The organism is Mesobacillus subterraneus, from assembly GCF_023715485.1.
Classification (GTDB): Bacteria; Bacillota; Bacilli; order Bacillales; family Cytobacillaceae; genus Mesobacillus; species Mesobacillus subterraneus_B.
The window spans coordinates 230,687-288,357 of sequence record NZ_JAMBOF010000001.1 but is presented as its reverse complement, the minus strand read 5'-3'; the positions used below and the strand labels follow the sequence as shown (position 1 = coordinate 288,357).

54 protein-coding genes and 1 other annotated feature (2 of these 55 running past the window's edge) are annotated in these 57,671 nt (G+C 42.1%); of the genes, 10 read left to right on the top strand and 44 right to left on the bottom strand.

Annotated features, from left to right (window positions below; all coding sequences use genetic code 11):
- The 6 genes from M3204_RS01430 to M3204_RS01405 form a co-directional block, all read right to left on the bottom strand.
- Positions 1-690, bottom strand: the 5' portion of a protein-coding gene (locus M3204_RS01430) for a putative glycoside hydrolase (RefSeq protein WP_251477488.1). The gene continues 501 nt to the left of window position 1, outside the view; only the first 690 of its 1,191 coding nucleotides appear in the window; the start codon lies at positions 688-690; its stop codon lies off the left edge, out of view.
- 264 nt (positions 691-954) lie between these two features.
- Positions 955-1,896, bottom strand: a complete 942-nt coding sequence (locus tag M3204_RS01425; protein WP_251477485.1) for an ABC transporter ATP-binding protein — start codon at positions 1,894-1,896, stop codon at positions 955-957.
- 21 nt (positions 1,897-1,917) lie between these two features.
- On the bottom strand, positions 1,918-2,952 hold the full coding sequence (locus tag M3204_RS01420) for an ABC transporter ATP-binding protein (protein WP_251477482.1): 1,035 nt from the start codon (positions 2,950-2,952) through the stop codon (positions 1,918-1,920).
- Positions 2,953-2,970: 18 nt separating this feature from the next.
- Complete coding sequence (gene opp3C, locus M3204_RS01415) at positions 2,971-3,999, bottom strand: oligopeptide ABC transporter permease (protein ID WP_251477479.1); 1,029 nt, start codon at positions 3,997-3,999, stop codon at positions 2,971-2,973.
- Complete coding sequence (gene opp3b / locus M3204_RS01410) at positions 3,999-4,928, bottom strand: oligopeptide ABC transporter permease (protein ID WP_251477476.1); 930 nt, start codon at positions 4,926-4,928, stop codon at positions 3,999-4,001. Before opp3b ends, opp3C begins: the two co-directional genes overlap by 1 nt.
- A gap of 139 nt (positions 4,929-5,067) precedes the next feature.
- A complete protein-coding gene (locus M3204_RS01405; protein WP_251477474.1) occupies positions 5,068-6,774 on the bottom strand; it encodes a peptide ABC transporter substrate-binding protein in 1,707 nt (568 codons plus the stop codon).
- 273 nt (positions 6,775-7,047) lie between these two features.
- Here M3204_RS01405 and M3204_RS01400 point away from each other — a divergent pair, with 273 nt between their 5' ends.
- Complete coding sequence (locus M3204_RS01400) at positions 7,048-7,413, top strand: DUF3899 domain-containing protein (protein WP_251477472.1); 366 nt, start codon at positions 7,048-7,050, stop codon at positions 7,411-7,413.
- Positions 7,414-7,481: 68 nt separating this feature from the next.
- Positions 7,482-7,708: a binding site (T-box leader), on the top strand.
- Between the two features lie 58 nt (positions 7,709-7,766).
- Positions 7,767-8,756 (top strand): tryptophan--tRNA ligase, encoded by a 990-nt coding sequence (trpS, locus tag M3204_RS01395; RefSeq protein ID WP_251477469.1) that lies wholly within the window; start codon positions 7,767-7,769, stop codon positions 8,754-8,756.
- A 173-nt stretch (positions 8,757-8,929) separates the two neighbouring features.
- Here the strand turns inward: trpS and M3204_RS01390 are convergent, their stop codons facing one another.
- The 8 genes from M3204_RS01390 to M3204_RS01355 form a co-directional block, all read right to left on the bottom strand.
- Positions 8,930-9,676 carry a YjbA family protein gene (locus M3204_RS01390; RefSeq protein WP_251477466.1) on the bottom strand — a complete coding sequence of 249 codons (747 nt, stop codon included), beginning with the start codon at positions 9,674-9,676 and terminating at the stop codon, positions 8,930-8,932.
- 69 nt (positions 9,677-9,745) lie between these two features.
- Positions 9,746-9,973, bottom strand: coding sequence for a hypothetical protein (locus tag M3204_RS01385; protein ID WP_251477463.1), 228 nt, complete (start codon positions 9,971-9,973; stop codon positions 9,746-9,748).
- Positions 9,974-10,333: 360 nt separating this feature from the next.
- A complete protein-coding gene (gene opp4C, locus M3204_RS01380) occupies positions 10,334-11,242 on the bottom strand; it encodes an oligopeptide ABC transporter permease (RefSeq protein WP_251477460.1) in 909 nt (302 codons plus the stop codon).
- 11 nt (positions 11,243-11,253) lie between these two features.
- Positions 11,254-12,219 (bottom strand): oligopeptide ABC transporter permease, encoded by a 966-nt coding sequence (gene opp4B, locus M3204_RS01375; RefSeq protein ID WP_251477457.1) that lies wholly within the window; start codon positions 12,217-12,219, stop codon positions 11,254-11,256.
- 33 nt (positions 12,220-12,252) lie between these two features.
- Complete coding sequence (gene opp4A, locus M3204_RS01370; protein ID WP_251477454.1) at positions 12,253-13,968, bottom strand: oligopeptide ABC transporter substrate-binding protein; 1,716 nt, start codon at positions 13,966-13,968, stop codon at positions 12,253-12,255.
- 47 nt (positions 13,969-14,015) lie between these two features.
- Positions 14,016-15,002: an ABC transporter ATP-binding protein gene (locus M3204_RS01365; RefSeq protein ID WP_251477451.1), complete on the bottom strand. Its 987-nt coding sequence runs from the start codon at positions 15,000-15,002 to the stop codon at positions 14,016-14,018.
- Entirely contained in the window at positions 15,002-16,024 is a 1,023-nt protein-coding gene (locus tag M3204_RS01360) for an ABC transporter ATP-binding protein (protein WP_251477446.1), read from the bottom strand. Before M3204_RS01360 ends, M3204_RS01365 begins: the two co-directional genes overlap by 1 nt.
- A 179-nt stretch (positions 16,025-16,203) precedes the next feature.
- Entirely contained in the window at positions 16,204-16,854 is a 651-nt protein-coding gene (locus M3204_RS01355; protein WP_285856861.1) for a DUF2268 domain-containing protein, read from the bottom strand.
- Positions 16,855-17,230: 376 nt separating this feature from the next.
- Between M3204_RS01355 and M3204_RS01350 the strand changes: the two genes are divergently transcribed.
- Positions 17,231-17,500 carry a hypothetical protein gene (locus M3204_RS01350; RefSeq protein WP_251477440.1) on the top strand — a complete coding sequence of 90 codons (270 nt, stop codon included), beginning with the start codon at positions 17,231-17,233 and terminating at the stop codon, positions 17,498-17,500.
- A 59-nt stretch (positions 17,501-17,559) separates the two neighbouring features.
- Here the strand turns inward: M3204_RS01350 and opp4C (M3204_RS01345) are convergent, their stop codons facing one another.
- The 7 genes from opp4C (M3204_RS01345) to M3204_RS01315 all read right to left on the bottom strand — a co-directional run bounded on the left by opp4C (M3204_RS01345) (position 17,560) and on the right by M3204_RS01315 (position 25,877).
- Positions 17,560-18,429, bottom strand: a complete 870-nt coding sequence (opp4C, locus tag M3204_RS01345) for an oligopeptide ABC transporter permease (RefSeq protein ID WP_251478103.1) — start codon at positions 18,427-18,429, stop codon at positions 17,560-17,562.
- A 57-nt stretch (positions 18,430-18,486) separates the two neighbouring features.
- Positions 18,487-19,437, bottom strand: coding sequence for an ABC transporter permease (locus M3204_RS01340; protein ID WP_251477437.1), 951 nt, complete (start codon positions 19,435-19,437; stop codon positions 18,487-18,489).
- A 180-nt stretch (positions 19,438-19,617) separates the two neighbouring features.
- Entirely contained in the window at positions 19,618-21,267 is a 1,650-nt protein-coding gene (locus M3204_RS01335; protein ID WP_251477434.1) for a peptide-binding protein, read from the bottom strand.
- 92 nt (positions 21,268-21,359) lie between these two features.
- The gene (locus tag M3204_RS01330; protein ID WP_251477431.1) at positions 21,360-22,382 is read right to left on the bottom strand and encodes an ABC transporter ATP-binding protein; all 1,023 of its coding nucleotides are present in this window, start codon (positions 22,380-22,382) and stop codon (positions 21,360-21,362) included.
- Positions 22,379-23,362: an ABC transporter ATP-binding protein gene (locus tag M3204_RS01325; protein ID WP_251477428.1), complete on the bottom strand. Its 984-nt coding sequence runs from the start codon at positions 23,360-23,362 to the stop codon at positions 22,379-22,381. The genes M3204_RS01330 and M3204_RS01325 overlap by 4 nt, the downstream gene beginning before the upstream one ends.
- 228 nt (positions 23,363-23,590) lie before the next feature.
- The gene (fabF, locus tag M3204_RS01320) at positions 23,591-24,832 is read right to left on the bottom strand and encodes a beta-ketoacyl-ACP synthase II (protein ID WP_251477425.1); all 1,242 of its coding nucleotides are present in this window, start codon (positions 24,830-24,832) and stop codon (positions 23,591-23,593) included.
- A gap of 112 nt (positions 24,833-24,944) precedes the next feature.
- Positions 24,945-25,877, bottom strand: a complete 933-nt coding sequence (locus tag M3204_RS01315; protein WP_251477422.1) for a beta-ketoacyl-ACP synthase III — start codon at positions 25,875-25,877, stop codon at positions 24,945-24,947.
- A gap of 358 nt (positions 25,878-26,235) precedes the next feature.
- On the opposite strand from M3204_RS01315, the gene M3204_RS01310 reads away from it, so the two are divergent.
- A complete protein-coding gene (locus M3204_RS01310; protein ID WP_251477419.1) occupies positions 26,236-26,532 on the top strand; it encodes a hypothetical protein in 297 nt (98 codons plus the stop codon).
- A gap of 25 nt (positions 26,533-26,557) precedes the next feature.
- On the opposite strand, the gene M3204_RS01305 is transcribed toward M3204_RS01310, so the two are convergent.
- The 4 genes from M3204_RS01305 to M3204_RS01290 form a co-directional block, all read right to left on the bottom strand.
- The gene (locus M3204_RS01305; protein ID WP_251477416.1) at positions 26,558-26,746 is read right to left on the bottom strand and encodes a ComZ family protein; all 189 of its coding nucleotides are present in this window, start codon (positions 26,744-26,746) and stop codon (positions 26,558-26,560) included.
- A 24-nt stretch (positions 26,747-26,770) separates the two neighbouring features.
- Positions 26,771-27,721, bottom strand: coding sequence for a BMP family ABC transporter substrate-binding protein (locus tag M3204_RS01300; RefSeq protein ID WP_251477413.1), 951 nt, complete (start codon positions 27,719-27,721; stop codon positions 26,771-26,773).
- Between the two features lie 142 nt (positions 27,722-27,863).
- Positions 27,864-28,682 carry a hypothetical protein gene (locus tag M3204_RS01295; protein WP_251477409.1) on the bottom strand — a complete coding sequence of 273 codons (819 nt, stop codon included), beginning with the start codon at positions 28,680-28,682 and terminating at the stop codon, positions 27,864-27,866.
- 67 nt (positions 28,683-28,749) lie between these two features.
- A complete protein-coding gene (locus M3204_RS01290) occupies positions 28,750-29,487 on the bottom strand; it encodes a hydrolase (RefSeq protein WP_251477406.1) in 738 nt (245 codons plus the stop codon).
- Between the two features lie 381 nt (positions 29,488-29,868).
- Between M3204_RS01290 and M3204_RS01285 the strand changes: the two genes are divergently transcribed.
- Positions 29,869-30,060: a YjzD family protein gene (locus M3204_RS01285; RefSeq protein ID WP_251477402.1), complete on the top strand. Its 192-nt coding sequence runs from the start codon at positions 29,869-29,871 to the stop codon at positions 30,058-30,060.
- A gap of 45 nt (positions 30,061-30,105) precedes the next feature.
- Here M3204_RS01285 and clpB read toward each other — a convergent pair whose 3' ends face one another.
- Complete coding sequence (gene clpB, locus M3204_RS01280) at positions 30,106-32,706, bottom strand: ATP-dependent chaperone ClpB (protein ID WP_251477398.1); 2,601 nt, start codon at positions 32,704-32,706, stop codon at positions 30,106-30,108.
- 113 nt (positions 32,707-32,819) lie between these two features.
- Positions 32,820-32,999, bottom strand: coding sequence for a YjzC family protein (locus M3204_RS01275; protein WP_251477395.1), 180 nt, complete (start codon positions 32,997-32,999; stop codon positions 32,820-32,822).
- 262 nt (positions 33,000-33,261) lie between these two features.
- Here M3204_RS01275 and M3204_RS01270 point away from each other — a divergent pair, with 262 nt between their 5' ends.
- Positions 33,262-34,074, top strand: a complete 813-nt coding sequence (locus M3204_RS01270; RefSeq protein WP_251477393.1) for an undecaprenyl-diphosphate phosphatase — start codon at positions 33,262-33,264, stop codon at positions 34,072-34,074.
- 95 nt (positions 34,075-34,169) lie between these two features.
- On the opposite strand, the gene argF is transcribed toward M3204_RS01270, so the two are convergent.
- The 7 genes from argF to argC form a co-directional block, all read right to left on the bottom strand.
- The gene (argF, locus tag M3204_RS01265) at positions 34,170-35,126 is read right to left on the bottom strand and encodes an ornithine carbamoyltransferase (RefSeq protein WP_251477390.1); all 957 of its coding nucleotides are present in this window, start codon (positions 35,124-35,126) and stop codon (positions 34,170-34,172) included.
- On the bottom strand, positions 35,123-38,224 hold the full coding sequence (locus M3204_RS01260; RefSeq protein WP_251477387.1) for a carbamoyl phosphate synthase large subunit: 3,102 nt from the start codon (positions 38,222-38,224) through the stop codon (positions 35,123-35,125). Before M3204_RS01260 ends, argF begins: the two co-directional genes overlap by 4 nt.
- Entirely contained in the window at positions 38,217-39,296 is a 1,080-nt protein-coding gene (locus tag M3204_RS01255; RefSeq protein WP_251477385.1) for a carbamoyl phosphate synthase small subunit, read from the bottom strand. Before M3204_RS01255 ends, M3204_RS01260 begins: the two co-directional genes overlap by 8 nt.
- A 75-nt stretch (positions 39,297-39,371) precedes the next feature.
- Positions 39,372-40,526 carry an acetylornithine transaminase gene (locus tag M3204_RS01250; protein WP_251477382.1) on the bottom strand — a complete coding sequence of 385 codons (1,155 nt, stop codon included), beginning with the start codon at positions 40,524-40,526 and terminating at the stop codon, positions 39,372-39,374.
- Positions 40,523-41,296: an acetylglutamate kinase gene (argB, locus tag M3204_RS01245; RefSeq protein WP_251477379.1), complete on the bottom strand. Its 774-nt coding sequence runs from the start codon at positions 41,294-41,296 to the stop codon at positions 40,523-40,525. Before argB ends, M3204_RS01250 begins: the two co-directional genes overlap by 4 nt.
- A 13-nt stretch (positions 41,297-41,309) precedes the next feature.
- A complete protein-coding gene (gene argJ, locus M3204_RS01240; RefSeq protein ID WP_251477374.1) occupies positions 41,310-42,545 on the bottom strand; it encodes a bifunctional ornithine acetyltransferase/N-acetylglutamate synthase in 1,236 nt (411 codons plus the stop codon).
- An 11-nt stretch (positions 42,546-42,556) separates the two neighbouring features.
- A complete protein-coding gene (gene argC / locus M3204_RS01235) occupies positions 42,557-43,591 on the bottom strand; it encodes an N-acetyl-gamma-glutamyl-phosphate reductase (protein ID WP_251477371.1) in 1,035 nt (344 codons plus the stop codon).
- A gap of 228 nt (positions 43,592-43,819) precedes the next feature.
- Here argC and M3204_RS01230 point away from each other — a divergent pair, with 228 nt between their 5' ends.
- On the top strand, positions 43,820-44,512 hold the full coding sequence (locus tag M3204_RS01230) for a Crp/Fnr family transcriptional regulator (RefSeq protein ID WP_435367712.1): 693 nt from the start codon (positions 43,820-43,822) through the stop codon (positions 44,510-44,512).
- 195 nt (positions 44,513-44,707) lie between these two features.
- On the opposite strand, the gene M3204_RS01225 is transcribed toward M3204_RS01230, so the two are convergent.
- Complete coding sequence (locus M3204_RS01225; protein ID WP_251477368.1) at positions 44,708-45,421, bottom strand: YwiC-like family protein; 714 nt, start codon at positions 45,419-45,421, stop codon at positions 44,708-44,710.
- Between the two features lie 260 nt (positions 45,422-45,681).
- Here M3204_RS01225 and M3204_RS01220 point away from each other — a divergent pair, with 260 nt between their 5' ends.
- Entirely contained in the window at positions 45,682-45,867 is a 186-nt protein-coding gene (locus M3204_RS01220; RefSeq protein ID WP_251477365.1) for a hypothetical protein, read from the top strand.
- Positions 45,868-45,985: 118 nt separating this feature from the next.
- On the opposite strand, the gene M3204_RS01215 is transcribed toward M3204_RS01220, so the two are convergent.
- The 3 genes from M3204_RS01215 to M3204_RS01205 form a co-directional block, all read right to left on the bottom strand.
- On the bottom strand, positions 45,986-46,414 hold the full coding sequence (locus M3204_RS01215) for a respiratory nitrate reductase subunit gamma (RefSeq protein ID WP_251477362.1): 429 nt from the start codon (positions 46,412-46,414) through the stop codon (positions 45,986-45,988).
- Between the two features lie 187 nt (positions 46,415-46,601).
- Positions 46,602-47,126, bottom strand: a complete 525-nt coding sequence (mobB, locus tag M3204_RS01210) for a molybdopterin-guanine dinucleotide biosynthesis protein B (protein WP_251648921.1) — start codon at positions 47,124-47,126, stop codon at positions 46,602-46,604.
- Positions 47,114-48,379 (bottom strand): molybdopterin molybdotransferase MoeA, encoded by a 1,266-nt coding sequence (locus tag M3204_RS01205; protein WP_251477356.1) that lies wholly within the window; start codon positions 48,377-48,379, stop codon positions 47,114-47,116. Before M3204_RS01205 ends, mobB begins: the two co-directional genes overlap by 13 nt.
- A gap of 263 nt (positions 48,380-48,642) precedes the next feature.
- On the opposite strand from M3204_RS01205, the gene ric reads away from it, so the two are divergent.
- Positions 48,643-49,341: an iron-sulfur cluster repair di-iron protein gene (gene ric / locus M3204_RS01200; protein ID WP_251477353.1), complete on the top strand. Its 699-nt coding sequence runs from the start codon at positions 48,643-48,645 to the stop codon at positions 49,339-49,341.
- A gap of 119 nt (positions 49,342-49,460) precedes the next feature.
- Here the strand turns inward: ric and cls are convergent, their stop codons facing one another.
- The 3 genes from cls to M3204_RS01185 form a co-directional block, all read right to left on the bottom strand.
- The gene (gene cls / locus M3204_RS01195; RefSeq protein WP_251477351.1) at positions 49,461-50,972 is read right to left on the bottom strand and encodes a cardiolipin synthase; all 1,512 of its coding nucleotides are present in this window, start codon (positions 50,970-50,972) and stop codon (positions 49,461-49,463) included.
- Between the two features lie 167 nt (positions 50,973-51,139).
- The gene (moaA, locus tag M3204_RS01190; protein ID WP_251477348.1) at positions 51,140-52,156 is read right to left on the bottom strand and encodes a GTP 3',8-cyclase MoaA; all 1,017 of its coding nucleotides are present in this window, start codon (positions 52,154-52,156) and stop codon (positions 51,140-51,142) included.
- Positions 52,157-52,409: 253 nt separating this feature from the next.
- Positions 52,410-53,909 (bottom strand): nitrate/nitrite transporter, encoded by a 1,500-nt coding sequence (locus M3204_RS01185; RefSeq protein WP_251477345.1) that lies wholly within the window; start codon positions 53,907-53,909, stop codon positions 52,410-52,412.
- 402 nt (positions 53,910-54,311) lie between these two features.
- On the opposite strand from M3204_RS01185, the gene M3204_RS01180 reads away from it, so the two are divergent.
- Positions 54,312-55,010: a Crp/Fnr family transcriptional regulator gene (locus M3204_RS01180; RefSeq protein ID WP_251477342.1), complete on the top strand. Its 699-nt coding sequence runs from the start codon at positions 54,312-54,314 to the stop codon at positions 55,008-55,010.
- A 182-nt stretch (positions 55,011-55,192) separates the two neighbouring features.
- Here the strand turns inward: M3204_RS01180 and M3204_RS01175 are convergent, their stop codons facing one another.
- From M3204_RS01175 to M3204_RS01165, 3 genes are all read right to left on the bottom strand, one after another.
- A complete protein-coding gene (locus tag M3204_RS01175; protein WP_251477339.1) occupies positions 55,193-56,317 on the bottom strand; it encodes a TIGR04053 family radical SAM/SPASM domain-containing protein in 1,125 nt (374 codons plus the stop codon).
- Between the two features lie 200 nt (positions 56,318-56,517).
- Positions 56,518-56,829, bottom strand: a complete 312-nt coding sequence (locus M3204_RS01170; protein WP_251477336.1) for a metal-sulfur cluster assembly factor — start codon at positions 56,827-56,829, stop codon at positions 56,518-56,520.
- A 78-nt stretch (positions 56,830-56,907) separates the two neighbouring features.
- Positions 56,908-57,671, bottom strand: the 3' portion of a protein-coding gene (locus M3204_RS01165) for a prolyl oligopeptidase family serine peptidase (RefSeq protein WP_251477332.1). 4 nt of this gene lie beyond the right edge of the window; only the last 764 of its 768 coding nucleotides appear in the window; the start codon falls outside the window, past its right edge; its stop codon occupies positions 56,908-56,910.

Sequence of the window (57,671 nt, the reverse complement as noted above, 5' to 3'; positions counted from 1 at the left end):
CTTATAGTCTCCCATGGAATATCCGAGTGAGGCATCTCTTCTTTCAAAGCCTTCAGGAAAGCGGACATAATCAAACTGTATTTCCTTGAAACCCATTTTTGCAGCTTCGATGGCAATCTGGACATTATAATCCCAAACATCCTTTACAAAAGGATTGACAAACGACTCTCCCCGACCATTTTTCCATACTTCATTTCCATCTTTAAAGGACCACTCAGGCTTTTTATGAGCTAAAGCTGTATCCTTGAACACAACAACCCTGGCAATAGGATAAATCTGTTTCTCTTCCAATGTTTTTAGCAACTTTTGAGGGTCTTTAATGTAGGGCTTTCCTATGTCCTTGAATGGAGAATTTTCCACTGGTTTGTATGTAAGATATCCATGGTCGTCTTTTATATCAATTACCATAGCGTTTAAATCTGTGTCATCGATCAGTTTTGTAAGACTATTAAACTTCTCTCCTCCTGCAGAATGGCCAGTTACATATAACCCTCTTACTGCATCAGGGTACTCAAAATTGTAGCCCGACTCAAATTTAAACCTAGGCATTTGTTCCGGAATCTCCCTGATTAAAGACTGATGTTCTCTAACCGGAATTTCCTGTGCCTTTCCTTCAGCAAAAGCTGCTCCGCTCGATTGCGAAAAAGAGGCAGCCAATAAAGCTGCTGCTGTAATTTTTTTAAACTGCACCAATCATCTCTCCTTTCAAAACGTGACAATTCATTAAACAATTTGTTGAATTTCTCTCTTTTTTCAAATGGCTTTACATAACCGCCGTTTCTATAATTCTATTTTACCCACTTTCGACAGTTTTAGATATTATAGTTTAATATTTTTACTGGAATATATTCCCTATATCTTTTACAGAACATACTATTAACCTGACAGTTAAATTCCATTCTTAAAAAGAACCAAAAAAAAAAAAAACGATCTCAAATTAAGAGATCGTCAAGGTCATTTAACATATTGCTGCTGATATTGTTTAAGTTCTTTTTCAGAACAATACACAAAGTGTCCCGGAGTAACTTCACGCATCTTAGCTTCTTCGCCGTCTGCATACAGATGTACGTTCGGGTCGTAAGTCTTACGGCGGCGTGTACGCTCAGACTCAGGATCTGGAAGCGGAATCGCAGAAAGCAAAGACTGAGTGTAAGGATGCAGCGGATTCTTGTACAGGTCTTCAGCAGGCGCTAATTCTACAAGCTTACCGAAGTACATAACTCCAATTCTGTCACTGATATATTTAACCATTGAAAGGTCGTGTGCAATGAACAAGTATGTTAACCCTTTTTCACGCTGAAGTTTCTTCATCAGGTTTACAACTTGCGCCTGGATTGAAACGTCTAGTGCGGAAATAGGTTCATCTGCAATAATAAATTCTGGCTGAACGGCAAGTGCACGTGCGATGCCGATACGCTGCCTCTGTCCGCCTGAAAACTCATGCGGATAACGATTGGCATGCTCTCTGTTTAAGCCAACTGTTTCAAGCAGGTTATATACCATTTCCATTCTTTCTTGTTTGCTCTTTGCCAGTCCATGGATATCGATGCCTTCAGCAATAACATCTGATACCTTCATCCTAGGGTTCAAGGAAGCATAAGGATCCTGGAAGATCATCTGCATACTTCTATTGAATTTTTTTAAATCCTTTTTGTTCTTCTTGCCGTGTACGTTTTCGCCTTTGTAAAGTACTTCTCCATCAGTTGCATCGTACAGCCTGATGATGGTTCTGCCAGTTGTGGATTTACCACAGCCGGATTCTCCTACCAAGCCAAGTGTCTCTCCTTTAAAAATATCAAAAGAGATGCCGTCAATTGCTCTTACTTCGTTTGGTTGACCGATATTAAAGTATTGCTTCAAATTTTTTATTTCAAGAAGCTTTTCTCTATTTTCCATAATCCAGTCCTCCTCCTACAGTTATTTCGCGCCCATGAATTTGCGCATCCTGCTCTTCACAGCTGCCGGTGGTTCTACTTTAGGAGCATCTGGATGCAACAGCCATGTAGCAGCATAATGTGTGTCAGACACTTTAAACATTGGAGGCTGTTCTTCTAAGTCGATTTGCATTGCATATTCATTCCGTGGCGCAAATGCATCTCCCTTAGGTGGATGCAATAAGTTAGGCGGCGTACCCGGAATAGCATAAAGCTCTTCTTCTTTTGCATCAAGGCTAGGCATTGAACTGATCAATCCCCAAGTATAAGGATGCTGTGGATTGTAGAATACCTCGTCTACAGTACCCACTTCTACAATTTTCCCACCATACATAACTGCAACACGGTCAGCTACGTTCGCAACGACACCAAGGTCGTGAGTGATAAAGATAATTGAAGTATCAATTTTGTTTTGCAAATCTTTCATTAGTTCCAGAATTTGAGCCTGAATGGTTACATCCAAAGCAGTAGTTGGCTCATCAGCAATTAAAATCTTCGGATTACAAGCTAAAGCGATGGCAATTACTACCCTTTGTCTCATACCGCCAGAGAATTGGTGAGGGTATTGCTTAATCCTTAATTCCGGCTTAGGAATCCCTACAAGCTTTAAAAGCTGTAATGCCCGTTCGCTTGCAGCTGCCTTGCTCATATTTTGGTGTTTAATGAGCGGTTCCATAATTTGCTTTCCCACTGTCATAGTTGGGTTCAAAGATGTCATTGGATCTTGGAATATCATTGAGATATCTTTTCCACGGATTTTCTGCATCTGCCTGTCTGTCAGCTTGGACAGGTCCTTGCCGTCAAATAAAATTTGACCTTGTTTTATTTCAGAATTTCCCGGAGGCAATAATCTCATGATGGCTTTAGTTGTTACCGATTTCCCAGATCCTGACTCACCTACAATCGCCAGGGTCTCTCCCTTTTTAAGCTCAAAATTCACACCGCGGATCGCTTGAACTTCACCTGCGAATGTATGGAAGGAGATATTTAAATCTTTAACTTCTAAAATATTTTCCATATTATTCACCTGCCCTTTTTAATCGCGCATTTTCGGATCTAGCGCATCACGCAATCCGTCTGCCAGCATATTGAATGTAATCATGATAATACTGATGATAACAGCCGGGATGATCATCTCATGTGGATGCAATCTTAATACTTTAAATCCTTCATCAATTAAAGTACCTAATGAAGCTAATGGATCCTGCAGACCGAGTCCAATAAAGCTTAGGAACGCTTCAAAGAAAATCGCGCTTGGAATAGTAAACATTGTGTTAATAATAATTACACCTGCAAGGTTAGGAAGTAGATGTTTCGAAATAATCTTCCCGTCAGAGTTACCTAATGTTTTAGACGCAAGAACAAATTCTTGTTCCTTAAGCTTTAAAACCTGCGCCCGGACAACACGTGCCATTCCGACCCACCCTGTTATAGTCAGAGCGACAGTAATTGAGATGATACCTGGCTGAAGTACAAGAATCATTAATATAACCACGATCATCGTAGGAATACCAACAAGCACTTCTGTAATTCTTTGCATGACATTGTCCAGACGGCCGCCATAATACCCTGAAACCGCTCCGTAGATAACACCAATGATCATATCAATTAACGCTGCAAGTAAAGCAATATACAAAGAGATTTGGGTTCCCTTCCATGTACGAGTGAAAAGGTCACGTCCTAATGCGTCAGTACCAAACCAATAATATTCGTCGACTTTTTTAACTTCATACATATTAATTTCTTTGCCGGCTTTATTTACCTTGACCCCATCAAATGGAAGCCAGCTGATATTTTCAAGCCCCTGGATTCTTGGAGGTAAATTATTATGACTTACTTTTTGTGTATCAAATTCTTTACCACTGATCAAAGGACCAATGAATGCCATCAATACAAGCAGAACCATAACAATTAAACTTGCTAAAGCACCTTTGTTCTTGCGCACACGCATCCAAGCATCCTGCCAAAAGGTTAAGCTTGGCTTGTTAATTTCTTCGCTTTTAGCTGAATCAATGATTGCAGGCTGAAAACGATCTTTTGAAATTTTCGTTTCAAGATTAGCCATTACTTTTTACCTCCTGACAGTCTGATGCGTGGATCAATAATTCCATATAAAATATCCACTACAAGGATGATAACTACAAATAATGCAGCAAATAAAATGGTTGTTCCCATGATAACAGGATAATCATTAACTGTAATCGACTTTACAAACTGCTCTCCTAATCCTGGAATAGCAAATATTTTTTCTACTACTAGTGAACCTGTCATCAAAGAGATAGCCAAAGGACCAAGTACGGTTACCAAAGGAATAAGTGCGTTTCTCAAAGCATGTTTTATTGCAATCTCAAAGAAACTTGCACCTTTTGCTTTAGCAAGCAAAATGTAATCTGACCCTAAAACATCAATCATTTCTGTTCTCATGAAACGTGCTGAAATTGCAATTGGGAAAATAGATAATGCTATGGTTGGCAGGATTGTATATTCAAATCCTTTCCAGAAAAGCACTGGGAACCAGCCTAACTTTACAGCTATAAAATATTGAAGAAGACCAGCAAAAACGAAGTTTGGCACAGCCTTACCCAAAACCGCAATGAAAGTTGCACTATAATCTACCCAAGTGTTTTGTCTTAACGCAGCAAATATACCAAGCAATACCCCTATAATAGTACCGAATACCATTGCCTGTGCGCCTAGCTGCATTGATGGTCCTAAGCGTTTGAACATTAGGTCACTAACTGGAGTATTATTAAACTGGAAAGAGATCCCCAAATCTCCCTGCAGCAAATTACCAATATATTTAGCATACTGTACGGGTACCGGCTGGTCCAATCCATACTTAGCTTTCATTATCTCTAACTGTGCAGGCGGCAATTTAGCGGCACTTGCAAATGGCGTACCAGGTATAATTTTCATTAAGAAAAACGTTATGGACGCAATAATGAAAAGAGTTAAAAACATAAAGAGAATCCTTTTAGCCAGGTATTTTCCCATATGTGTGCACCTCCTGTATTATTTCAATTTTCCTTATTATTCGACAAATGCCATACAGGGAAAAAGAGAGTATATCTAGATATACTCTCTTTCTATCCTCAGAATTATTACACTCTGAAATAAGAAACTTCTATAGTTTTTATTCTTCTTCGCCAATAGTTACCCATTGGAATGAATAGTCAGGACCGTAGTTGTAGATCGCAAGTCCTTTAACTTTCTTGTTAAGAAGGATGTTAGCTGCACGTTGGTAAACAGGTGCTAGACCAGCATCTTCTTCAAGCATGATTCTTTCAGCTTCTTGCTGAGCTTCCCAGTTCTTTGCTGGATCAGTAGCAAGTTCGCCTTGAGCAGCTTTGATTAACTTATCATACTCTGGGTTAGCGTAGCCCATTCTGTTGCTTCCGCCGTTAGTGATCCAAAGGTCTGTGAATGATAACGCGTTACCATAGTCAGGACCCCATCCAGCGAATTGAAGATCATAATCCATAGCGTTGTCACGCTCTAGACGTACTGCGAAAGGAACGCTTTCTAACTTGATAGTCAAGCCAGGAAGGTTAGTTTCTAACTGGTTCTTGATGTAAGCATCAGTTTTCTTAGCTGCTTCAGTGTCTCCACCAAGGTAGCGAAGTTCTAACTTATCTACGCCAAGTTCCTTAAGGCCAGCTTCCCATGATTTCTTAGCTTCTTCAGCATTGAACACGATTAGGTCGCCGTGCTTTTCACGGAAATCTTCTCCGTTAGGGCCTTTTACGAAATCTTTTGGTACGAAGTAGTTTGCAGCAACAGATCCGTTGTTAAGGATGCTGTTAGCAAGGTCTTCTTTGTTGAAACCAGTTGCAATTGCTCTACGGATGTTCTCGTTAGCAAGAGCTTTGTTCTTCTGGTTCAACTTGATCCAGAATACAGTTGGCTCCATCCAGCTAAGCATACGGTCGTCGCCTTCGTAAGAAGGTACGATATCAGAAGAAAGCAATCCAGTCATGTCTGTTTCGCCAGCTTCAAATGCGTTTACAGCAGAGTTTGAATCTTTAACTACGTTTACAGTGATTTTTTCTAAAGTTACTTTGTCAGCGCTATGGTAATCAGGGTTTTTCACAAGTACCCACTCAGTTGCGTCAGTACCTTCCCATTTTTCCATTTTGAATGGTCCGTTGTAAAGTAAGTTTTCAGCATTGCTAGCGAAAGCTTCGCCTTTTTCTTCAACAAACTTCTGGTTTTGCGGGTAGAATGTTGGGAATGCGAATAGGTCTTCCCAATATACTACTGGCTTTTCAAGAGTTACTTCTAGAGTCTTGTCGTCAAGTGCTTTAACGCCAAGTTCCTTTACATCATAAGGCTTCTTAGCAGCACCAAGTTCAGTGATTTTCTCAGCGTTCTTGATTTTGCCGCCCATCATGTAAGGGCCGTATGGAGAAGCAGTTGCAGGGTCAATAGCACGCTGCCAAGCAAACACGAAGTCGTGAGCTGTTACAGGCTCTCCGTTTGACCATTTAGAGTCACGAAGTTTGAAAGTATAAACAGTTTGGTCATCGCTGATTTCAGGTGCTCCCTCAGCAAGTGCAGGAACAGGCTTGTGGTCCTGGTCAAGGCGGTAAAGACCTTCACCTACGTTGTTTATGTAAGTGAAACTTGTAGAACCTTCAGCTAGGACAGTGTCCATTGTTGGGATCTCAGAAGAATCCAACATTCTTAATTCTTGTGGTACGTTAGCTACTTCTTCGCCTGTTGCGTCATCTTTGTCAGCAGGCTTTTCCTCAGTATTGTCTTTTCCGCTGCTGCATGCAGTAAGGAAAAGAGAGAATACTAGAGTAAGAACTAAAAGCAATGAAAATTTTGACTTTTTCAAAGATATGCCCCCTCTTTTTTTCATGTTTTCTGAAAACTTTTTACATTCCCTATTATACATAGATTAAATTAAATGTTCAATATTTTTACGCGAAAAATTTACAACATTGAAACAATAGTAATAAATTACCTTTCTTTAATGTGGTATAATGGTGTCTTATAAGCCTTTCTTCAATAAAAACAATGTAATATCTAGTGTAATATTTGATTTATTCTAAAGATTTTTTCGAATAATTAGTTTTCCGAAATAACAATTTAAGGGAGAAATAGTAAAATGCGTAAAAGAGTTGGGAAAATTTTTTATGGAATTTTAGGATCACAGCTATTAGTTTTTGGTCTATCTCTTGTCTATTATCGAGAACTTTCTTTGCTCAACTATATAAATATTTCTTTTTATATTGCAAGTATCCTTCTCTTTATCTCTTTAATTGTCTTTACAGTCAATTCCGGTTTTTTTGATGCCATATCTTATTCTTTTAGGAATGTTTTTACCTCTAAAGACAATGAGGGTAAGAAGGAGTCTTTTGATGAAATGACACCTTTATCAGAATTGGTGACAATCAATACTCAGCCTTTGTTAGCTGTCGGCCTTTTAGATTTTATCCTGATGCTGGCAGCGTTGTATTTGTACTATTTGTAAAAATTGGCTGACGTCCCTTGCTTATCGGCCGGTATTTGATTATAATCATTCTTAATATAAGTCAATGGTTAACGGCAATGATGGAGAATAGTACATTTGTTTAAGGCTTTCAGAGAGTTTGTGGTTGGTGTAAACAAACAGCCTGGCATTTGGAATGGACTTTTGAGCCCCTGATTCGAACCTAAGTAGATTCAGGCGTATACCCTGCGTTAAAGGGAGCCATGCTGTACTGGCATGGGCAGAGTGACTCATTCGTGAGTAATTAGGGTGGCAACACGGACCATTCGTCCCTACAAAAGTAGGGATGAATGGTCTTTTTTATACATTTTTTTAAGTATCAGGAGGCGTTTTGCATGCAAACTATATTTTCTGGCATTCAGCCAAGCGGCACGATTACACTTGGAAATTATATCGGGGCAATGAAACAATTCACAGAATTGCAGGATGAGTACAACTGCTATTTCTGTATTGTCGATCAGCACGCGATTACTGTTCCTCAAGACCGTCTTCAGCTTCGTAAAAACATCAAAAGCCTGGCAGCATTGTACATCGCTTCAGGAATTGACCCTGAAAAGGTAACATTGTTTATCCAGTCGGAAGTACCTGCACACGCACAGGCAGGATGGATGATGCAATGTGTCGCCTACATCGGTGAGCTTGAAAGGATGACTCAATTCAAAGACAAGTCGACTGGCAAAGAGGCTGTCTCCGCTGGGTTGTTGACCTATCCTCCTCTGATGGCTGCAGATATCCTGCTTTACGGAACAGACCTTGTTCCAGTTGGAGAGGACCAGAAGCAGCATTTAGAACTGACAAGGGATCTAGCTGAGCGCTTCAACAAAAAATACAATGACATTTTTACCATTCCTGAGGTGCGGATTGCCAAGGTTGGTGCGAGAGTCATGTCGCTGCAGGATCCATTAAAGAAAATGAGCAAATCCGATCCAAATAACAAGGCCTTCATTTCAATGCTCGACGAACCAAAGCAAATCGAAAAGAAAATCAAGAGCGCAGTTACCGATTCTGAAGGCATTGTAAAGTACGAAAAAGAAAACAAGTCCGGCATCTCTAACCTGTTGTCAATTTATTCGATTTTATCCGGCAGGACAGTAGAGGATATTGAAAAAGAATATGAAGGAAAAGGATACGGAGACTTCAAAGGCGATCTTGCACAGGTAGTCGTGAATGTCATTGAACCAATCCAGAAAAAATACTATGAGCTGATCGATTCACCAGAATTGGATGAAATCCTCGATCGAGGCGCTGAAAAAGCAAACCTTGTGGCCAACAAAATGCTCGGCAAAATGGAAAATGCCATGGGCCTTGGCCGCAAACGCAGATAATAGAAGAAATGAAAAGGAGCTGATTTGTTTTCAGCTCCTTTTTTATATGGAGGAATTTAGACTGATTGACTTCAGGTAGATGGTATATATGAAGGAAAAATTAATTACTGCCCAGGAAAACAACATAAGCAGGCTTTCTTAACAAGAAAAAGAGCTGATAAATACTCAGCTCCTCAGTTTACTTTAGGACCGTGTTCCATTTCCCACAGTTTTTCAAAAAATGCCTGTCCCTTGATTAAGTTTTCGCAGAAATTTTCATGTTTGCCTGACCAGCCAAATTTTGTTTCTTCAAATAGCTGTTGCCAAACCTCTTCAAATGAAAGCCGTTGGATTTCTTCATATAACTCTGGTTTCCATTCAGTAAACCAGTATCGTACTTCGGCCACATTTTTCGAGGAATTAAGCTGGTCCATCGCCATGAACAGCAATTGCTTCAATTGTCGTTCCTTGCGTGTCAATCCCCTCATTAAATCTGGCTCAGGAGACAAAATATGAAAATCCTTCAGCGCGCTTTGGTCATTGAATCCATAATGAATGGTATCCTGATTTTCAATCATCTCATAAACGAGCTGTTCCTGCCTCGGAATAAGCCTGCTTTTGCGGATTGGGATGTTATACCCGATAGTATCCACTGCCAGTATCCCTATTCCGTCTGATACAACGAAACAGTAATCAAGCTGAGTGCGTTCATGATTTTTCCTCAAGTATGCCTTTCGGTAAATGTCATCCAGAAGCTGTTGAGGCAGCTCTGATAAATCATTCTCAATATAATTAAAAAGCAGATGGTCAATTTTCAGAAGCGGTACCTGGTCAAGAAGCTCTACACCGTCATCCTTCCGCCATTCGTGAAAATGGCAGACATTATAGCCGTTCTCTTCGCCTTCGAACCAGTTTACCCAGACATCATGAAGATACAACATGATTTATAACCCCTCACTTCAAGAAACTGTTTGTCCATCAGTATGGGCAGCACTAAGTAAAATTATTCCTTAAAAGGAAGATCGATTTTCATCATTCGTATGGGGCCAATAGATACTTAACCAAATAATGCCGATTCCTGCCGGCAGAAGGTAGCACTCTACCCTCTTTGAGATGAAAGCAAGATATTCATCAACACCATGGCCAGCCGTAATCATATTTAAATACGCAATCGTGCTGATCCCCCCTGATACAGCAAGTCCAAAACCAATCGTCAGGACAAACAACCTAAAAATCATAACGAGGACTCTTTTCATTTCTCAATGTAAAATTAAACACTGCACCCACCCCGGCCTGTCCATTTTTATCATTTATATGAAGGAACGTGGCTGGAAAGTACAGTTAGTTGCTCTTCTATGGACTTTAGGAATATATTCATTTTTTAAGGAAAATCTGACTGATTGTAAGGAATATAACCAGATTCTAAGGAATATCCATGCCGAAGTCAGGAATATATCAGGATTTTATGGAATATCCCATCTTTGTTGATTTCACTCAGTCTGCCCTACGCAGGCTCCGAAAAGGGGCGGGTCTATGACCTCACCCCACTGATCGATTAATAGACAAAATAAAAAATCTACCTTTGTATGGTAGATTTTTTAACGGCGTGATCTTGGGTTCAATGCATCTTTTAAGCCTTCACCGACGAAGTTGATTGACAGGATCGTGAGAGTGATGGCAAGAGCTGGTGGAATCCAGATCCACGGCTTTCCTTGTAGTACGTCTGGTTCATTTGCGAATGCTAGCATGTTTCCCCAAGATGGTATCTCGGAAGGTACACCGAATCCTAAGAAGCTTAGTCCTGTTTCTGCGACAATCATGGAAGCGAACAGGATTGTTGCTTGTACGATGATTGTAGAAAGGACGTTTGGAAGCAAGTGCTTAGTAATAACCTTGAATGGTGAGCAGCCGATTGAAATGGCGGCAAGAATGTATTCATTCTCTTTCTCCGCCAAAATTTTGCTTCGGACAATCCTCGCTACACCGCCCCAGCTAAGCAAGCTGATAACCATGATCAGGATCACCAATCCATTTACTTTACCATGGAAAATGGTTGCTAAAACGATAACGAATACTAAGAATGGGAAGTTCAGCACAAAGTCTGTAAATCTCATTAACATGCTATCTACGATTCCGCCGAAGTATCCAGCGATTGATCCTACAATCGTTCCAAAAAAGATAACGAAAAGGGTACAAGAAATACCTACTAGCAATGAAACTCTGCCGCCGTATAGCAATCTTGTGAAAACATCCCGGCCATTCTTATCGGTTCCCAGCCAATGTTCCGCTGACGGCTTAAGGGACATAGAACCAATGTTGATTTTTGTAATGTCAATAGTAGTAATGTATGGAGCCAGGAAAGAGACAATCATTACGAAAACCAAGAAGATCAAGCTTGTCATAGCCAATTTGTTTTTAACAAACTTTTTTCGTGCGAGGGCCCATGGAGACAAACCTTTTTCCGGCTTTAGGTTAATCTGTGTATTTTTTGATGTTGAAATTTCCATAGCCATCCCCCTTAATCAAGCCTGATCCTTGGATCAACGATTCCGTATAGTATGTCTGCAATCAGGTTTCCAAACAGTGTCAGGAATGAGAACATCATTGTTAACGTCATTAGAACTGGATAATCCCTTTGACTAACTGAGTTCAAGAAAAGTTGTCCGATTCCCGGATACGTGAAGATTGTTTCAGTGATGATTGCTCCGCCTACCAATGCAACGATGTCAAAACCAAGGAATGTAATAAGCGGGATAATTGAATTGCGCAAGATATGCTGATTGTAAATCTTTTTTTCTGGAGTTCCTTTTGCTCTTGCTGTTCTTACATAATCTTTGCGGCTGTTTTCTATAATGTCATTACGCAGGAATTGCGTATAGCTTGCGGTACTTAATAAACCCAAAACAAGTGCTGGCAAGAAAACATGATGAATCCTGCTCATCCAGTATGCAGCAGTACCTTCGGTTGTGGAAATATCAACAGATCCATTTGAAGGGAACCAGCCTAATGTGAAAGAAAAGAAATAGATAGCGAACACGCCTGCAACAAATGAAGGCAGTGCCAATCCAATATAGTTTGCGGTGCCTATGGCATTATCGCCCAGTGTATATGGCTTTCTGCCGGCATAAATACCCATTATAAATGCAAGTACATACGTTATTAAAATACTAGAGAATCCTAGAAAAATAGTATTTGGCAATCGTTCTGAAATGATATCACTTGCCGGGATTTTATAACGGGTTGATTTCCCGAAGTCTCCCTGCATGAAATTTGTAATCCATGTAAAGTATTGAATATGGACTGGGTCATTGTAACCCAGCTTCTCGCGCATCTCTTCTATGTATGCCGGATCCGTATTGTTCGGATCAATTTCCCCACTGAGTGAGTCCCCTGGCATAAGTTTCGCCAGGGAAAACACTACAATAGAGATAAGGAAAAGCATAGGAATCATTCCGAGTATGCGTCTTAAACTGTATTTAAGCATATGCATTCTCCTTAACTGAATAGGTGGTACTAATTATTGCTTGATCCACCACTCATGAGGTGAGTTAGAGCCAGAAACATCAAACTTAACGCCTTGAACGCGCTTAGAAACAGCCATTACTTCTTCTAGTTCAGCGATTGGAAGTGCAGGCACTTCTTCGTTGAAGATCTTCTGCCAGTCAGCATACAGCTGTGCACGCTTCTCAGTGTCAGTTCCAACTACTTCTAGGTCAACAGCGTCTTCAAGAAGCTTTTGAGCATCTTCATTTACCCAACGAGGGTAGTTCCATACAGATTCGATACCCCAAAGTGGTAGTGGATCTGGATCTGCGCCAGTTCCCCAGCCGCCGTAGAATACTTCGATTGCAGGATCATCTTTCTCAAGCTGATCGTAGTAAAGGTTAACGTCAGTCATTTGAAGCTCAGATTTCAAGCCAACTTCTTCCCAGTACTGAGTCATAGCTTTTGCACGTGCTTCGAAAGTTGGGTTTCCAGTTGCGTAGTGAGAGAACTTAACAGTGAACTTTTCACCATTTGGATCTTCACGGAATCCGTCTCCATCTTTATCAACGTATCCAGCCTTATCAAGAATTTCTTTTGCTTTTGCTGGGTCATATTCGTATTGAACAGGCATATCTTTGTTATCAGCAGCAATCCAGTGTGCAGTTGGGATTGGACGGTTTAGCGGCTTTCCTAGTCCGCTGAAGAACGCTTTTACCCACTCTTCACGATTGATTGCATAAAGCATAGCTTGACGAAGTTCCTTGTTCTGGTATTTCTTATTATCCATTACATTTTTCTTGCCATCGTATTTACCTAATTTGAAACCAATGTAGTAGTAAGATAAGCCAGGGAATCTTACAACTTCAACGTTATCAAGTGCTTCGATCTCAGGAAGAACTGTTGGGTGGAATGGAGTCATGTCAAGAGTTCCATTCTTAAGTTCTCCAGTTGTAAGTGAAGTATCAATAACCTTGACAATGATCTTTTCGATATGTGGCTTGCCTTTCCAGTAGTCTTCATTGCGAGTAAGCTCTACTGATTCACCAGGGATTACCTTTGTTACTTTGTATGGACCAGTTCCTACAGGCTTAGTGCGGACCTGCTCAGAAGCAGCCATGTCTTTTGGTGCGATTCCTTCAAATTCCTTCTTAGAAAGCGGGTAAGCCCAAACGTTGTCAAGGTTGTTTACACGAGCCTTGTCAAAAGTGATTTTCAAAGTGTAGTCATCAACAACTTCAAGACCAGAAATCTTGTCAGCCTTTTTTTCGTTGAATTCCTTAACACCTTCGATTGTGTTAACGTTTGACCAGCGCTGGTGTTCTCCACCGAGAGTAGCGATCGTTTCGATAGCGAATACCCAGTCATTAACTGTCAGTTCTTCGCCATTGTGCCATTTAACGCCTTTTTCAAATGTGAATGTGAAAACTTTGTTGTCATCAGTTTTCCAGCTTGCGATGTTCGGCTGTGCCTTAAGGTTTTCATCGTAGTCGATCAATGCATCGTCGAAGAATGCGATGATGTCATCGTCTCCGTCAGCATCGTAGAAGTTCCAGTTCAAAAGGCCTTTGAATTCTGAACTTAAAGCGTAAGTCAAAGTTCCGCCATCTTGCGGTCCTTCTTCAGCAGCGTTGTCTTTTTCCTTTTCGCCTTCAGTTGTCGTTTTCTTAGTGTCTCCTCCGCTGCACGCAGCAAGGAATGTTGATAAAACCAATACTAGCATAGCTAGCCAAAGCAATGGTTTCTTCATGGTTTTCCCCCCGTTTTTTGTTTTTTATTTTTTGAAAAATTATTGCCCTAGTAAAGGTGGCAAGCAACCCGGTGTCCTGGCTTCACCTCCTTTAAAGCTGGCTTTACTTGAGAACACTCTGCCATCGCTGCTGGGCAGCGAGGGTGGAATGGACATCCTGTAGGAGGATTCAATGGACTTGGCACATCTCCTTCAAGAACGATCCTTTCCTTTTTCCTGCGCGGGTCCGGCATTGGAATGGCTGAAATCAAAGCCTGTGTATATGGGTGGAGCGGCTCAGCATACATGCTGTTGCGATCGGCAATTTCAACCATATTGCCGAGATACATTACACCGATCCGGTCACTCATATGCTTAACGACACTGAGGTCATGAGCGATAAATAAAAATGTTAAATCAAATTCTGTCTGAAGCTTTTTTAATAGATTAAGAACCTGGGATTGAACGGACACATCCAGTGCTGATACCGGCTCATCTGCTATGATCAGCTTTGGCCTAAGCGCCAGTGCCCTGGCAATGCCGATTCTTTGTCTCTGGCCGCCTGAAAATTCATGCGCATATTTATAATAGGCGTCTTCAGGAAGCCCAACTTTCGTCAATAGATCCATAACATCTTCTTTTAAATCCTTTGTGCTTACATTCTTGAAGTTCTTGATCGGTTCAGCGACGATTTCGCCGACCATTTGCATCGGATTGAGCGAAGCATATGGGTCCTGGAAAACCATTTGGATATCCTGACGGATTGCTTGGAGCGTTTTGCCCCTCAGCTTGGTAATATCCTTGCCTTCAAACAGGATTTCCCCGTCGGTCGCATTCAACAGTCGGATGATTGTCCGTCCTGTCGTTGACTTTCCGCATCCTGACTCGCCTACAAGCCCTAATGTTTCACCCTTTTTAATTTCGAATGACACATCGTCGACAGCTTTTACATTTCCAACCGTTCTACGGAAGAAACCGCCTTTGACTGGATAGTAGGTTTTGAGGTTTTTGATTTCCAGCAAATTCTCTTTTTCTACTAAACTTGTATTGCTCATTATGCCTTAACTCCTTCTTTTGGCATACTTGCTTCATAAAGAATGCACGCCACTTCATGTCCCTGTTCGACCTCTCCCAGCAGCGGAGTAATAGTTGCACACTCAGGCATTGCTTTAGGGCAGCGGTTTGCGAATCGGCAACCGGTTGCCGGCATATTTTTAAGTGATGGGACAATTCCCTTGATCGAGCTTAATTCTTCTTTATCCTCATCCATTTTCGGAATGGCACCCATCATCAATTCCGTATAAGGGTGCTTTGGATTATAGAAAAGCGTATCAACATCAGCTCGTTCAACAATCCTGCCCGCGTACATTACGATAACTTCATCGCACATCTCGGCTACAACGCCAAGGTCGTGAGTAATCATAATGACTGACATATCATTTACTTCCTGAATGCTCTTCAGCAGCTCAAGAATTTGAGCCTGGACCGTTACATCCAGTGCTGTTGTAGGCTCGTCCGCAATCAACAGTTTCGGCTGGTTAGCGATCGCCATCGCAATCATTACCCTTTGCCTCATGCCTCCTGAAAGCTGGTGGGGATATTCATCAACAATTTTCTCCGGACGTGAGATCCCTACACTCTTCAGCAGCGCAACACTCTTTTGCCTCGCTTCTGCTTTTGAAATATTCGTGTGGTTGAACAGGACTTCCTGAAGCTGGAATCCAATCGTGAAAACCGGGTTCATGGATGTCATCGGCTCCTGGAAGATCATTGAGATATCACGGCCTCGGATTTTATTCATTTCCTTTTCCGACATTTTCTCTAAATGAACTCCTTCGAAAACGATTTCGCCGCCACGAATTTTGCCGACTCCTTTTGGAAGCAGCTGCATTACCGAAAGGCTCATTACCGACTTTCCGCACCCTGATTCGCCAACAACCCCGACAATCTGTCTTGGTTTGACAGAGAAACTGACGTTGTCAACAGCGTTATAGTATTCTCCATCAATATTAAAAGCTGTTTCCAGGTTCTTGACCTCAAGCAAAGGTGCTTCTTTATGTATTGAATAGTTGCTCATTGGGACACCTTCTCACATTTTAAATAATAAAATATTCTGCAAATTCAATATATTTTAATAAAATGTTATTACAGATTTGTTACAATTGCAATACTTTTTTTTCAATTGGGAAATTTATTATTTTTCAAAAATAAAAAAAAAACCCGTTCTCTCGGGGTTTTTTACACCTTGGAAAAATATTAAAAATTTATTAGCTTTATAAAATCTTCTGAAGGAATGCTAAAAGAAGCTTTTTCAGTAAAGTATTCATGTTGCTTATATTGTTTTATGATTTCATACCCAATTGCATACCCCAAAAGCCTGGGCCTGCTGCCTAATCCAAATAAAATCTGGTCATGCTGCCGGTCATTTCTTTTGATTGAAAGCTTTTCGGAAAGATCATTTTTCCAAAATTCACTCAAGTATTCTGTCGAATATCGCCGGCTCCATTCGCCCGTGAATTTGTCACCGCAATTTTCGGCAACTGCATGCTCAGCGAGACCTTCAAGAATGATTGAATCAAGCAGTGTATATTCCGCAGGACTTTTTTTCAAGCCGTTCATCCGGCATACGTGATGGTACTCATGGACAAACAAAGCCTCCAGTTGTTTGAGATCGTCGATAGGAGTCAGGAATAAAAATAATTTATCGATGAAGGATACTCCGGACTTGCCCTTCCCTTCTTTCATCAATCTTGAATTCGATTCATTCATCGGAAAAATGAAAATGGGAATATCAGGGCCTTTCCACTTTTTTTTATATTTCAAAAATATTTTCTCTGTTTTATCCCAAAAACCCTCTGACTTTAACCCATCGAAAGCTCTCCTGCTTTTGCGATCCGGCTTGTACATCCCGAATTCCAGTAAATAATTGTAAATCTTCTTCGCTTCCTTTTCGCCTTGAAATTGATTGAGAAGCCTTTCGCAGATTTTCTTTGGGTTATCAAAATCAGTATCGAGCCATTCATCTGTCCTTATTATCCCATTGCATTCCCTCCAAAAATCTTTTATACAGCCAGTTTATGAGGAATGCCTGCAAGGGTTCTAATGATTGCAAAAATCATTGCGAAAAATTTCCCAACCTATAAGAAAAGCGCAAGCGCCTTGGTCAGCCCCGACAAGCGCTGGAGGGCCGACCGGTGAAGTCGTTCTTTGACTTCATTGGGCGGACCGAAATCGAAAAGTATAGGCGACTGTTCAACTCCGACAAGCGCTGGAGGGCCTGACAGTGAAGTCGTTCTTTGACTTCATTGGCAGGACCGAAATCGAATTGTATAGCCGACTGCCCAGAAACGCAGAAACTGGAGACTCCACCAAAGAAGCGCTTTTTGCTTCTGCGGGGGGAGTTGAAGTTTCGGAGTTTCTAGGAGGCGACACTAGACAAGCGACTCGAGGGGCTAGACGCTGGAGCTGGACATTTCTCGAAGTGATATTTATACTTTCTTATCTCGTTAGAAAAAGCCAGGGTTTACCTGGCTTCCGGGAAATTTTTCGATAAGTTTCTGAATCAAGAATCCAATAGGTGACAATATAAAACAAAAAAGTTTACATTAAGACTTACTCGTTTATTTTAGGGTCTAATGCATCCCTCAGTCCATCGCCGACAAAGTTAAAGCAAATGACCGTCAGCAATATCAGCAGTCCAGGACCAAGCGGGTACCACCAGGACTTCAATAGAATCGTGAAGTTTTGTGCGTCCTGGAGCATATTGCCCCAGCTTGCATGCGGAGGCTGGATACCAAGCCCTAAATAACTTAATCCTGACTCTGCCAGAATGACATAGCCTACTGCCAATGTGGCTGATACAATGATAGGCCCCATCGCGTTAGGCAGGATATGCGAGAAAATAATCATATGTGTTTTCGTTCCGATCGTTTTGGAAGCCAGGACAAATTCCCTTGACCTCAAGGATAAGAACTCACCCCTGACCAGGCGGGCTGTAGTTGTCCAGCCAAGCAGCGCGAAGATCAAAATCAGCTTATCTACACCTGGCTTGAATATCGTTACCAGTGTGATTAATAAGAAGATGGATGGGATTGATAAAATAATATCCACAAACCTCATGATCATGGCATCGACAATCCCGCCAACATAGCCTGCGACCGCTCCAAGAAATGTACCAATCGTAATCGATCCCAGCACTGACGCAAACCCGACCAAAAGTGAAATCCTCGCCCCGTATAAAAGTCTTGAAAACACATCCCTGCCGAATCGGTCTGTCCCCAGCCAGTGCTCGCTGTTTGGCGGCTGCAATTTTAAGAGCAGGTTCTGCTTAGATGGCGAATATGGAGCGATGACCGGTGCTAAGAGCGCTGCCGTAATAATGATGATCAAGAAAATCCCGCCAAACACCGCAAGCTTGTTTTTGAAAAACTTCCTGACAATGATCCCGAGCATTGTGTCCCGTGAGGTTTTGATGCCATGCATTTCAAGGCTGCCAGATGTATTTCCGGCCAGATTTGTATTTGCCATGTTTACCTCCCCTTAATACTCAATCCTTGGATCGAAAATTGCGTATAGAATATCTGCGATCAAGTTCCCTATTACTACAAATACTGCTGAGATGACAGTCAAGCCCATTATTACCGGATAGTCCCGCTGGAAAGCTGAATCTACGAACAACAATCCTATACCAGGCCATGTAAATATTTTTTCCACGATAACCGCCCCGCCTATGAAAGATGGGATCATCAGGCCAAAAATGGTGATGACAGGAATCAGACCATTGCGAAGACCATGTTTATAGATTACTTTATTCTCTTTAAAACCCTTTGCTCTGGCGGTCCTGATATAATCCTGCTTGATAACTTCCAGCATGCTGGACCTCGTATACCTTGTCAGCCCTGCCATATCTGCTGCAGCCAGCACAAAAGCCGGCATCATCAGATGGTGTATTCGGTCCCAGAGACTGAATGGAGCGTTCAAGGTAGCAACCCCGCCGGTAGGGAACCAATTCAACTGGACAGCAAAAATCATGATCATGATCAACCCGAGGAAAAAGTTTGGTGTGGCTACCCCCAGGAATGAAGTGACTGTAACTGAATAGTCAAGTTTTGAATAAGGCCTTGTTGCTGAAATGACCCCGAACGGGATGGAAATCAACAGAGCCAGGAATGTTGAAACGACCATCAATAAAATTGTGTTAGGCATCCTGTTCATGATCATTTCAATTACTGGAACGCCCTTGCGAATCAGCGAAGTACCAAAGTCACCCTGGAGCATGGCTCCTAGCCATTTAAAATACTGAATATGGATAGGGTCATTCAACCCGTACCTTTCCATGAACCGGGCCTTGTCCGCAGGGCTGATGGTCGGGTCCATCAGCAAGCTGGCGGGATCCCCTGGAGCTAGTTTCATAATGGCAAAGGAGACAACGGTAATCCCTAACAGCAATGGAATGGCCATCAGTATTCGGCGAATGATATAAGATAGCATGGCGATTCTCCTTTTTAAAATAAGAGATATATATTGAAGACTTGTAAAGTCTTATTTTCGTTAGCTATAGAACATTAGCATAGCGCAAGCGTCTTGGTCAGCCCCGATAAGCACTGGAGGGCCGAAAGGGAAGGGAATCCCCTTCCCCCTCCAATTTGTAGATTTGAGCAAATTTCTATCTTATTTTTTCAGCCACCATTTATAAATCTCGTAAAAATCATCCCTTGCATTGAATACGTAGCCTTCGAGATTTGCCGGCATGACACGGTGTACATTTGGATAGTAAAGGAAGCTGTATGGCTGGTCTTCTGCAAGCATCTTATAGATGTCCGCATACGCTTTCTTATATTCATCCTGGTCAAGGATCTGTTTCGCTTCTTCCATCAGCTTATCTGCCTCAGGGTTGGAGTACCAGACGAAATTCAGTCCTTCCTCCCTTTGGCTGGAGTGGAAAATATCATACTGGTCAGGGAAAGTAGATAAAGCCCAGCCTAAGACAAGCGCGTCATAATTCCAGTTAGGAGCAGAAATTTGCTCGATGAAGGCACTCCATTCCACAATTTCAGGCTTAGCTTCGATTCCTACTTCTTTTAACTGTTCTTGAAGGACAACTACAATATCTTCACGGACTTTATTGCCCTGGTTTGTCTTGACAGTGAAAGAAAATTTCTTTCCGTCTTTATCGAGGATTCCGTCGCCGTCAGAATCTTTCCAACCAGCTTCGGCAAGCAATGATTTTGCTTTTTCAACGTCATACTCGAACTTTTTAACATCATCATTGTAAGCCCATGAAAGCGGACTTTCCGGAACGTGCGCAACCTTTCCATCACCGTTCATGACAGACGAAACAATTGCTTCCCTGTCAATTGCATGTGTAATGGCCTGGCGGACTTTCACGTCTTTGAACAGCTCATTCTTTTGGTTATAGCCAAGATATGTGTAAGAAAGGCCTAATCCAGATTCCACTTTTACTCCTGGGAATGATTTTACCGTTTCAATATCCGTTCCAGGAACTCCTGCTGCAAAGTGGATATCCCCAGCCTGGATCTGCGCAATCATTGCATCCATGTCAGGAACGATCTTATATGTTAGTGTGTCCAGATTTGGACGGCCTTTGAAGTAATCATCAAACGCCTCAACTTTTACATACTCTCCGTCTTTCCATTCAACAAACTTGAAAGGTCCTGTACCAATCGGGCTTTTTGTATTGAACTCATGCTCACCAAGCTTAGCAACTGGCACATCTTTCAAAATATGTTCAGGCAGGATGTAGTAGCTTAATGAAACTGGATAGAAAGAAGCATCCTTCTTGCTCAGTTTGAACTCGACAGTATAATCATCAATTTTTGTAACTTTTTCTAATGCTTCAAACGCTGATCCACGCTCTCCGTTATAATCAGGGTTTTTAGGAATACTGAAGGTGAAAACGACGTCATCTGCAGTGAATTCTTCTCCATCATGCCATTTGATGCCCTTTTTCAGCTTTGCAGTAAAAGTCAGACCATCCTCAGACGTTTGAATGTCTTCTGCCATGCTTAATGTTGGGTTGAATTCAGTATCAGATGATACTAGACCATCATAGATAAATCCTTCAATATCAGAACTAGATGTATCAGTTGAATACAGAGGATTGAAAATCGTCGGAGCTCCAGTTGAACCAATGATCAAGTCTCCGCCTTTCTGAGGACCTGCAGCTTCCTCTTCTTTCTTTCCGTCATCACCAGGACTTTCTTTCGGATCCTCAGATGTATTACCTGTACAAGCTGTCAGGAATATCGATAGGATCAAAGTCAGACTAATCAACCACCAAGAAGCTTTTCTTAATTTCACATCATTTCCCCCTTAAAAATTAACTTGGATTTTTGTTGTTCTTAAACAGACAGGTACGCCTATCTCCTCCTTTCAAGTAATGCAGCTGCCTGTTATGTATAAAGATGGCAGGCTACAAAATGGTTATTTTTGACTTCATTGAAGTCAGGATTCACTTGCTTGCAAAGGTCGAAAGCAGCAGGACACCTTGTATGGAAAACACACCCTTTGGGTGGATTTGCCGGGCTTGGAAGCTCACCTTTTAAAATGATCCGCTCCCGCTTTACCACGCCTTTTTTCCTTGGAATCGGCACGGCAGACAGCAATGCTTGTGTATAAGGATGAAGCGGCTCAGCATAAAGCTCTTTCTTAGATGCCAGCTCCATCATTTTTCCAAGGTACATCACACCGACCCTGTCGCTTATATGCCTCACAACGCTTAAATCGTGTGATATGAATATATAGGTCAATCCGAATTCCTCCTGAAGGTCTTCCATCAGGTTGATAATCTGGGCCTGGATCGACACATCCAATGCAGAGACAGCTTCATCAGCTATGATTAATTCCGGATTCAGAGCCAGTGCCCTTGCAATTCCTATCCTTTGACGCTGACCTCCCGAGAATTCATGAGGATAACGATTGATAAACGAAGCATTCAGCCCCACCTTCTCCAATAATGCTTCTACTTTCTCATCCCGCTCTTTGCTTTTATAAAAGTGATGGGTATCAAGTGGCTCCCGGATGATCGATCTTAAAGTCTTTCTCGGATTAAGAGATGCAAAAGGATCCTGAAAAATCATCTGGATGTTTTTGCGGACATCTTTGCGAAGCTCACCTTCAGAAAGGTGAGAGATATCCCTTCCGTTAAAAATGATTTTGCCATCCGTAGGTTCATAGAGTCGGATAATTGTCCTTCCGACAGTAGACTTTCCACAGCCGGATTCACCTACAATGCCCAGCGTTTCTCCTTTGTTCACCTTCAAATTAATTCCGTCAACAGCCTTTATTTGACCAACTGTTTTTTGCAGCAGTCCTGCTTTAATAGGAAAGTGTTTCTTTACATCGCTTAGCTCAAGCAAGGTTTCGAATCTATCTTCTGGCGGCTTTTTTTCTATGATTTCATTTGTTGAGATCATTGCGGCGCCTCCTTGCGTTCATGTAAAAAGCATCTGACAGACCGATTACCTTGTTCTCTCACAAGCTCCGGCATCTCTCCAAAACAGCGACCGAAGGCATGCGGGCAGCGAGGTGCGAATCTGCAGCCCTGTGGCAGGTTTTCAGGTGATGGTACATTGCCTTCAATCGAGGTCAGCCGCGAGTGATCTTGATCGATTGATGGGATTGAACCCATCAATCCATTCGTATATGGATGGAGCGGGTTTTCAAATAAATCCTCCACTATCGCTTCCTCCACTACTTGCCCGGCATACATGACGACTACTCTGTCTGCAACTTCTGACACCACTCCTAAATCATGGGTAATGATCAGGATGGATGTTTCGAACTTTTTGCTCAGTCCTTTCATTAAATCCAAAATCTGAGCTTGAATTGTTACATCCAATGCCGTTGTTGGCTCGTCCGCAATCAGCAGCTTTGGGTTGCAGCTCATCGCCATAGCGATCATGACACGCTGACGCATACCGCCAGAAAGACGGTGTGGATATTCATTGACAATTTCCTTCGCCCGCGAGAATCCAACCAATTCCAGCATCTCAATCGCCTTTTTCTTCGCCATCGCATGATTTAAATGCTGGTGGTAGGTCAGCACTTCCGTTATCTGTTCGCCAATGGTAAGTACCGGGTTGAGCGAAGTCATCGGCTCCTGGAATATCATTGATATATCATTCCCACGGATTTTGCACATCTCATCTTCTGTGGCTTTTACAAGATCCCTGCCTTCAAAATTGATCTGCCCGTCCACGATTTCCCCTGGCGGGCTTGGAATCAGGCGCATGATTGATAAGGAAGTAATGCTCTTTCCCGACCCCGATTCTCCTACCAAAGCGACCGTTTCTCCTTTATTGATGACTAAATCCACCCCGTCAACCGCAGGAATCATTGCTTTTTTTCTTCTAAAATATGTTTTTAGATTCTTTAGTTCCAATAAGGCTGTCACGTTACTAGCCCACCGCCTATCTAAAATTAATAGAAGTGACTTTTTAACCAAGTTAAATATTCTAATAATTATTAATTATTAGAAAAACCTCGCTTTTATTACACTTTCATTACTTTTTTATTTTGTTTATAGACAGGAATAGATTTTTGAGGGCTTCCTTTGCAGCATGTTAAATGGAGAAATGATTAATTTGAAGACAAAAAAAAAAAACGGGAAAAATCCCCGTCTTTAAGCATCATATTTACGGAAAGCAATTGTGGCGTTATGTCCGCCAAAGCCCAGCGAGTTGCTGATTGCCGCACTTACTTGCTGCCTGCGCGCTTCGTTTGGAACATAATCAAGATCACATTCAGGATCTGGATTTTCAAGGTTGATGGTTGGAGGTAAGATTCCTTCTTTCAATGCGAGAACGGTGAAGATTGCCTCAATTCCTCCTGCTGCTCCAAGCAAGTGGCCTGTCATTGATTTTGTTGAACTTACAGCCAGTTTATATGCCTGTTCGCCAAAAACTGTTTTGATGGCCATAGTTTCGTATTTATCATTGTATTCAGTGCTCGTTCCATGAGCATTGATATATCCTACTTCCTCAGGTGCCAGTCCGGCGTCATCAAGCGCCATTTTCATTGCTCTCGCTCCGCCTTCACCTTCTGGAGCCGGTGCGGTGATATGATAGGCGTCACCAGTAGCACCATAGCCTACGATTTCAGCATAGATTTTTGCACCACGGGCAAGCGCGTGCTCCAACTCTTCAAGGACGACAATCCCAGCTCCTTCTCCCATAACAAAACCATCACGATTTTGGTCGAAGGGCCTGCTTGCTTTTTGTGGATCGTGATTTGTAGATAATGCAGTATTCGCACAGAAACCTGCAAAGGACATTTTTGTGATTGGCGCCTCTGCTCCACCTGTCACCATTACATCTGCATCTCCGCGCTGGATGACCTTGAAGGCATCACCAATCGAGTTTGTACCGGTAGCACATGCTGTTACCGTACAAGAGTTGAAGCCCCTTGCGCCAAGAGTGATTGATACCTGTCCGGTTGCCATATCAGGAATCATCATCGGCACGAAGAATGGGCTGACCCTGCGATAACCCCTGTTCATGAATGTTTCATGCTGCTGCTCGAATGTCTCCATCCCGCCTATACCTGAGCCAATCCAAACTCCGACTCTAGGTGCGTTTTCATCTGTGATTTCCAGGGATGAATCCTTCACTGCCATCAATGAAGCTGCAACCGCATAATGAGTAAAACGATCCATCTTACGGGCATCTTTTTTATCAATGAAGTTTTCGACATTGAATTCTTTTACTTCTGCCGCGACCTTTGCGGGAAAGTCGTCTGCATTCAATCGGGTTACCGGGCCGATCCCCGAAACCCCTTCAACAATATTATTCCATGTAGTTTCTGCATCATTTCCTAGCGGCGTGACAGCCCCGATTCCAGTAACTACGACTCTTCGTTTCTCCATTCTATTTGCATCTCCTTTACTAGACTCGATTATTGTTTAGATTACGAAATATGGCCTATTGTTACTGGCCTGCTAAAACTATTTCTGTAAAAAATCTTGTTTACATCGGGGCTTATTGTCCCCAGCGCATGGCAATGGCTCCCCAAGTCAGCCCGCCGCCAAATCCGACCATGACAACTAAATCTCCATCATTGATTTTTCCCGCTTCCAGTTCCTCAAAAAGTGAAATTGGGATAGAAGCTGCTGATGTATTTCCGTATTTATGGACCGTTTTAGACATTTTCTCAACAGGCAATTCGAGCCTTTGGCGGGCTGCTTCCATGATCCTGATATTCGCCTGGTGGGGAATCAGAAAATCGACATCCTCTTTGGAGAGTCCAGCTTTTTCAAGGACATTGATGCTGCTTTCACCCATTTGCCTAACCGCGAATTTAAAGACTTCCCTGCCGTTCATCACGATATAATCTTCCTGGTAAAGGTACTTTCCGCCGGAACCATCAGAGCCAAGTTCAAATGAAAGGACCCCTTTGCCTTCGGAGACCGGCCCCATTACAACCGCGCCTGCTCCATCCCCAAACAGGACAGCCGTATTCCGGTCATTCCAGTCAGTAATCTTTGAAAGCTTTTCTACACCTACTATTAAAACATTTTTATAAGTACCAGCCTCAATAAATTGTTTCGCTGTTACCAACCCGTACATAAAACCGGCGCAGGCCGCGCTCAAATCCATTGCGGCTGCTTTCTTTGCTCCCAACTGATCCTGCAGCATGCAAGAAACCGTTGGGAACGGCTGATCAGGTGTGACCGTTGCAACGAGAATCAAATCCAGATCCTCTGCTGAAATCCCTGCATTACGAATCGCTTCAACAGCGGCACGGTAGGCCATATCTGAAGTATCCATATCATCCCCGGCAACCCTTCTTGCTTCAATCCCCGTTCTGGTACGGATCCACTCATCTGTGGTGTCCATTTTTTTTTCCAAATCAAGGTTTGTCACAATATTCTCCGGTAAGTACCGCCCAACCCCAGTTATCCCTGCATTCATGGGATCCATCTCCTTTTGTATTGGATTATGTCTATATCTCTTCATAGTATTATTATCAATTATTATGACTTGGTACTAATTTTATCAGAAAAGACTCCAACCCTGCAACTGTAAAATTAGAATTCCGCTTCTGCCCTAGTCCATATAACTAAAAACTTCATAAACTATCACTGAGAAACAGAAATACAAAACATATGAACAAATAGGCTAAAAGAGCAGGACTTTTTAGGAATTGCTTTCGGTACATGATACCCGTTGCATAAGCATTGCCTGTCCTGCTATGGAACGAGCACCTGCACGGATCGTCTGACAACCCGAAATGCGCTTATACTTAGAAAGTTAGAAAGGTGGGAGTGAAATGGAAGATGAACGAACCCGGGATCGATTCGATTTTATGATGAAGGAAAATCATCATTCCAGCCAGGAAAATGGCCAATATGATCCATTTGACCATTTCATGTTTGGAGGTTCAAGAGATTCTCGGGATTATAGTGGAGATACTAAATCGAATGGCAGCGGTATCCTTGGCCAAATAGATTTAGGCGAAGTACTGTATCATGTGGATACACTGATCACCTCCGCAAAGGAATTGAAACCGTTGTTTGGAAAAGTAAAACCTTATCTAGACCATTTTATCGACAAAAATAAAAGCTGAGGTCCAAAGTCCTCAGCTTAACCTACTATTCTTTTGCAGCATCTGCTTTGCCAAGCTCATATGCATCATTCATCACCTTTGTGAAAAGAGAGAAGAATGGCTGTAAGTTGTCCATTGTCAAATCAATCCCTGCAGCTTCAAGTTGTTGCTGAGCTTCTGGCAGGTACTTCATGGCAATTTGCATGAATTCCATCGTCTTGTCATTATTTTGCATGATCACTGTCTCCTTTAGCCACAATTATTGGAATGGTAATTTGCCTGTTTGTTTGTAATTATTAATATACGTATTCAGTTTCTTTCTATAGGCAGGGTCAACCTGAGGGCTGAACTTGCCAAGGCTGATGACACCATCCTGGAAGTCAAACGACAAATTCCCTGACTTAAGTTCCCCATTATTGAATTTCTTAGCAGTCAATTCATATAAATCGTCCACATGCTGGACTGTGCTTGTCAAAACTGTTGACTCTCCCAAATCAGCCTGGTCAGAGATGTAGCCGATAATATATAATCCCTTGTCCTTTACCTGTTCAATGACAGGCACATTAAAGCCATCTCCCGCGGGATAAATGACATCAGCACCCTTGTGCAATACATCCTCCAGAACATCCAGCGCTTTCTTTTGATCATCCCAATGGCCAACATACCGGATATCGACTTTCGTATCCTTTTTTTCATAAATCGCCCCATCATAAAAGCCTTCCACTTCAGGCTGCCATTCAAACGCTGCGATTATTCCAATTTTGCCCGTTTTGGACATATGGCTTGCTACCATGCCTCCAAAAAAACCCATCGCATAAGCATCAAAGTTCAGGCTGGTCGTATTATCATTCCTGGCATCGCCATTAAAGCTGATAAAATGAATATCAGGATATTCGTTGGAAAGCTTATTGAAATAAGCAGCAAATTCATTTCCATGCCCGTAAATAAGATTAACCCCCTGGCGGTCAAACTCTTTAACTGCTTCCTCTGCTGCTTTAGGTGAATTAATACCTTCCTTGAAGAAGACATCCACTCCCAAACTTGATTGAATTTGGAGCAGTCCTCTGTATCCTTTTGTTCCCCACACCTGATCATTAATTGTTTCAGGCACTAACAGGCCGACTTTTTCCACCTTGCCATTTGAAAGAGGTTGTCCGCATCCCCCCAACAAAATCAGGCTTAACAATATGAGCCCGAAACGTTTCAGCATCCGATGCATCTCCTTTATGTGCCACAGTAAGAATCTAGTTTATATTACAGTGTCAGCAAAATTAAAATGGAACCGATTAAAGAATCTTTTACCATTTTACTCTGAGGAGTATACCTTTGAAAAGTGCTTTCTTTAAAATCACTTAAACTCTGCTTTCCTGAATCCGGTAATATTGCTCCTTCTGCTTATTCAGTCCTTTGCCGATATTCTCGTTTCTTTTTATACTCCTGACCCTAATAACGTCTTTTATTTCTGGTGTTTCTCCTGCATGTCTCCATCTTTGATTCTTTTCTCTGCCAAGGAGCTGTTCGGCACATTTCAACCATCTGTTTTTTTCTCCGCTTGAAAGGAGAACCTTGCCCTTCTCACCAGCTTCTGCCATCTCCACGATCTCGGTAATGGCATCATCAATATATATAGCATCATGCGTCCATTCCCAGCCAGCTATCTCGGGTGTATGCTTGCCATCTTCTAGATAATTCAATGCTTGTTGAAAAAAGAATCCTTCAGGCTGCCACGGGCCATAAATAGTCGGCAAATACACTTCAAGGACAGAATGTTTCCTTTTTTCGAAAAAACGCAGCAAACTTCGCTGGGATTCTTCCATTTTTTCATTTTCAACCGCAAAATATGCTGGAAGTATGAGAATAATTGAAGAGTTGGAGTACTCAAGTTTTTTCAATAGCATGTCAGTGAAGATCCCGTTCGCAGTGCTTGATTGGTCAGACTCGAATAATGAAATAAAAAGAAGTTCTACTGCTCCCGTATTAACCCACTCTTTTAATTTCTTTTCAGAGAAGTTTGCATTCCTGCCGATTTCAAGACGCTTTTCCTCCGTAAAATATTCTTCTGTACTGCTGCCTGAATGAACTCCATCTATTTCGACACCCATATCCAGCATATATTGGCACAAGCTATAGCCGATGTAGTCATATACTCCAAAAATAACTGCCCTTTCCATCTTGATTCCTCCTTGCAAATACTCTCTTGTATCCTATGAGACTAATTTTAAAAATATTTGCAAGGAGTTAAAGGACTTGCTCATATTTTGTAAAAAATTGTACACTCTGGCTGCCAACCTGAAGCTTTTTTTCCGGCAATACATAGCTAATACTAACTGGAAGATTCTTTCTCTCCCATTGCTGAGATAGTTCCTTGATGATTTTTGATTGTTTATAAGCTCTGTTTCCTGCTAATACATGGATGATTTTTACGGGCACTTCTTGCTGAAATACTGGGACAGTTCCTTCTGATTCCAACTTTTCAAGCAGAAGCTTGATGTCCATTTCGTAAGCAGTTTCTAATTCCGCTATCAGCTTTTTATAAAAGAACTTGTTCTCTTTTTCCTGCTCTAAATGCATGCTCAAAGTGAGTACTGGATTAATCAGGATTAGGGACCTGATCTTAATATCATTGTGTGCCAGCAATTTCAGGGCAACCAGTGCTCCCATCCCTTCTGCCACAACATGGAATGAATTATTCAGGATTTCATTTCGAACAATATGGCTGCAAAGCCTCAGCGCGAGATCAACTGCTTTCTCGCTTCCCCAATGCCTGCCATATAAATTTGAATAGAATACAGTATATCCTTGATTTTTCCATATGTTCAACAGTGAACGTTTTCCTTCATTCTGCGTCCAGAAACTGCTGTTGCTGTTCACAAAGTGCCTTTCATCTCCAATTGCAAGGATACCGAAACCGTTTGGTTTTTCAGGATAATGGACGATGTTCCACTCGGTATCCAATTTAAAGTTCCGGCTCTCCATGTTAACATCCCCTTTTCTACAGATTATTCATATTACTGTATGTTATTTAACAGGAAATGAAAGGGAGTTTGCCCAATTTTTATTCTTATTCTCCCATTTTTAAAAATACGTTCACTTTGTTTATGAGCTTTGGCCATCCTAACTTATGTTACTGGCTTTCTCTCACGACTTCTGGTCGTAAGAGCATCGAATTAGCACAATTTATTTCCTCATATTCATTTCTGTCGTTAAGCACCTTTATTGCGAACATGGTTGCTACAAGCTTTTAAAAATTGGCATGAATTTTGTGAAAACGCTTTTCAATTTATTTAAAATTCATTTATAATATTAATTGCTTGTGGTAAGATGAGAAAAGATTTAAAAATGTAAGAGGTGAATATCATGAAATATTTTTGGACTTTTTTCTGGACATTCCTTTTAGTTCAAATGCTTAATTATGTAGCTGGAGCAATGCTCGGAGTGGCATTTGACTTGAACTCTGGGACGATCATTGCTATTGTTGCAACAATCATTATTCTTGCTCTTCCGGCAGTCCTTCCTAATGAACCCGAAGAGAAGCATGGTCTTCACTAAAATAGTACATAAAAAGTCATCCTTCTGGATGACTTTTTTTCTATGTTAATTAAGTTTAACTTGGATTTCACCATTTTCGATACCTATTTCCACGTGGCTTTTTTCTTTTATCCTGCCTGCAATCATCTCTTTTGCGAGCTTCGTTTCAACACTCCTCTGGATAAAGCGTTTTAGCGGTCTAGCTCCATAGACTGGATCGAATCCATTTTCCGCCAGGTAAGCCTTCGCTTCATCGGTGATTGAAAGCTGGATTTGCTGGTCTGCAAGTCTTCCCTGCAGAGTAAGAATCAATTTTTCTACGATTAATTTGATTTCTTTTAACGCTAGCGGTTTGAATAATATGATCTCATCGACACGGTTCAAGAATTCAGGGCGGAAATGGCTCCGCAGCTGGGACATGACCAGGTCTCTAGTTTCTGAAGAAATTTCTTCTTCATTCTCATGCCGCTCAAGCAAATGATGGGAACCAATGTTGGAAGTCATGATAATGACTGTATTTTTGAAGTCTACCGTCCTTCCCTGAGAATCCGTCACTCGACCATCATCAAGCATTTGCAGAAGGATGTTGAAAACTTCCGGATGAGCTTTTTCAATTTCATCAAGGAGGATGACCGAATATGGATTCCTCCTCACTGCTTCAGTAAGTTGACCGCCTTCTTCATAGCCAACATATCCAGGAGGGGCACCGATCAATCTTGAAACAGCATGCTTTTCCATATACTCCGACATATCAATACGGATGATGTGATCTTCGCTGTCAAACAAAGACTGGGCAAGCGTTTTGGCAAGTTCGGTTTTACCTACGCCAGTAGGTCCAAGGAAAATAAACGAACCGATCGGTCTGTTTGGATCCTTTATGCCCGCTCTCGCCCTAAGGACAGCATCCGACACAAGCGAAACTGCTTCTTCCTGTCCTACAACCCTTTCATGGAGAATGCTTTCGAGCTTGAGGAGCTTTTCCCTTTCCCCTTCTACGAGCTTCATGACCGGAATGCCAGTCCAGCGCGCTACTATTGAAGCAATCTCTTCTTCAGTCACTTCTTCTCGGAGCAGTCTTTCCCCAGCATTCGCACTTACCTCGGATTCAAGTTCCTTCAATTCTTTTTCAAGAGAAGGTATACGGCCATGCCTCAATTCGGCTGCTTTGTTCAAATCATAGTCATTTTCGGCTTTTTCCAGTTCCCTGCGAAGCTTCTCCAGCAGTTCACGCTTTTCCTGCACCTTCTGGATGCCTTCTTTTTCCTTCACCCACCTAGCCTTCATTCCATTTGCCGTTTCCCTGAGATTGGCGAGTTCCTGACGTAGGACTTCCAGACGGTTGCGGCTGGCATCATCTTTTTCCTTAGTAAGAGCAGCTTCTTCAATTTCGAGCTGCATGACCCTTCTTGTCACTTCATCCAGTTCAGAAGGCATAGAGTCCATTTCCGTACGGATCATCGCACATGCCTCATCGACAAGGTCAATCGCCTTGTCGGGCAAGAATCTGTCAGTAATGTATCGATCTGACAAGGTTGCCGCTGCAACAATGGCCCGGTCATGGATGTTCACACCGTGATGGATTTCAAATCTTTCCTTCAAGCCTCTCAATATGGAGACCGTATCCTCGACATCCGGCTCCGGGACCAAAACCTGCTGGAAGCGGCGTTCTAGCGCAGGGTCTTTCTCGATGTACTTTCGGTGCTCATCCAAAGTAGTAGCACCAATGCAGTGAAGCTCACCGCGGGCAAGCATTGGCTTTAACATATTTCCCGCATCCATAGCACCTTCCGTTTTTCCGGCACCAACGATGGTATGAAGCTCGTCAATGAACAAAAGAATTTTACCTTCGCTCTTTTTCACTTCATTTAAAACAGCCTTCAATCTCTCCTCAAACTCACCGCGGAACTTAGCGCCAGCAATCAGGGCACTCATATCAAGTGCGAAGATTGTTCTATCCTTTAGCCCTTCGGGAACATCCTTCCGGACAATTCTCTGTGCAAGTCCTTCCACGATCGCAGTCTTGCCGACACCTGGCTCCCCGATTAATACAGGGTTGTTTTTCGTTTTTCTTGAAAGGATACGGATGACATTGCGGATTTCTCCATCCCGGCCAATGACTGGGTCAACCTTGCCAGCCCTGACTTCTTCAACTAAATCTCGTCCATATTTTTTCAATACTTCATAAGTAGCTTCTGGATTTTGCGAAATCACTCTTTGGTTCCCCCTAACCTCATTGATTCTGGATAACAAATTCCCTCTAGATATACCCAATTTTTTCATTGCTGCTCCCGTTTCCGAGGACGCAGTATCGATTGCCGCCAGCAAAATATGTTCTACTGATAAAAATTCGTCTTCAAACTGTCTCATTTCCTTTTCAGCCTGGGCCAAAACCTTTTGCAATGACGAAGTAATGTATAATTTTCCGTGTTCAACACCGCTTCCTGATACTTGCGGTTTTTTTGACAAGGATGCTGTTAGATCTTCTTTAATTTGATTAATGTTGATATCCATTCCAGAAAGCAAGGTTGCAGCCAAATTGTTGTCCTGCCCAAGCAAGGCAAGGAACAGATGTAAATCATCGACTTCCTGATGGTTATGTTGAACTGCCAGGGTTTGGGCTGATACTATTGCATTCTGCATACTCTCTGTCATTTTATTCAAATCCAACACAGCCACTCCTTTGACCTATTTTGACCTTTAATCATATTATAATAAAAATTCCCAATAAGTAAAGCCATCCGAATTGGATGGCTTACTGACAAAGAATGAGATTTGCTGGATCAAGGTTTCCTTTGGTAAGTCCAAAGGCGATTATGGTTTGAGGTTTCAGGAAAACGGTCTCCAGCACTGAGCTTTAACTTCTGTGGATTGTTGACATTGCTGCCTGTCTCTCCAATTTCAATGTAAACACCATTATTCGGAGCCTTTTGTCCCGGGCGAAATTGTCGATTCTGTCCCATTTTGCCTTCCTCCTTTATAAGTAATCCGGCTATTTTATTATTTGCTGTTTCAACTAAAGTATTTATAAAAACATCTGGAAGCTAATTTATCCTTCCATAAAAAAGTGTAATGCGTTAAATTAGTTTGTATGGATGTTTTTGAATAGGCTCTTTTTCGTAAACTTTGTTGCTTCAACAAATAGAAGCCGGAAAACAAAAATCTGTGCGAAAACAGCCTTTGACTGTCATCTTGATAAAATTAAGCGGAGGAAATTAAATTTATATGGAAAATTTATATGAATTATTAAAATACATATTTTTAGGGCTGTTCCAGGGTATTACAGAACCTATCCCAGTGTCTTCGAGCGGCCATCTGGAGATCGCCGAGCATTTTTTCAATCTAGAGATTGAAGGAATGAGTTTTGCGCTGCTAATGAACACAGCATCCTTATTTGCTGTCCTGTTAATATATAGAAAAGATATCATGCGTTTAATTGTCAATGGAATTGCGTACCTTAAAAGCAAAGACCCCGAAGCGAAATCAGATTTTATGTTCATCATTTATCTGATTGTCGGAACAATTCCGGCTGGGGTGATTGGCATACTATTTGGAGATTTTATCGAGGATAATCTGGCATCAATCCAAACAGTCGGCATTACATTGTTAGTGACTGGATTAGCATTGTGGATGATCCGTAATATGCGTGGCCGCAAAAATGACGGAGACTTAAGCTTTAGGGATGCCATCATCGTCGGGCTTGCCCAGGCGGTCGCTCTAATTCCAGGAATAAGCCGGTCAGGAGCAACAATCGTGGCTGCGATGAGCCTTGGAATGAAACAGGAAACAGCATTAAGGTATTCCTTCTTGCTTTACATCCCTGTAAGCGTCGGCGGAATGATTTTAGGATTTTCAGATATCTTGAATGATCCACGTCTGAATGAACTGGCATTATCATATATTCTGGCGTTTCTTGCATCACTTGTCGCTTCTTATTTCTCATTAAAATGGTTCATGAATATTATGGCCCGCGGAAACTTGAAATACTTTGCCATTTATTGTTTCATCGTTGGACCGCTAGTTATTTTCTTTTCATAAATACACGTGAAAAACCGGCTGCATTCATGATAGCCGGTTTTTTGCTTTTCTTTTAACGAACTGGAAATTGTAATTTTTTTCAGATATTTATAAGCTTAATCCTTCAAAATCTCCACCAGCAGGGCTTTTTGGGCATGGAGGCGATTGCCTGCCTGGTCGAATACGACAGAATGCTTTCCATCGATCACCTCGGCGGTTACCTCCTCGCCGCGATGTGCTGGGAGGCAATGCATGAAGATATGATCTTCCTTTGCATGCTTGAGCAATTCAGCATTCACTTGAAAGCCATGGAAATCTTTTAACCTTTGTTCATTTTCACTTTCCTGTCCCATGCTGGTCCATACATCCGAATAGATGATATCGGCGTCTTTCACTGCTTCTAATGGCGATTCGTTAATAACCAGCTTTGCACCGCTTTGGGCTGCAAACCCTTTACAGCGAGCAGTAATTGTCTCATCAGGAAAATATCCTTTTGGAGCGGCAATCGAAACATTCATACCGACTTTTGTACAAGCAATCATCAGTGAATGAGCGACATTGTTTCCATCGCCGATATATGCCAGATTTAGACCCTCAAGCTTCCCCTTCTTTTCGTGAATCGTCAATAAATCGGCTAAAGCCTGACAGGGGTGATACATATCCGTAAGTCCGTTAATCACCGGTACAGTCGCATGATCTGCGAGTTCCTCTACCGACTTATGCGAGAAAGTCCTGATCATAATGGCATCTATATATTGTGAAAGTACCTGCGCTGTATCAGCTACTGTTTCTCCACGGCCTAGCTGCAGATCGTTGCCATTAAGATAAAGCGCGCTTCCGCCAAGCTGGATCATCCCGACTTCAAATGAAACCCTCGTACGAGTTGATGACTTATCGAATATCATTCCAAGAATCTTGCCCTTTAGCGGATGGTCAAATTGCTTGTTTAAAGTCTTCTCCTTTAAAACGATCGACTTTTCTAGTAATGTGGTAATTTCCTGAGGCTCCAAATCTGCTAAAGTCAATAAGTCCTTGCCTTTTAAATTGATGTCTAGCTGCTGCACTGCGTTCATTTCGCCATCACTTCCTCACTCGTTTCTTTAAGCCATTCTCCCAAGGCTTTTACATTCCATTTATCACCTGATGCACTGTTTAAAAGGGCGTATAAGGTTTCTTTTTGCGTCAGGACAATCTTTCTGTTCTTGATTGCCCATTCTCTCACAGCTATATCTCTTGTTGTTGTTCCAGGGCAGTATAACGCTGAAACTTCTTTGTAATCCTCAACACTTTCGAAATCCATCATTTTTAAAGTTCCGGGCTGTTTGCCGAATACTAGTAAATCCTCCTTATCAACGAAAGCAATTGCTCCCTGCACTGCTTTTCCGCTGATCGAATGGAAGCTTTTGTTCAATGCCTCTTCAACTGAAGCGCCAATACTGATGCCTTCCCCAGTGGATATCATCTGTGGACCTGTCTTTGCATCAAGCCCTTTCAAGGCAAAATTAGAGAAGACCGGATGTTTTACACAAGTGAATGGCGCTTCAGAATCGAGCACGATTTCGTCTTTCGACAAAAAGTATTTCCCGAGCAATATTTTTGTCGCTTTTTTCACTAATTCCACACCTGCTACCTTGCTAACAATTGGCATCGTCCTGCTTGAACGCGGGTTAATTTCTAGTAGCAAAACTTCTTTTCCTTTCACAATAAACTGAATGTTCATTAGCCCTTTATAATTAATTTCATTCACAATTTTTTTCGCATACTCAGCCATCAATTGTTTTGTTTCAATTGAAAAGCTGCGGGCTGGAATAAGACAAAAACTATCGCCGGAATGGACGCCTGTTTTTTCAATGTGTTCGATGATTGCAGGAATCAGGATGTTCTTCCCATCAGCTGCAAGATCAAGCTCTGCCTCGTTTGCTTCAAGATATTGGTCAACAAGTATCGGGTATTGTATTTTCCCTGCATGCAAGACCTTAGTCAGCTCTTGCGAATTCCTGATTACAACCATATTCAATCCGCCGATTACATACGAAGGTCTGATTAAAACTGGATAGCCTAAACTCTCCACCGCGTTAAACAACTCACCTTCATCTCCAGCTGTTTCTCCTTTTACTCGCGGAATTTCAAGGCTATCGAGCAGCTGGTAAAATTCGTCCCTGTCTTCAAATAAATCGATTGTCTTTGAGCTTGTTCCAAGCAGCTTCACACCTGCTTCTTCCAGCCCTTTCGCCAGATTCAAAGCGGTTTGACCGCCAAGCTGGACAATCACTTCTTCGATTCCCTCCATCTCGATCACATTCAAAATATCTTCCAATGTTAATGGTTCAAAGTACAATCTGTCAGATATCGCAAAATCTGTACTCACGGTTTCCGGATTGTTATTAATCATAATCGTTTCCACATTTTCTTCCTTAAGAGCAAACACGCCGTGAACAGAGCAGTAGTCAAACTCAATTCCCTGTCCAATGCTGATCGGACCGCTGCCAATGACCAGCACCTTTCGCTTGCTGCTTTTAGCAGGCGCTTCATTTTCCCCAAAATAGCTGGAGTAAAAATAGTTAGAGGAAGATTCGAATTCTGCTGCACAAGTATCAACCATTTTATAGACAGGTATAACACCATGCTTTTTGCGCAGTGCTCGGATTGTCTCCTGGCTGACCTTCCATTCTTTCGCAAGGTATTCATCGCTGAAGCCCTTTTCCTTAATGAGCCTCAACTCGGAGGACGTTGTCTTTTCGATATTTAACCCAGCAATCAACTTCTCCATTTCAATCAAAGCCTTAAATCTAGCGAGGAAAAATAAATCGATTTTCGTTTTTTTATGCAGGGAATGGATGTCTTCTTGTCTGCGCATTAGTTCAAGCAGAGCAAAAATCCTCTGATCTGTCTGTTTTGCCGCCAGCAAATAAAGATCCTCAACGGTAAATTCCTCAATTGCAGGAAGCTTTAAATCAAGCGTCTTGATATTAAGCGAACGGACCGCTTTGATAAATGCCCGCTCGAAGCTTCGGTCTATAGCCATTGCTTCTCCAGTTGCCTTCATTTGAGTGCCCAAAGTTCTGTCGATTTGTGGAAATTGTTCGAACGGCCATTTAGGTATTTTCACAACAACATAGTCAAGTGCAGGTTCATAGCTCGCAAACGTATTCCCAGTTACAGGATTTATTATTTCCGCCAGGTTATATCCTACAGCCAGTTTTGCCGCCACCCGGGCAATTGGATAGCCAGTCGCTTTTGAAGCAAGTGCTGAAGATCTGCTCACCCTTGGATTCACTTCGATCAAGTAGTAATTTTTGCTTTCAGGATCAAGGGCAAACTGGATGTTACAGCCTCCAACAATACCTAAAGCGGAAATAATTTTAACCGCTGACGTTCTAAGCATCTGGTATTCACGGTCAGTCAGCGTTTGCGAAGGCGCGACTACGAATGAATCACCAGTATGGACACCTACTGGGTCGATATTTTCCATATTGCAGATTGCGATACATGTTCCGGCGGCATCACGCATCATTTCATATTCAATTTCTTTATAACCCGCAATGCTCCTTTCAATCAGGCATTGTTTAATAGGACTTTCATTTAAACCGCCAGAGACTAAGGTCTTTAATTCTTCCATGGTATCAGCAATTCCGCCGCCTGTGCCTCCAAGAGTGTATGCAGGACGTACAATTAACGGGAAGCCGATTTTTTCGGCAAATGCGGCTGCTTCTTCGACATATTGGACGATTTCACTTTCAGGAACTGGCTCATTCAACTCATGCATCAAGCTCCGAAAAGCTTCCCTGTCCTCGCCTTGTTTAATACTGGCCACAGATGTTCCAAGTACTTTCAAATTATATTTCTGAAGGATTCCCTGCTCGCTTAGCTGGAAGACCAAGTTCAATCCTGCCTGGCCGCCAAGAGTTCCGAGAATTCCATCTGGTTTTTCGCGCTGGATGACTTTTTCCACCCCTTCAACCGTCATTGGCTCAAAATAGACAGCATCGGCAAAAACATGGTCCGTCATCACAGTTGCCGGGTTATTATTTACAAGAATCACCCTGTAGCCTTCCTCCTTGAGGGCTATACAGGCCTGGGTTCCGGCATAATCGAATTCAGCGGCCTGGCCGATGATGATTGGGCCAGAACCGATTACTAATACTGATTTAATACTTTTATCCTTAGGCATAGCTGACTTCTCTCCGCTTTTTATATTTGACTGTATTGATGAATTCCCCAAATATGAATGTACTGTCTTCAGGTCCCGGGCTTGCTTCAGGATGGAACTGCACTGTCAGAAGTGGAAGTTTTTCATGATAAAGCCCCTCGATTGACTGGTCATTTTTGTTGTAAAAGCGTACCTTCAATCCTGTTTTGCTGATGCTGTTTTGATCAACTGCATAGCTGTGGTTTTGGGAAGACATGAATACCCTGTTGCCCTCCACATCATAAACAGGCTGATTTGCTCCACGATGTCCGAAGAGCATTTTCTTTGTATCTCCTCCAAGCGCAAGAGCTGACAGCTGGTGTCCGAGACAGATTCCTAACGCGGGGTAATGTTCAATTATTTTTCTGATTTCAGGCAGCTGCCCAAATAATTCTTTTGGGTCACCAGGTCCATTGGATAACAGGACGCCATCAGGCTGCAATGCCGCGATTTGGTCAAAGGTATAATTATATGGAACAATCGTCACCAGGCATTTTTGTTTAACCAAATAATCGGCAATCGACTTCTTGAAGCCATAATCGATTAACACAATGTGAGTGTCGCCGCAGCCGATTGTTTCTGGCTTCATCGTGGACACTTCTTTTACCTTCAGGCAATCAATCATGTCACAGTTTAATTTGCAATCCGGATCTTTCGATAGGATCGCAGGCATCGTGCCATTTTGTCTAATGTTCTTAACAAGCTCGCGAGTATCAATATGTTCAAGAACGGGAATTCCCCATTTCTCCAAGTACTCAGTAAAGGAATGTTGTGCTTCATAATGGTAAGCAGTTGTCGCAGCCTCATAGACGACTACTGCTGCAACGTGCGGCTTTTTACTCTCAAAATCCGCATCATTTATGCCATAGTTTCCGATCAACGGGTACGTGAAAACAATGATTTGATTTTTATATGAAGGATCTGTTAGAACCTCCTGGTAGCCAGTCATTCCTGTAAAAAACACAATTTCTCCAGCAATTCCTTCTTCAGCAAGCGAACCATGCAAGTGCCCCTGAAATGTCTTGCCGTCTGCCAGATGCAAATATCCTTTCATCAGACACCTCTCCAGTTGAATATTTATTTACTTAAATTAATTTTTATGCATTATTATTCAAAAAAGATACAGCCATTACGCTGTGATTGTACAATTTTTTAACGTTTCTTCTAGTATGCAAACAGCCGTTTCAATCTCTTCTGTACTGACATTCAGCGGAGGCAGGAGGCGGATGACCTTTTCTCCTGCTGGCAATACAATCAAGCCAGCCTTTCTCAACTCTGCAAGGATTGGCTGGACAGCAATTTTCATGTCAATTCCTGCCATCAGACCAAGACCCCTGATTTCATTAACACATTCAATGCAGCCAAGTTCCTTATGGAGAAGCTCAAATAAAAGCTTTCCTTTGCTTGCGGATTCGTGTAGAAACTCTTCGTTAAAGATAATCTTCATCGTAGCTGCTGCGGCGGCTGTACTAATTGGATTTCCGCCAAATGTGGAACCATGGCTTCCTGGACCGAAGTATTCCTCCAGCTCCGCTTTGCCAACGGCAGCCCCTATTGGCAGCCCGTTTCCCAGGCCTTTTGCAACCGTTATGATATCAGGTTCAATACCAAAATGCTGAAAAGCAAATGGTTTTCCCGTACGGCCAATCCCAGTCTGGATTTCGTCGACAATCAGCAAAGCACCATTGTCAGAACAGGCTTTTGCTGCCGCTTTAATGAAATCGGAAGTGACGACATGAATTCCGCCTTCCCCCTGGACGATTTCAATCATTACTGCAGCGGTATTACAATCCATTTCATTTTGGAAAGCCTCTAAATCATTGAATGGCAGGTGGACAAATGTTTCTAGCATGCTGCCAAAGCCCTGCTTGATTTTTTCCTGTCCGGTTGCGGCCATGCCTGCGAATGTCCTGCCGTGAAAGGATTGCTGGAAAGTAATGATTTTTGTCCGTCCGGTTGCTTTTCTCGCTAGTTTAATGGCTGCTTCATTTGCCTCAGCACCGCTATTCGCAAAGAATACAAAATCGAGTCCAGAGGCTTTAGCAAGCTGTTTTGCCGCTTCTTCCTGAATACTTTGCGGAAACAGGTTGGAAACGTGCCAAAATAACTCCAGCTGATCCTTCACTGCATGCTCTACTGCTTCTGGACGGTGACCCAAATTGCATACACCGATTCCAGAAGTGAAATCAAGATATTGAAGTCCATCTTTACCATAGATTACAGACCCTGCTGCTCTTTCAGGCTCGATTTCCCATCTTTGATAGGTCGGGAATAAATTACTCATTTTAACACCCTTTCTTTTGCGGCAATAGCTGTCCCGTGCCAGCATTTATTTTTATAAAATTGCTTTTTCCCAGAAATGATCATCACTGTTTCTACCCCAGCAGCCGTCGCTGTTAATGCGGAGTTAACCTTAGGGACCATTCCGCCATAAATGTTTCCATTAGAAATATGGGTATTTATTTCTCTATCAGTCATTTCACTGACAATTTCTCCATTGATTAGAATGCCGTCAACATTGGTAACAAATGCACACCGATCCGCATTGAGAGCTTTTGCTATTGATGCAGCCGCATAATCGCCATTGATATTTAGTTTAAAGCCGTCTTTCGCTGCCGCAATTGGGGTAATGACAGGGATATAACCGTTTTCGATTGCCATCATGATCAGATTTGTGTTGACGTTAGTAATTGTCCCTACATAGCCTAATTCTGATTTATCAATATAATCAGCTTGCAGGCATAATCCGTCGCTGCCATTGATGCCAAGCGCATTGAAGCCATGCTTCAACAGCATCCCACACAGCTGACGATTCGTCTGGCCGGACAGAACCATTTCTACTATTCCCATTGTTTTTTCGCATGTTACTCTCAGCCCATCTTTAAAATTTGCAGGAATTTCATATAAGTCAAGCATCGAATTGATCGCTGGGCCGCCGCCATGGACTATGACTGGGTAATGACCGTTCTCTATCAATTCTCTTAAGCTATCAAAAAAGTCATCATTAAGCTCTTCCAAAACACTGCCGCCGCATTTAAGGACAATAATTTCCAATGAATTCGCCCCTTTATGTCCGATAACTTGCATTTATTTTCACATAATCATATGAAAGGTCACAGCCCCATGCCATTCCTTTTCCATCTCCCAAATGAAGGTCAACGAAAATTTGCACCTTGTCGTTCATCAGGTAATCCTTTGCTCCATTTTCATCAAAAGCGATTGGAGTACTGCCCTGGAGCATGGTAATGTCACCAAGGGCGATATCGACTGTTTTTGGATTTACTGTGGCCTGGCTTTGGCCGATTGCACCGATGATTCTTCCCCAATTCGCATCTGCACCATATACAGCTGTTTTGACAAGGTTTGAGCCAGCAATCTTTTTTGCGATTATGCGCGCTTCATCATCGGAGATTGCTCCTGCGACTGAAACCTCAATCAGCTTCGTGGCCCCCTCCCCATCTCTGGCAATCTGCTTTGCAAGGCTTGCACAGCTTTCTTTTAAGAGTTCGAGAAAAACCGGCCATTCGGGATGATCCGGATTCAGCGGTTTATTCGCTGCCGCTCCGTTGGCCATTACAAGCACCATATCATTTGTTGAGACATCACCATCTACTGTAATTTGATTGAAAGTAGTATTAGTAACTCCTTTTAATGCAGCCGAAAGGTGTTCACTTGAAATAACAGCGTCAGTTGTCAGAAAGCCAAGCATTGTCGCCATATTCGGGTGGATCATTCCAGAACCTTTGGCTGCTCCGCCAATATGAACGGTCATGCCATCAATCTCAGCAGAATAACAGCATTGCTTCATGACAATATCAGTCGTCAGGATCGCCGTTTGGAACGCCTCCGCATCGTCAGCTCTCTTCCCTATAGTAAGTCTCTTGATTCCTGCTTCAATTTTTTCCATCTGCATAAATTCCCCGATGACTCCGGTAGAAGCAACGGCGACATGATGTTCGGCAAACCCTAATTTTGATGCTGCAAGGGACCTCATCTTCAATGCATCCAGATAACCTTGGTCACCAGTACAAGCATTCGCGCAGGCACTATTGACAACAATTGCCTGCAGCACTCCTTCCTGGGTGATGCTTTCCTGTGTCACCAGCAAAGGTGCTGCCTGGAAGTGGCTTGTCGTATAGACGGCAGCACAGCTCGACGGAGTTTCGCTAACGATCATTCCTAAATCATGCTTATTATATCGAAGTCCCGCATGGACACCGCCGCACATGAAGCCTTCAGGGGTCAAGATGCCGCCGTTGTGAATTTCTTTTATCAGCTTTTGGTCAGTTAATGCCTGGTACATATTATCCTCCTTTATGGATACAGGGGAATCATTTCAAGACCCGCCGTTTCCTCCAAACCATACATAATATTGGCGTTCTGGACAGCCTGCCCTGCCGCGCCTTTCATCAAATTATCGATAACCGAAACAATTGTAACTCTTCCAGTCCTTTTGTCTGCATGCAAGCCAATATCACAAAAATTCGATCCTTTAACCTCTTTGACTGAAGGGAAAACTCCATTCTTCCGGACTCTGATAAACGGGTGGCCATTGTACGTTTCTTCATATAAGTCTATTAATCTTAGAGTATCCAGTTCTTCCTGAAGCTTGACATACATAGTAGCCATGATTCCCCTTGTAACTGGAATCAGATGGGTACTGAATGTTACCTTCACATCTTCACCATTCCAAAGACTGAGCTGCTGTTCGATTTCAGGAATATGCTGATGTTCATTCACTTTATAAATTTTGAAATTTTCATTCAACTCAGCGTACAGCGTTCCCATTGAAGGCGACCTGCCCGCTCCGGATACACCTGATTTGGCGTCAATAATGATGCTTCCGGGATCAACCAGCTTTTCAGCCATGAGCGGCGCCAAGCCAAGGAGTGCTGCAGTTGGATAGCATCCTGGGTTTGCCAGGAGCCTTGCGCTTTTAATTTCCTCCCTGTTCCATTCACTAAGGCCGTAGACTGCCTCAGCCAAGATAGAGTCACCGACCGGCTCATGTCCATACCATGCTTTATATGAATCTGGCTCTTTTAATCTCATATCCCCTGATAAATCGATTACTTTGATATCTTCTCGGAAAAATGAATCAACAAGCTTTCCAGAAACTTTAGAAGGAGTGGCCAGGAAAACAACATCTGCCTCCTCTGCGATTTTCTCCGTATCAATTTTCGTGAGAACTTTTTCAAAAATCCCGGTCAAATGAGGATATTCATCGGATAGTGATTTTTCATCTCTCGTTGTATGGATTGAATGGATGTCGAAAAATGGATGATTAGCAAGGATACGGATCAGTTCTCCTCCTCCATATCCGGTTGTGCCGATAATTGCTGCTTTCACTTTTTCCCTCCTTCTCTAAAATGCATAAATAATCATTCGAATTTATATTTATAAATAATGTTCTTTTTATTATAAGAATTCATTTTTGAAAACGCAACAAAATTATTAACAATATGTGAACAATTCACAATTTTATTGCTGGATAAATATGCTTTACAATATAATAATATTAATATTAGATATACGGTCAGGAGTATATAAATCTGCCGTATTTAAGGTGGTATTAACATGCAGACTGCAACAACCATGTCACCAAATCTGAATAAACTTTTCGAAAAGGTCCATCGGATTAAAAAGATTGATAAGGGCGCTTTCTTGTTTGAAGAAGGCAATATTGCAAATGAACTATATATTATCCAGAGCGGCAAATTCCAAATTAGCAAGATGATTCCTGATGGCCGTGAATTGACGATCAGAATGTGCTCTGCTGGAGAATTGGTTGGGGAGCTTACACTGTTCAGCCCAGGATCCAGACATATATTAAATGCCAGAGCGTCCGAGAGCGGGGCTGTCGCGGTAATCCAGAAGGATAAACTGGAGAATGAAGCAGCGAGAGACAATGAACTTGCGCTGGAACTCGTCAAATGGCTTTCTCTCCAGCATCGCAAATCACAAACAAGATTTCGCGACCTCGTCCTCCATGGAAAAAAAGGTGCTTTATACTCTACATTAATTCGGATGGTAAACAGCTATGGAGTAGAGGCGGAGGAAGGGATTAAAATCAATGTATCCCTGACAAACCAGGAACTTGCAAACTTTTGCGGCACTTCCCGAGAGGTCGTAAACAGGCTTTTGAGTGAGCTAAGAAGGAATCATATCATTTCAATCGATAAAGGCTTCATTACGGTGCATGCCCTGAGTCAGCTTAAAAGAGAAATAGATTGCGAAAGCTGTCCTTTAGAAATCTGCAATATAGAATAATTTTTTCATAAGGCTGTTTTCGGATAGGTTGTTTTTTTTCGCGCCAATTTTTCATGCCGTATATCTCTTGCCTTCGAGCTCTTTTCGAGGAGGTTTCTGAACTGGGCAAGCATAAAGGTTGAGTTAGCAACAAAGTTTACGAAAAGAGCCTTTCATAAAAAGCCGCCAGCAAATGCTGACGGCTTAATTTTTTTCTCAGAGTGCGAATAGCATGATGATGAAAAACAGAGCCGCGTTTACGATTTCATATATTCCTACTTTCATAACGGACACTGGTTTCCCGTAAAAAGCAACGGCTCTGATCAGGCTTGGTATTGCTGCAATTGCGACAATAGCTTCTCCAGCCGCAAGCCATAAAATTGGCACAAGAAGATGGTATGACCATGAAATCCATTTAAAATTGGCATTCTTTTTCTCCCGAATCATTGTTTTTACATAAAATGTGCTTCCGGTGAAAAATAGGATTGAAGCAGCAAACACAAGGATTGCTTCCTCGTTAATGGTACCGCCTGGCAGATAACTGCTCGCTAGACCGGCAATCGAAAAAACAACGATCGCACTGAGGTCGTTCATGAGAGCCCGATCTTTATTTTTTGCAGAAAAATAAGCATTAAGCATAAAGAAGGGAACCATTGAAAATCCAAAATAGACAATAGATGGTGTCGTTAATAAAGGAACCATTAAAAACACCAGAGCTGGAATCATGTAAATAAACGCCCATTTACGGTAGAAAGGAATCTTTTTCCTTTTGAACATCAATAATAATGGGTAGGTTCCTAAATATAATAATAGCCACCCGATGAAAAACGGGACATGCTGCCAGATCATTTCACTCGCCGCTGCTCCAAGCCAGAAAGGGATGATTAACATCGCCCATGCTCCATGCTGTTTTGGCATAAATAATTTCATGAATCAACACTCCCTTATGTTTCTAACCTAAATATAATGCAGTATTCCTGCTAATAAAGTGAAACACATCACATTTTTCAGCCCCAAAAATCAAATGACATCGAACTGTCAAAAAAGAACAAAAAGCGTAAGTGCCTCGTTCAGCCCTGACAAGCGCTTGAGGACCGACCGGTGAAGTCGTTCTTTGACTTCATTGGGCGGACCGAAATCGAAAAGTATAGGCGACTGTCCAACTCCGACAAGCGCTGGAGGGCCTGCCAGTGAAGTCGTTCTTTGACTTCATTGGCAGGACCGAAATCGAAATGTATAGCCGACTGTCCAGAAACGCAGAAACTGGAGACTCCACCAAAGAAGCGCTTTTTGCTTCTGCCGGGGGAGTTGAAGTTTCGGAGTTTCTAGGAGGCGACACTAGACAAGCGTCTCGAGGAGTTAGGAGCCGCAGCTAGACAATCGACTCGAGGGGCTAGGCGCTGGAGCTGGATTAAGAATACTACCTGTAGTTATCCACAACTAAATAATTTTTTAATTTCCTAAAGAACAAAAAAAGAGGCTGAATCCCCGGATTCAGCCTCTTCTGTCAAATTGAAGTTTCAAGAAGATTTTTTTCAAATATAAATGCGGTTTTAACAAATAGTAAATTTCTCTCGTGAAAGCCAGGCTTAATAGAAATAAAAATACGATTATATAATGGATCTTCGAGAGAATGGAAATGTTCAGGACCAGGTTAAGGTCTGGCTTCAATTGTGCCAGGCTGATAAGCCATTTCAATAACTGTACAGGTTCATTGGCAATGCTGCTTGAAAGCACAATTAAAATTCCTGTGGCCGTGCTGGCGGCCATAAGACCTCTCACCACATACACCAAGAGGCGGCTAGCTTTTGAAGTAGTCCCTTCTTCTCGAGTTGCATCATATTGCCACACGATTCCCATAGCCACAATTGCTGCTACTGTATATGGATAAACGATCCACAAAAAGATTTGAAGCATTTCCATCACTCTCACCTCACACATATCTCACAAACATTAACCCCATTAACATTCTAACTGGGCAAGTGTGAAGTGACAGTGACAAAAGTCGCCCGTTTTGTCTAAATTAAGAATTTTTTCTAGCTATTTAATGAACGACACTTCATTTAATTAGGGTTTTCACCTATTGTTTCAGGCTGACAGTGCCTGACTGCTAGTTTTGATTATTTATATAATCTGAAATCCATTTATAACCGGCTTCGTCTTCGGTATCAAATACTGGAAAGCCAGAATTAATAAGCTGGTTTCCCAGCTTCGGATCACGATGAAAAATGATTTTAATATTCGGCAGCTTTTCCAGAAGCTCCAGGTCATTTTTATCGCGGAGAATCACTGCCTTAGGATATCTCTCGTTCTTATATCCTTCGATTATAATTACATCTGGCTTAAAGAACGACAGCATTTCGATCTCTTTTGCTAGTGACCACGGTACATCTTCAGCCTGAATGATTATCCTGCCCCCTCCTTCTACAAGGGAGACAGTGGCTCCTGCCTTTATATGTCGTCCTGAATCCTTTGTTTCCAGTACATCCGGCTTTCCGCCATGTCCATGATGTTTAATGGTGGCGATTTTCAGGCCGGAAGCAGATAACTTTTCAATCAGCTTGATGCTCAGCGTGGTTTTTCCACTGTTCTGATACCCTGCTACCTGAAATAATACTGGTTTTACCAAGGCCATTCACTGCCTGTGTGGTCTTCGAGCATCAGGACATCCACTTCCACTCCCTGCTCAAAGCCTCTCGTGCCACCTGGAAGTATCATCAGCGAGTTTGCCCCGGCCAGGCTCATGATGATATTGGACTTATCAAGACCGCTAGGAGTCACAACCAGCCTGCCGTCCTGAATTGTCAATGCACTTCTTACAAATCTTGTGAAAGGATTTGCTTTCGGAAAATTGGCGTCAAGTATCGCTTTTTCCTTCCGTAAATGCGGCTGCTCTGTGAACAGCAACGTCCTGACGATTGGACGGGCAAACAGTTCAAAGCCTACATAACAGGCAGAAGGGTTTCCGGACAAGCCGAATAATAGCTTGCCATCAAGCTGTGCCACTGTCGTGACGCTGCCAGGCCTCATCGCTACTTTATTGAAAAGGACTTCAGCACCAAGCTTTGCATAAATCTCTGGAAGATAATCATAATCTCCGACAGACACACCGCCAGTAGTGATGAATAAGTCAACTTCCTCGATTGCCTTGCTGACTGCATCGAAGCATGTATCAAAATCATCAGGCAGCTGGCCAAAGTATTTAACTTCCGCTCCTGCCCGCAGTATTTGCGCAGAAATCATATAAGAATTGCTGTTCCGGATCTTTCCTGGCTCTAAAGGTTCATCAACCTCCAGCAATTCAGTGCCGGTTGCATAAAGACCGATGACCGGTTTCTTCGCAACAGGAACTTTGGCATAACCAAAAGTCGCCAGCATGGCCTGAATTCCTGGATTTATGAATGTACCCTTCTTGACGAGTACTTCACCTTCCCTGGCATCCTCGCCTCTGTATGAAACATTTTCGCCTTTATTGTGCTTTCGCTTAGTTTCCATATATTTTTTTCCATCGCGTTCTACTTCATTTGCTAATTCAAACATGACAACAGCATCGGCGCCAACTGGCATTTGTGCCCCCGTCATGATCCTTACTGCATGGAAAGGGCCAAGCTCTTTTTCAGTCAGCATTCCTGCCCCGATGTGGTCAACCACTTCAAATTCCACAGCCTGGGACTGAGATGCTTCCTGGGTATCGATTGAACGCACGGCATATCCGTCATATGGAGCCCTGTCAAAATGCGGTACATCACTAGTTGCTTTCAGGTCTTCGGACAGATATCGTCCATAGCTTTCATTGATTGAAACATATTCAGTGGAGCCAATCTTCTTGTGCTCCATTACCTTCTTTACTGCCTCTCCAATTGGAATAGGCTTTCTCTTCTCTAACATATAATCAGCTCCTATTGCAGGCTAAACTTTTAAGTTTTTTAAGTAAAACATTGTGAAAATATCATTTTAACAATATTACCCTATTCATTATAAGAGTAATGTAAAAACGAGAACATAACAAACCTCACAGTATTCTCTCATAAAATCCCGTGAAAATATGTAGATTTTTTGTGAAGTGTGATACACATCACCAAGCAGTAAAACCATTTCCTTTATGATGAGTATGTAAACAGTATAAACAAATTAATTTGGAGGTTTTTTAAATGAAAATGCCTTTCGATCAAAATTCTTTAGTAAAAGATATTGTCAATATATTCCCGCAATCAAGTGATTTATTCAAGAAAAATAGATTGGATTTCTGTTGTGGCGGCAACCGGCCCCTGGCTGAAGCTGCTGGAGAACAGAATCTCGATGTACCAGCTATCTTGACTGAGCTTGAAGACCTTTACAAAAAACATAACGGAACTGCCGAGAATATGGAAGTTTGGACAGAAACCGACTCGGCAGCTTTGATTGATCATATTAAGCATAAGTACCACCGGGAGCTTGAAGAGGAGCTGAAAATGCTCAGTCCTTATGTAACCAAGGTTGCGAAGGTACATGGTGACCGTCACGAGGAACTTTTGAAAGTCTATGAATTATTCTATGAATTAAAAAAAGAGCTGCTCGAGCATACAGGAAAAGAAGAAGCAATTGTGTTCCCACTGCTGCTCCAGCTTGATTCAGCGGATGAGGAACAGCGCTCCAAGATTCTGTCTGAAATCACTGAGCTTGAAAAAGAGCATGATCATGCAGGCTCAATCCTTAAGGAGCTTAGAATAATCACATCCGATTTTAACCCGCCAATGGACGCGTGCGGAACGTACCGTTTAGTATACAAACGCCTGGAAGCCCTGGAATCCCATACCTTCATGCACGTACATCTTGAAAATAATATTTTATTCCCAAGATACATCGCTTAAGGAAAAAAATGACCTCATCATTCTTTGATGAGGTCATTTCCCTTTTGCTCTTTACGTAAACTTTTTGCTTTCACACTCATCTTTAATGTATCCTGGTTCAGGCACTTATCGAAAAGTGCTTATAACGCTCCCGAAAATAACCTTGCGAAAGATTCCTTCGACCGTTCCCAAAAACCTCGTTTATAATATTGGACCGGACTGAGTTTTTCTGACTCCTCCATGTCTTCTTCATATTGGGCGACAAGGTCCCTTATTGAACTCGTTCCAAACAAGAATACATTTACCTCAAAATTCAGATGGAAACTCCTCATATCCATATTGGCCGTGCCAATCGAGGCAATATTCCCATCAACAATGATTACCTTCTGATGTAAAAAGCCTTTTTTATAAGAATAAATTTCTGCCCCATTTCGCAATAGTTCGGAAAAATATGATCGGCTCGCATATTGTGTCAAATAGCTGTCATTGATTTCAGGAACCATGATCCTGACTTCGATCCCTTTTGTTGCCGCTACTCTCAATGCAGTGCGGATAGCTTCATCAGGCACAAAATAAGGTGTAGCGATCCAGATTGACTTAGTCGCGCATGACATCATCGTATAGTAAAAATCGCTCATGATTCCTTGCTGCGTATCCGGGCCGCTTGCTACTACCTGGATGGCACCGTCCACTTCGTCATCGTCATATTCCTTCTTTACAGCGCGATGGTCTTCAAGGACCTTCTCTCCGCTGACGTATTCCCAATCAAGAAGGAAGACATTGTGAAGGGTATATACCGCTTCCCCGGTAAGCATCATATGGGTATCACGCCAGAAACCGACTTTTTCATCCTCGCCGAGATACTCCACTCCTACATTCAAACCGCCTACAAAACCTATTTCACCATCGATAATGACAATTTTCCTGTGATTTCGGAAATTGAATTTCTGATTGAAGAATCCATATTTAAGCGGTGAGAACGGAACAGCTTTAATACCAGCATCCTGCATCTTCTTCAAGTCTTTTACAGTGAATTTCAAGCTTCCGGCAGCATCGAACATAAACAGGACTTCTACGCCCTGCTGCGCTTTCTCAATCAGGATGTCAATGATTTCCTTGCCAAGCCTGTCAGACCGGAAAATGTAGTATTCCATATGAATGAATTTTTTAGCTTCCCTTAGCTTTTTTTTGATTTCTGAAAAGGTTTCATCACCATTTTTCAGGATCTTCGCTCGCGATGAAGTAGTAATCGGAGTCAAAGATGCATTTTTGGCATATTGCGCAAAACACTGTTGGTTCTCGATTAAAAAAGACAGGTCTCGAGATTCTTCCTTTCTCATCAATCTTACCCACTCGTCTCTATCACGAGTGCGTTTACTTTTATACAAGTATCCTTTCAGATATAGCTGCCCGGAAAAAAGGTAAAAGAAATATCCAACCACAGGAAAGAGCAGCATTACGTACATCCACATAAGCGTATGCTGTGCCGATCGGTTTTCAAGCATCAATGAATAGATGCTGATCAGGATAATAATCCCATAAATCAGTATTGCCGCACCCTTCACCATCTGGCTGCAGCCAGTAAAAAACACAACATAAATACAAGCAATCAAAATGAATACAAATAAAAAATGAATTCTTCTCTTTAACATTCAGGCATTCCCCAGATCATCAACAAGATATAGTAGATTAATGTATACCCAATATCTATTTGTTTGGAAACATAGTATGCCCAATATCAGGGGGAGATAGGAGATAAACCTGGGCTGTGGGACAAACTTAACCATATCGATAACAAAAAAGACCCCCGAAGGAGTCTTTAGCCGCCAATATAGGACATTTCAATTTTCTTTCTGTTCGCGACAGTTTCTGCAGTCCGCTCATCAGAATACCGGTCTGTACGATGGTTCCAAATGTCTGTGATTCGGGCGCGAAGCTCGTCATCTGTAGCCCCTGCACGCATGAAATCACGGATATCATGGCCGTTTCCATTGAATAGGCAGGTGAAAATCTGACCGTTCGCCGATAAGCGGGACCTAGTGCAGCTTGAGCAGAACGACTCTGAAACCGAAGAAATGAAGCCCACATTGATATCTGTTCCCTTATATCTATATTTTTTAGCGACCTCACCGAAATAATCCGGATCCACCTGTTCCAACTCATAGTGTTCATTGATCGTGTCATAAATTTGCTTCTTTGTAATGACATCATCCATTTTCCAGCCATTTGTGCTGCCTACGTCCATGTATTCAATATAGCGCAATTCCAGGCCTTCCTTTTTGCAGAATTCCGCCATCGGAAGGATTTCTGAATCATTAAGCCCTTTTTTGATAACCGTGTTGATTTTCACGCCTAAGCCAGCTTTTTTTGCTGCTGCGATTCCATCGAGAACAGGTCCAACACCAACATTCCTGCCGTTGATTTCACCAAAAAGTTCATCCTTCAAGCTATCAAGGCTGACATTTACACGCACCAAGCCTGCCTCACGCAGCTGTTCTGCATATTTAGGAAGCAGCACACCATTGGTGGTCAAGGCTATATCCTTAAGCCCTTCGATCTCGTTCAGCTTTTTAACAAGTATAGGCAAATCCTTGCGCAGTAATGGCTCTCCGCCAGTCAGCCTGATTTTTTCTACACCCAGTTCTATAAACATTTTTGCAACACGTTCAATTTCCTCATAAGATAACAGCTCGCTTTTTGGCAAGAAAGCGAAGTCTGGTCCGAATATATCCGCAGGCATGCAATACTGGCAGCGGAAATTACAACGATCTATAACAGAAATACGCAAGTCGCGAAGTGGTCTATTCAATTGGTCTTTGATTATGTTTTTTACCATATGTGTCAACTCCAATTATTATAGAAGTTATCATTATTGACATTGTAACAGCAACAACTGTAGTTAACTGTTAATATTCTCACAGTAACATCAATAGTCCTCTATTTAAATAGTAGATTTAATCCTTATATCTATATTACAACATAAAAACTGCCAGGATAGTGTTTTTTCGCATGAAATGTCATTATGTTGTCATATGTTTTGAAATGAAAAAAAACTGCATCAGGTATTTTGATGCAGTTTTTTATATTGTTTATTTGTTTTTTACAGTCAATTCACTGAACATGCCGACAAAATTCTTAATCTCGCCTGCTTCATTTTTCACAGGGCTGATCGTCAGCCACTCAGGGTAAACTGTGCCATTCTTTTTCTTGTTCCAAATCTCACCCTGCCAAAAACCTTTTTCTTTGATTGCCTTCCACATATCCTTATAAAAATCTTCTTCATGTTCACCGGATCGCAGTATGTTAGGATTTTTACCCATGACTTCCTCAGGGCTGTATCCTGTTACGGTAGTGAAAGCAGGATTAACTTTTTCAATATTCCCTTTCACATCAGTGATCATGATTCCCTCGATTGTGTGGTCAATGATATTTTTAGCAAGGCTTAATTTATCCTGGTAGTACATCCAGATTACAATGATCAGGCTTGCCAGAGCCACTTGTGATAAAGCCATGAAGCCAATCGCATAGTGTCCTGTCAGGTTGAACAGGAATGCCAGCATAAGCGGTGGGAAGAAACCACCCAGGCCACCCATCGCAGAAACGATTCCATTGACGATTCCTGCTTGTTTAGAGAAATAGAGAGGTACAAGTTTGAAGACTGTACCGTTTCCTATTCCTGCACAGATAGCCACAGCAAGGCAGCCGATCGTGTATAAAGTCAGTGATGGCATGAATGACAACAAAATCCCTGATATCGTCATTCCAGCAAATACAAACATCAAGATGATGAAAGAGTTGAATTTGTCTCCAAGCCAGCCTCCGATTGGCCTAAAAAATGTTGCCAACGCGATGAAGCCTGCTGTCCTGATTCCTGCGTCGACTTTTTCAAGATCGAAATGAGAAACGAGGAAGTTTGGCAAATAGATGGTGAATGCTACAAACGAACCGAAAGTTAAGAAGTAAAATAAACTTAAAGCCCAGAGCTTTTGATTTTTATAGACACTTTTTATTTGGTCCCCCAATGGTGTAACTACCTTTGGCTCTTTTTTATCGCCCAGGAAAAAATTGATTGCAGCGAATGCCACCAATAAGATTAGGTAAAACTTGACTGTCGTCTGCCAGCCGAACTGTGAGGCAATGACAGGAGCTGAAAAGGTTGAAATCGCTGTGCCAAGGTTCCCTACACCATAAATCCCGTTGACAAAGCCGTGGCGTTCTTTTGGAAAATACTTCGGCAGCGAAGTAACACCTACTGAGAATATTGCCCCGCCAATACCAACAAACAAACCGCCAATCAGAAGGTCAGAATAGGAATCTGCAAGACTGATGAAATAGACCGGGAACAGCAGTAATGTAAAACTGATAAAGAATAACTTCCGGGCACCGAATTTGTTCGTCCAATAACCAATTGGAATCCTTAAAATCGAACCAAGAACAACCGGGATCGCTGTGGCCATCGCTACCTGGTTAGCAGACATCTGTATGTCCTCTTTTATGAATGGCATTAATGAGGATAAAATTACCCATACCATGAACCCAGCAACAAGACTAAGCGTTTGTACCGGCAGTTGAAGTTTTTGTGTTTTCATATTTTCTCTCCCTTTCGTGCTACCTAATTTATTCCCCAATGTCAGTGAATTTGTGATAGAAGCTTTCTATGGGTAAATCGTAAAAAATTCAAAGACTTTACGATGTGATGAACTTCACACCTGTTTCTTTGTTCAATAAACCGTCACAGATGTCGCCAAACATGTAAATCTTCTACCTCTTTTTATCGATATAATAAACCTGTGCCAACATTGTTTCAGAATTGTGAACAGAAAGCTTCCTTAATGTGACGACATTTTGACAATTGATGTTTCGATATTCAGTAAACACTACGACGGTGTTATTATTGTGACAATAAAGATACTGCCACGGAATATATTGTAAAAACTCTTGTTCATTGAACAGGAGTTAAGGTGTTAAAAATAAGAAAAAGGGTGATGACCATGCCAAACACAACTAAAGTAACTCATTCAATTGAAATTAAAGAATTGCTTCAGTTCGCCGACCGGACGATCCATGTTAAAAAGGGTTCTTACTTGTTCCAGGAAGGCATGGAGGCAGAGGAGCTTTACTTGATTCTTGGCGGCAAGGTCCAAATCAGCAAGGTCACCCAGGATGGCCGTGAGCTCGCACTGAGAATTTGTGGAGAAAATGATATTTGCGGTGAATTGACATTGTTCACAGATGCTCCAAAGTACCTGCTTAGCGCCCTTATCCTTGAAGATGCAAAAATCGCTGCGATCAGAAAGGATGTCATTGAAAAAGAGATTTTCCAAAACCCTTCACTCGCGTTTGAATTCATGAAATGGATGAGCGACCATTTCCGAAAGACACAGACGAAATTCCGCGACCTTGTACTTAACGGGAAGAAAGGCGCGTTATTCTCAACTTTGATCAGAATGACCAATAGCTACGGTGTGCATAAAGACACTGGCATTTTGATTGATCTTCCATTAACGAACCAGGAGCTGGCAAACTTCTGTGGAACATCCCGCGAAAGCACGAACCGTATCCTGAACGACTTGAAACGAGAAGGAATCATCTCAATTAAAAAAGGAAAGATTCTGATTCATGACGTTGAGTTTTTACGTCAGGAGATTGGCTGCGAAAACTGTCCAGCGGTATTCTGTTCCATTGATTAAGAACAAAAAGTGCAAGTGCCTCGTTAAGTTCCGACATGCGCTGGAGCTGGATTAAGTATAATACATGGAGTTATCCGCAACTAAATAATTTTTAATTTCCCAAACAAACACAAAGAGTGAAGCACCTTGATGCTTCACTCTTTTTTTGCATTCACCGCTCACTTCGTGAAAAGTGCGGATTTTTAAATTTGTTTTTGCTTTCTCAATGCTTTAGGAATGTAAACGCAGAATGGTTCGCTCTCCAAATAATCGCCAGTCATTGCATACGCGCGTGAACGTGAACCGCCACAGACGTGCCTGAATTCGCAAACGCCACATTTACCTTTATATTCATCAGGGTTTCTTAAAGATTTGAAAACTGGTGACTCCCTGTAAATCTCGGCAAGAGGCTGTTCTCTTACATTCCCTGCTTTTACTGGCAGTAGTCCACTTGGATATACATCTCCAACATGTGAAATAAATACGAACCCATTTCCGTCATTGACCCCTTTAGGCGCCCTTCCAAGCCCGTCAATCGAACCAGTAAGCCCTTCTTTAGTCAAAGCTGTGAGGTAATCAATTTCATCAGTTTGGTCTTTGGCTTCGCGCATTTTTTGCTGTATGACAACCCGGCGATAATGCTGGGCCGCTGTTGTTTTAATATCAAATTTCACTCTTTTACTTAAATCATACAGCCAAGTAAATACTTTTTCATGCTCAACAGGCGAAATCATGTCCTTTTCCTGGCCGCGCCCTGTAGGTACAAGGAAAAATACGCTCCACAAAACACAATCGAGATCTTCAACCATTTTTGCCATTTCATCCAAATAATCTATATTGTAGCGTGATATAACAGTGTTGATCTGAATAGGGATTTCCAGTTCATGCAAATACTTAATTCTTTCCATCGTTAAATCAAATGATCCAGCAGTCCCCCGGAAATGGTCATGGATTTCGGCCGTTGGTCCGTCGATACTAAAGGCCCACCGAGAGAGCCCAACAGCTTTTGCCTTTTCAATTGCTTCCTTCGTAACATTCGGTGTCGCACTTGGTGTCATTGAAACGCGAACACCCTTTTTCACCGCATACTCAGCGATATCAAACACGTCTTCCCTCATCAGCGGGTCGCCGCCAGTGAAAACCAGCATTGGATTATTCATTTCATATATTTGGTCAATCAGCGCTTTCCCTTCCTCAAAGGACAATTCTCGCGGATCTCTTCTATATTGGGCTTCAGCACGGCAGTGCAGGCATTTAAGTTGGCAGGCTCTCGTCAGTTCCCAAATCACTATGAATGGGTCCTTATTAAAATCTCTCGCAAACATCATTTGGCGCCTCCTTTAATACTTCTATAAAAGAAGTATATAAGGGTTTCCAACATGATTAAGTGAACTACCTCACATAAAAAGGAATGAATGGGCTGATTGTATGACAATTTTGTGACCGCACTTACTTCTGATTTTATATCCTGGCCGAAAAAATATAAAAAGCAGCAGGATCAAATCCATGCTGCTTCTGTTTCATCAATTTAATCTCTCACGCCAAGAGCGATTTTTGCGTAACGTGACATCATGTCCTTTGACCAAGGCGGGTTGAATACGATATTTACTTCTGTATCCTTAACTTCCGGAAGGTCTGCAAGTGCCAATTTCACTTGTTCGACGATTGTGCCGGCAAGCGGGCAACCCATTGAAGTCAAAGTCATTGTAACAGTTGCGAGTCCTTCTTCATTCAAATCCACATCATATACAAGCCCTAAATTCACGATATCTACGCCAAGTTCAGGGTCAACAACCATCTCAAGCGCACCCATAAGGCTATCTTTCAAATCTTGATCCATCGGTGAACACTCCTTTTTAATAGCTAATACTTATTCCTATCATAACAATGATTTATAATCATTTAAAGCAGAAAGGTATTATACGTGTCTGCCAAACCATTCTGCAGCTGCCATCACACCAGCGTTCGATACAATATGTCCTGCATTCTCATCCGTTATGAATGCAAACATGTCTTCTGTACCCTCATAGCTTTTCCTGTTTTGCTCATAAAAATGATACGCAGCTTGATAAGGTACAACGGTGTCCTGTTTTCCGTGCCAGAACAGCAGCGGGCGCTTGTTCAATTTTTCTGGCTGCTGGCTAAGGTCGTATTTCTTCAGCTGATTCAGCAAAGCAGAAATTTCATCATTTGATAAGCCTAATTGTATCTTTCTTTTTTCCATTTCGTTCAGCTGCCACAATGCAAACTGTTCAAACGAAGGATTGCCCATTAAGCTTACACCAGACTTGATCCATTCGTACTTTGCAAGCGCACCTAGAGTTGTGATCCCCCCCATAGATGTACCAGCGATACCGATTCTGGATGGATCGACCAGCCCTTCTCCGACTAATTCATCCTTGATGGTCGCAAGCTCTTCAATAGAAGTGATGACAATTTCCCAAAAGTGAAATCCAAGTTCCCTTTCAGGCATCCCTTCCCCACGCTCACCATGATACTTTGCTTCTGGCATAACGACCCTGAACCCTTTTTCGGCAAATAGGTAGGCGTAATGCATATTGCGCTCTTTCGTACTCGTAAATCCATGCAGGAAAATGATCAATGGCATTTTATCTGAAAATTGCTTTTGTTTTACAATATGTAGAACGGGAATATGTCCTATGCGTTTTTTCTCGACTAAAA

Excerpts from the sequence above, each read along its gene's own strand:
- opp3b (WP_251477476.1), bottom strand. The coding sequence starts at position 4,928 with ATGGGAAAATACCTGGCTAAAAGGATTCTCTTTATGTTTTTAACTCTT.
- opp4A (WP_251477454.1), bottom strand. The coding sequence starts at position 13,968 with ATGAAGAAACCATTGCTTTGGCTAGCTATGCTAGTATTGGTTTTATCA.
- M3204_RS01340 (WP_251477437.1), bottom strand. The coding sequence starts at position 19,437 with ATGCTATCTTATATCATTCGCCGAATACTGATGGCCATTCCATTGCTG.
- M3204_RS01390 (WP_251477466.1), bottom strand. The coding sequence starts at position 9,676 with ATGTTGTATCTTCATGATGTCTGGGTAAACTGGTTCGAAGGCGAAGAG.
- M3204_RS01185 (WP_251477345.1), bottom strand. The coding sequence starts at position 53,909 with ATGAAAACACAAAAACTTCAACTGCCGGTACAAACGCTTAGTCTTGTT.
- M3204_RS01270 (WP_251477393.1), top strand. The coding sequence starts at position 33,262 with ATGGAAAATTTATATGAATTATTAAAATACATATTTTTAGGGCTGTTC.
- M3204_RS01290 (WP_251477406.1), bottom strand. The coding sequence starts at position 29,487 with ATGGAGAGCCGGAACTTTAAATTGGATACCGAGTGGAACATCGTCCAT.
- M3204_RS01250 (WP_251477382.1), bottom strand. The coding sequence starts at position 40,526 with ATGAGTAATTTATTCCCGACCTATCAAAGATGGGAAATCGAGCCTGAA.
- M3204_RS01295 (WP_251477409.1), bottom strand. The coding sequence starts at position 28,682 with ATGGAAAGGGCAGTTATTTTTGGAGTATATGACTACATCGGCTATAGC.
- M3204_RS01225 (WP_251477368.1), bottom strand. The coding sequence starts at position 45,421 with ATGAAATTATTTATGCCAAAACAGCATGGAGCATGGGCGATGTTAATC.
- fabF (WP_251477425.1), bottom strand. The coding sequence starts at position 24,832 with ATGGAGAAACGAAGAGTCGTAGTTACTGGAATCGGGGCTGTCACGCCG.
- M3204_RS01285 (WP_251477402.1), top strand. The coding sequence starts at position 29,869 with ATGAAATATTTTTGGACTTTTTTCTGGACATTCCTTTTAGTTCAAATG.
- M3204_RS01330 (WP_251477431.1), bottom strand. The coding sequence starts at position 22,382 with ATGATCTCAACAAATGAAATCATAGAAAAAAAGCCGCCAGAAGATAGA.
- opp4B (WP_251477457.1), bottom strand. The coding sequence starts at position 12,219 with ATGCTTAAATACAGTTTAAGACGCATACTCGGAATGATTCCTATGCTT.
- M3204_RS01310 (WP_251477419.1), top strand. The coding sequence starts at position 26,236 with ATGGAAGATGAACGAACCCGGGATCGATTCGATTTTATGATGAAGGAA.
- M3204_RS01180 (WP_251477342.1), top strand. The coding sequence starts at position 54,312 with ATGCCAAACACAACTAAAGTAACTCATTCAATTGAAATTAAAGAATTG.
- M3204_RS01275 (WP_251477395.1), bottom strand. The coding sequence starts at position 32,999 with ATGGGACAGAATCGACAATTTCGCCCGGGACAAAAGGCTCCGAATAAT.
- M3204_RS01255 (WP_251477385.1), bottom strand. The coding sequence starts at position 39,296 with ATGAAAGGATATTTGCATCTGGCAGACGGCAAGACATTTCAGGGGCAC.
- argF (WP_251477390.1), bottom strand. The coding sequence starts at position 35,126 with ATGAACGCAGTGCAGCAGCTAGACATCAATTTAAAAGGCAAGGACTTA.
- M3204_RS01230 (WP_435367712.1), top strand. The coding sequence starts at position 43,820 with ATGCAGACTGCAACAACCATGTCACCAAATCTGAATAAACTTTTCGAA.
- M3204_RS01315 (WP_251477422.1), bottom strand. The coding sequence starts at position 25,877 with ATGAATGCAGGGATAACTGGGGTTGGGCGGTACTTACCGGAGAATATT.
- M3204_RS01205 (WP_251477356.1), bottom strand. The coding sequence starts at position 48,379 with ATGTTAGAGAAGAGAAAGCCTATTCCAATTGGAGAGGCAGTAAAGAAG.
- M3204_RS01365 (WP_251477451.1), bottom strand. The coding sequence starts at position 15,002 with ATGAGCAATACAAGTTTAGTAGAAAAAGAGAATTTGCTGGAAATCAAA.
- M3204_RS01400 (WP_251477472.1), top strand. The coding sequence starts at position 7,048 with ATGCGTAAAAGAGTTGGGAAAATTTTTTATGGAATTTTAGGATCACAG.
- M3204_RS01355 (WP_285856861.1), bottom strand. The coding sequence starts at position 16,854 with ATGTACAAGCCGGATCGCAAAAGCAGGAGAGCTTTCGATGGGTTAAAG.
- M3204_RS01170 (WP_251477336.1), bottom strand. The coding sequence starts at position 56,829 with ATGGATCAAGATTTGAAAGATAGCCTTATGGGTGCGCTTGAGATGGTT.
- opp3C (WP_251477479.1), bottom strand. The coding sequence starts at position 3,999 with ATGGCTAATCTTGAAACGAAAATTTCAAAAGATCGTTTTCAGCCTGCA.
- M3204_RS01420 (WP_251477482.1), bottom strand. The coding sequence starts at position 2,952 with ATGGAAAATATTTTAGAAGTTAAAGATTTAAATATCTCCTTCCATACA.
- opp4C (WP_251478103.1), bottom strand. The coding sequence starts at position 18,429 with ATGCATGGCATCAAAACCTCACGGGACACAATGCTCGGGATCATTGTC.
- M3204_RS01260 (WP_251477387.1), bottom strand. The coding sequence starts at position 38,224 with ATGCCTAAGGATAAAAGTATTAAATCAGTATTAGTAATCGGTTCTGGC.
- M3204_RS01305 (WP_251477416.1), bottom strand. The coding sequence starts at position 26,746 with ATGCAAAATAATGACAAGACGATGGAATTCATGCAAATTGCCATGAAG.
- M3204_RS01215 (WP_251477362.1), bottom strand. The coding sequence starts at position 46,414 with ATGGAAATGCTTCAAATCTTTTTGTGGATCGTTTATCCATATACAGTA.
- M3204_RS01385 (WP_251477463.1), bottom strand. The coding sequence starts at position 9,973 with ATGATTTTTAGGTTGTTTGTCCTGACGATTGGTTTTGGACTTGCTGTA.
- argJ (WP_251477374.1), bottom strand. The coding sequence starts at position 42,545 with ATGTACCAGGCATTAACTGACCAAAAGCTGATAAAAGAAATTCACAAC.
- ric (WP_251477353.1), top strand. The coding sequence starts at position 48,643 with ATGAAAATGCCTTTCGATCAAAATTCTTTAGTAAAAGATATTGTCAAT.
- M3204_RS01300 (WP_251477413.1), bottom strand. The coding sequence starts at position 27,721 with ATGCTGAAACGTTTCGGGCTCATATTGTTAAGCCTGATTTTGTTGGGG.
- M3204_RS01425 (WP_251477485.1), bottom strand. The coding sequence starts at position 1,896 with ATGGAAAATAGAGAAAAGCTTCTTGAAATAAAAAATTTGAAGCAATAC.
- cls (WP_251477351.1), bottom strand. The coding sequence starts at position 50,972 with ATGTTAAAGAGAAGAATTCATTTTTTATTTGTATTCATTTTGATTGCT.
- opp4C (WP_251477460.1), bottom strand. The coding sequence starts at position 11,242 with ATGGAAATTTCAACATCAAAAAATACACAGATTAACCTAAAGCCGGAA.
- moaA (WP_251477348.1), bottom strand. The coding sequence starts at position 52,156 with ATGGTAAAAAACATAATCAAAGACCAATTGAATAGACCACTTCGCGAC.
- M3204_RS01360 (WP_251477446.1), bottom strand. The coding sequence starts at position 16,024 with ATGAGCAACTATTCAATACATAAAGAAGCACCTTTGCTTGAGGTCAAG.
- M3204_RS01175 (WP_251477339.1), bottom strand. The coding sequence starts at position 56,317 with ATGATGTTTGCGAGAGATTTTAATAAGGACCCATTCATAGTGATTTGG.
- trpS (WP_251477469.1), top strand. The coding sequence starts at position 7,767 with ATGCAAACTATATTTTCTGGCATTCAGCCAAGCGGCACGATTACACTT.
- mobB (WP_251648921.1), bottom strand. The coding sequence starts at position 47,126 with ATGGCCTTGGTAAAACCAGTATTATTTCAGGTAGCAGGGTATCAGAAC.